Annotated in this window: 55 protein-coding genes and 1 pseudogene (2 of these 56 cut by a window edge); 22 read left to right on the forward strand and 34 right to left on the reverse strand. The window is 68.1% G+C overall.

The genetic code is table 11. The features are described 5' to 3' along the window. A protein-coding gene (locus tag BTE28158_RS02945; protein ID WP_124905709.1) for a GNAT family N-acetyltransferase crosses the window boundary here: on the reverse strand, positions 1-161 show its start. It extends 367 nt beyond the left edge of the window; only the first 161 of its 528 coding nucleotides appear in the window; it begins with the start codon at positions 159-161; its stop codon lies beyond the left edge, outside the window. Between the two features lie 83 nt (positions 162-244). Between BTE28158_RS02945 and BTE28158_RS02950 the strand changes: the two genes are divergently transcribed. Then, positions 245-856, forward strand: coding sequence for a LysE family translocator (locus BTE28158_RS02950; RefSeq protein ID WP_151048496.1), 612 nt, complete (start codon positions 245-247; stop codon positions 854-856). Between the two features lie 90 nt (positions 857-946). On the opposite strand, the gene BTE28158_RS02955 is transcribed toward BTE28158_RS02950, so the two are convergent. Both BTE28158_RS02955 and BTE28158_RS02960 read right to left on the reverse strand, forming a co-directional pair. Then, on the reverse strand, positions 947-1,375 hold the full coding sequence (locus BTE28158_RS02955) for a hypothetical protein (RefSeq protein ID WP_151048495.1): 429 nt from the start codon (positions 1,373-1,375) through the stop codon (positions 947-949). Positions 1,376-1,765: 390 nt separating this feature from the next. Then, positions 1,766-2,686 carry a phosphatidylinositol-specific phospholipase C gene (locus tag BTE28158_RS02960; RefSeq protein WP_170296408.1) on the reverse strand — a complete coding sequence of 307 codons (921 nt, stop codon included), beginning with the start codon at positions 2,684-2,686 and terminating at the stop codon, positions 1,766-1,768. Positions 2,687-2,692: 6 nt separating this feature from the next. Between BTE28158_RS02960 and BTE28158_RS02965 the strand changes: the two genes are divergently transcribed. Continuing rightward, the gene (locus BTE28158_RS02965; protein WP_151048494.1) at positions 2,693-3,715 is read left to right on the forward strand and encodes a LacI family DNA-binding transcriptional regulator; all 1,023 of its coding nucleotides are present in this window, start codon (positions 2,693-2,695) and stop codon (positions 3,713-3,715) included. A gap of 9 nt (positions 3,716-3,724) precedes the next feature. Here BTE28158_RS02965 and BTE28158_RS02970 read toward each other — a convergent pair whose 3' ends face one another. The 11 genes from BTE28158_RS02970 to ypfJ all read right to left on the reverse strand — a co-directional run bounded on the left by BTE28158_RS02970 (position 3,725) and on the right by ypfJ (position 16,836). Continuing rightward, positions 3,725-4,585 (reverse strand): carbohydrate ABC transporter permease, encoded by an 861-nt coding sequence (locus BTE28158_RS02970; protein ID WP_151048493.1) that lies wholly within the window; start codon positions 4,583-4,585, stop codon positions 3,725-3,727. Then, positions 4,582-5,451, reverse strand: coding sequence for a carbohydrate ABC transporter permease (locus tag BTE28158_RS02975; protein ID WP_124905706.1), 870 nt, complete (start codon positions 5,449-5,451; stop codon positions 4,582-4,584). The genes BTE28158_RS02970 and BTE28158_RS02975 overlap by 4 nt, the downstream gene beginning before the upstream one ends. 34 nt (positions 5,452-5,485) lie before the next feature. Then, on the reverse strand, positions 5,486-6,724 hold the full coding sequence (locus BTE28158_RS02980; protein WP_151048492.1) for an ABC transporter substrate-binding protein: 1,239 nt from the start codon (positions 6,722-6,724) through the stop codon (positions 5,486-5,488). 188 nt (positions 6,725-6,912) lie between these two features. Next, positions 6,913-8,121, reverse strand: coding sequence for a porin (locus BTE28158_RS02985; protein WP_151048491.1), 1,209 nt, complete (start codon positions 8,119-8,121; stop codon positions 6,913-6,915). Between the two features lie 171 nt (positions 8,122-8,292). Beyond that, positions 8,293-9,231 (reverse strand): helix-turn-helix domain-containing protein, encoded by a 939-nt coding sequence (locus BTE28158_RS02990; protein WP_059599234.1) that lies wholly within the window; start codon positions 9,229-9,231, stop codon positions 8,293-8,295. Positions 9,232-9,291: 60 nt separating this feature from the next. Further along, positions 9,292-9,882 carry a DUF3156 family protein gene (locus BTE28158_RS02995; protein WP_059599172.1) on the reverse strand — a complete coding sequence of 197 codons (591 nt, stop codon included), beginning with the start codon at positions 9,880-9,882 and terminating at the stop codon, positions 9,292-9,294. Next, positions 9,879-11,381 (reverse strand): APC family permease, encoded by a 1,503-nt coding sequence (locus tag BTE28158_RS03000; protein WP_059599171.1) that lies wholly within the window; start codon positions 11,379-11,381, stop codon positions 9,879-9,881. Before BTE28158_RS03000 ends, BTE28158_RS02995 begins: the two co-directional genes overlap by 4 nt. A 253-nt stretch (positions 11,382-11,634) precedes the next feature. Next, positions 11,635-12,975: an aspartate aminotransferase family protein gene (locus tag BTE28158_RS03005; protein WP_059599170.1), complete on the reverse strand. Its 1,341-nt coding sequence runs from the start codon at positions 12,973-12,975 to the stop codon at positions 11,635-11,637. A 99-nt stretch (positions 12,976-13,074) separates the two neighbouring features. Continuing rightward, on the reverse strand, positions 13,075-14,577 hold the full coding sequence (locus BTE28158_RS03010; RefSeq protein WP_151052097.1) for an aldehyde dehydrogenase family protein: 1,503 nt from the start codon (positions 14,575-14,577) through the stop codon (positions 13,075-13,077). 218 nt (positions 14,578-14,795) lie between these two features. Beyond that, positions 14,796-15,536: a helix-turn-helix transcriptional regulator gene (locus BTE28158_RS03015; RefSeq protein ID WP_151052099.1), complete on the reverse strand. Its 741-nt coding sequence runs from the start codon at positions 15,534-15,536 to the stop codon at positions 14,796-14,798. 421 nt (positions 15,537-15,957) lie between these two features. Then, the gene (ypfJ, locus tag BTE28158_RS03020; protein WP_059599167.1) at positions 15,958-16,836 is read right to left on the reverse strand and encodes a KPN_02809 family neutral zinc metallopeptidase; all 879 of its coding nucleotides are present in this window, start codon (positions 16,834-16,836) and stop codon (positions 15,958-15,960) included. Positions 16,837-17,262: 426 nt separating this feature from the next. Between ypfJ and BTE28158_RS03025 the strand changes: the two genes are divergently transcribed. From BTE28158_RS03025 to BTE28158_RS03045, 5 genes are all read left to right on the forward strand, one after another. Next, the gene (locus BTE28158_RS03025; protein ID WP_174906390.1) at positions 17,263-18,054 is read left to right on the forward strand and encodes an SDR family NAD(P)-dependent oxidoreductase; all 792 of its coding nucleotides are present in this window, start codon (positions 17,263-17,265) and stop codon (positions 18,052-18,054) included. Positions 18,055-18,244: 190 nt separating this feature from the next. Beyond that, positions 18,245-19,279, forward strand: a complete 1,035-nt coding sequence (locus tag BTE28158_RS03030; RefSeq protein ID WP_151052228.1) for a LysR family transcriptional regulator — start codon at positions 18,245-18,247, stop codon at positions 19,277-19,279. A gap of 99 nt (positions 19,280-19,378) precedes the next feature. Continuing rightward, complete coding sequence (locus tag BTE28158_RS03035) at positions 19,379-20,077, forward strand: DUF4286 family protein (protein ID WP_151052230.1); 699 nt, start codon at positions 19,379-19,381, stop codon at positions 20,075-20,077. 68 nt (positions 20,078-20,145) lie between these two features. After that, positions 20,146-21,465, forward strand: a complete 1,320-nt coding sequence (locus BTE28158_RS03040) for an MFS transporter (RefSeq protein ID WP_059599233.1) — start codon at positions 20,146-20,148, stop codon at positions 21,463-21,465. Between the two features lie 49 nt (positions 21,466-21,514). Next, positions 21,515-22,216: a DUF2848 domain-containing protein gene (locus BTE28158_RS03045; protein ID WP_151052232.1), complete on the forward strand. Its 702-nt coding sequence runs from the start codon at positions 21,515-21,517 to the stop codon at positions 22,214-22,216. A gap of 76 nt (positions 22,217-22,292) precedes the next feature. Here the strand turns inward: BTE28158_RS03045 and BTE28158_RS03050 are convergent, their stop codons facing one another. Beyond that, the gene (locus BTE28158_RS03050; protein WP_151052234.1) at positions 22,293-23,273 is read right to left on the reverse strand and encodes an NAD-dependent epimerase/dehydratase family protein; all 981 of its coding nucleotides are present in this window, start codon (positions 23,271-23,273) and stop codon (positions 22,293-22,295) included. A 99-nt stretch (positions 23,274-23,372) separates the two neighbouring features. Between BTE28158_RS03050 and BTE28158_RS03055 the strand changes: the two genes are divergently transcribed. Then, complete coding sequence (locus BTE28158_RS03055) at positions 23,373-24,272, forward strand: LysR family transcriptional regulator (protein WP_174919664.1); 900 nt, start codon at positions 23,373-23,375, stop codon at positions 24,270-24,272. A 40-nt stretch (positions 24,273-24,312) separates the two neighbouring features. Here the strand turns inward: BTE28158_RS03055 and BTE28158_RS03060 are convergent, their stop codons facing one another. From BTE28158_RS03060 to BTE28158_RS03070, 3 genes are read right to left on the reverse strand one after another with little or no spacing between them, the layout of a single operon-like run. Continuing rightward, positions 24,313-24,633: a DUF7660 family protein gene (locus tag BTE28158_RS03060; protein ID WP_151049051.1), complete on the reverse strand. Its 321-nt coding sequence runs from the start codon at positions 24,631-24,633 to the stop codon at positions 24,313-24,315. A gap of 26 nt (positions 24,634-24,659) precedes the next feature. After that, complete coding sequence (locus tag BTE28158_RS03065; protein WP_151049052.1) at positions 24,660-24,926, reverse strand: hypothetical protein; 267 nt, start codon at positions 24,924-24,926, stop codon at positions 24,660-24,662. A gap of 51 nt (positions 24,927-24,977) precedes the next feature. Beyond that, positions 24,978-25,850 (reverse strand): LysR family transcriptional regulator, encoded by an 873-nt coding sequence (locus tag BTE28158_RS03070; protein ID WP_151049053.1) that lies wholly within the window; start codon positions 25,848-25,850, stop codon positions 24,978-24,980. Positions 25,851-26,010: 160 nt separating this feature from the next. Here BTE28158_RS03070 and BTE28158_RS03075 point away from each other — a divergent pair, with 160 nt between their 5' ends. Next, positions 26,011-27,471, forward strand: coding sequence for an MFS transporter (locus tag BTE28158_RS03075; protein ID WP_151049055.1), 1,461 nt, complete (start codon positions 26,011-26,013; stop codon positions 27,469-27,471). 63 nt (positions 27,472-27,534) lie between these two features. Here BTE28158_RS03075 and BTE28158_RS03080 read toward each other — a convergent pair whose 3' ends face one another. Next, positions 27,535-27,738, reverse strand: a complete 204-nt coding sequence (locus tag BTE28158_RS03080; RefSeq protein WP_059600306.1) for an oxidoreductase-like domain-containing protein — start codon at positions 27,736-27,738, stop codon at positions 27,535-27,537. A 12-nt stretch (positions 27,739-27,750) separates the two neighbouring features. On the opposite strand from BTE28158_RS03080, the gene BTE28158_RS32770 reads away from it, so the two are divergent. Beyond that, a complete protein-coding gene (locus tag BTE28158_RS32770) occupies positions 27,751-27,882 on the forward strand; it encodes a hypothetical protein (protein ID WP_260437182.1) in 132 nt (43 codons plus the stop codon). Between the two features lie 32 nt (positions 27,883-27,914). Here the strand turns inward: BTE28158_RS32770 and BTE28158_RS03085 are convergent, their stop codons facing one another. Beyond that, a complete protein-coding gene (locus tag BTE28158_RS03085) occupies positions 27,915-28,628 on the reverse strand; it encodes an SDR family NAD(P)-dependent oxidoreductase (RefSeq protein ID WP_059686051.1) in 714 nt (237 codons plus the stop codon). A gap of 321 nt (positions 28,629-28,949) precedes the next feature. Here BTE28158_RS03085 and BTE28158_RS03090 point away from each other — a divergent pair, with 321 nt between their 5' ends. Continuing rightward, on the forward strand, positions 28,950-29,627 hold the full coding sequence (locus tag BTE28158_RS03090) for a dihydrodipicolinate reductase C-terminal domain-containing protein (RefSeq protein ID WP_151049057.1): 678 nt from the start codon (positions 28,950-28,952) through the stop codon (positions 29,625-29,627). A 100-nt stretch (positions 29,628-29,727) separates the two neighbouring features. Here BTE28158_RS03090 and BTE28158_RS03095 read toward each other — a convergent pair whose 3' ends face one another. Further along, positions 29,728-30,537, reverse strand: coding sequence for an SDR family oxidoreductase (locus BTE28158_RS03095; protein ID WP_124905676.1), 810 nt, complete (start codon positions 30,535-30,537; stop codon positions 29,728-29,730). Next, positions 30,534-31,367, reverse strand: coding sequence for a molybdenum cofactor biosynthesis F family protein (locus BTE28158_RS03100; protein WP_151049091.1), 834 nt, complete (start codon positions 31,365-31,367; stop codon positions 30,534-30,536). Before BTE28158_RS03100 ends, BTE28158_RS03095 begins: the two co-directional genes overlap by 4 nt. Positions 31,368-31,537: 170 nt before the next feature. Here BTE28158_RS03100 and BTE28158_RS03105 point away from each other — a divergent pair, with 170 nt between their 5' ends. The 3 genes from BTE28158_RS03105 to BTE28158_RS03115 all read left to right on the forward strand — a co-directional run bounded on the left by BTE28158_RS03105 (position 31,538) and on the right by BTE28158_RS03115 (position 34,152). Then, positions 31,538-32,335 carry an AraC family transcriptional regulator gene (locus BTE28158_RS03105; protein ID WP_151049059.1) on the forward strand — a complete coding sequence of 266 codons (798 nt, stop codon included), beginning with the start codon at positions 31,538-31,540 and terminating at the stop codon, positions 32,333-32,335. Positions 32,336-32,528: 193 nt separating this feature from the next. Beyond that, positions 32,529-33,452: a DMT family transporter gene (locus tag BTE28158_RS03110; RefSeq protein ID WP_151049061.1), complete on the forward strand. Its 924-nt coding sequence runs from the start codon at positions 32,529-32,531 to the stop codon at positions 33,450-33,452. 151 nt (positions 33,453-33,603) lie between these two features. Beyond that, complete coding sequence (locus tag BTE28158_RS03115; protein ID WP_124628271.1) at positions 33,604-34,152, forward strand: permease; 549 nt, start codon at positions 33,604-33,606, stop codon at positions 34,150-34,152. Between the two features lie 90 nt (positions 34,153-34,242). Here BTE28158_RS03115 and BTE28158_RS03120 read toward each other — a convergent pair whose 3' ends face one another. After that, positions 34,243-34,377 carry an entericidin A/B family lipoprotein gene (locus tag BTE28158_RS03120; protein WP_006752948.1) on the reverse strand — a complete coding sequence of 45 codons (135 nt, stop codon included), beginning with the start codon at positions 34,375-34,377 and terminating at the stop codon, positions 34,243-34,245. Positions 34,378-34,610: 233 nt separating this feature from the next. On the opposite strand from BTE28158_RS03120, the gene BTE28158_RS03125 reads away from it, so the two are divergent. Further along, entirely contained in the window at positions 34,611-35,906 is a 1,296-nt protein-coding gene (locus BTE28158_RS03125; protein ID WP_059526663.1) for an aspartate carbamoyltransferase, read from the forward strand. Between the two features lie 157 nt (positions 35,907-36,063). Here the strand turns inward: BTE28158_RS03125 and BTE28158_RS33055 are convergent. Beyond that, positions 36,064-36,342: pseudogene (locus BTE28158_RS33055) on the reverse strand (PIN domain-containing protein); the annotation flags it as partial. A gap of 231 nt (positions 36,343-36,573) precedes the next feature. On the opposite strand from BTE28158_RS33055, the gene BTE28158_RS03130 reads away from it, so the two are divergent. The 5 genes from BTE28158_RS03130 to BTE28158_RS03150 all read left to right on the forward strand — a co-directional run bounded on the left by BTE28158_RS03130 (position 36,574) and on the right by BTE28158_RS03150 (position 41,600). Next, on the forward strand, positions 36,574-38,817 hold the full coding sequence (locus BTE28158_RS03130; protein ID WP_151049063.1) for a TonB-dependent receptor: 2,244 nt from the start codon (positions 36,574-36,576) through the stop codon (positions 38,815-38,817). A gap of 3 nt (positions 38,818-38,820) precedes the next feature. Further along, positions 38,821-39,576 (forward strand): tetratricopeptide repeat protein, encoded by a 756-nt coding sequence (locus BTE28158_RS03135; protein ID WP_151049065.1) that lies wholly within the window; start codon positions 38,821-38,823, stop codon positions 39,574-39,576. Then, on the forward strand, positions 39,573-40,256 hold the full coding sequence (locus BTE28158_RS03140; RefSeq protein ID WP_151049067.1) for a Fe2+-dependent dioxygenase: 684 nt from the start codon (positions 39,573-39,575) through the stop codon (positions 40,254-40,256). The genes BTE28158_RS03135 and BTE28158_RS03140 overlap by 4 nt, the downstream gene beginning before the upstream one ends. 415 nt (positions 40,257-40,671) lie before the next feature. Then, on the forward strand, positions 40,672-41,256 hold the full coding sequence (locus tag BTE28158_RS03145) for a nucleotidyltransferase family protein (protein ID WP_151049069.1): 585 nt from the start codon (positions 40,672-40,674) through the stop codon (positions 41,254-41,256). A gap of 200 nt (positions 41,257-41,456) precedes the next feature. Next, a complete protein-coding gene (locus BTE28158_RS03150; RefSeq protein ID WP_006752960.1) occupies positions 41,457-41,600 on the forward strand; it encodes a hypothetical protein in 144 nt (47 codons plus the stop codon). Positions 41,601-41,690: 90 nt separating this feature from the next. On the opposite strand, the gene BTE28158_RS03155 is transcribed toward BTE28158_RS03150, so the two are convergent. The 8 genes from BTE28158_RS03155 to panE form a co-directional block, all read right to left on the reverse strand. Then, positions 41,691-42,449, reverse strand: a complete 759-nt coding sequence (locus BTE28158_RS03155; RefSeq protein WP_151049071.1) for an SDR family oxidoreductase — start codon at positions 42,447-42,449, stop codon at positions 41,691-41,693. Continuing rightward, positions 42,446-43,993 carry an FGGY-family carbohydrate kinase gene (locus BTE28158_RS03160; RefSeq protein ID WP_151049073.1) on the reverse strand — a complete coding sequence of 516 codons (1,548 nt, stop codon included), beginning with the start codon at positions 43,991-43,993 and terminating at the stop codon, positions 42,446-42,448. Before BTE28158_RS03160 ends, BTE28158_RS03155 begins: the two co-directional genes overlap by 4 nt. Positions 43,994-44,027: 34 nt before the next feature. Then, positions 44,028-45,116 carry an alcohol dehydrogenase catalytic domain-containing protein gene (locus BTE28158_RS03165; RefSeq protein ID WP_151049075.1) on the reverse strand — a complete coding sequence of 363 codons (1,089 nt, stop codon included), beginning with the start codon at positions 45,114-45,116 and terminating at the stop codon, positions 44,028-44,030. A 46-nt stretch (positions 45,117-45,162) separates the two neighbouring features. Then, the gene (locus tag BTE28158_RS03170; RefSeq protein WP_151049077.1) at positions 45,163-46,170 is read right to left on the reverse strand and encodes an ABC transporter permease; all 1,008 of its coding nucleotides are present in this window, start codon (positions 46,168-46,170) and stop codon (positions 45,163-45,165) included. Continuing rightward, on the reverse strand, positions 46,157-47,677 hold the full coding sequence (locus BTE28158_RS03175) for a sugar ABC transporter ATP-binding protein (protein WP_151049079.1): 1,521 nt from the start codon (positions 47,675-47,677) through the stop codon (positions 46,157-46,159). The genes BTE28158_RS03170 and BTE28158_RS03175 overlap by 14 nt, the downstream gene beginning before the upstream one ends. A 62-nt stretch (positions 47,678-47,739) precedes the next feature. Then, a complete protein-coding gene (locus BTE28158_RS03180; RefSeq protein ID WP_151049081.1) occupies positions 47,740-48,681 on the reverse strand; it encodes a substrate-binding domain-containing protein in 942 nt (313 codons plus the stop codon). Between the two features lie 117 nt (positions 48,682-48,798). Next, positions 48,799-49,758 (reverse strand): AraC family transcriptional regulator, encoded by a 960-nt coding sequence (locus BTE28158_RS03185; protein WP_059600066.1) that lies wholly within the window; start codon positions 49,756-49,758, stop codon positions 48,799-48,801. A gap of 295 nt (positions 49,759-50,053) precedes the next feature. After that, entirely contained in the window at positions 50,054-50,992 is a 939-nt protein-coding gene (gene panE, locus BTE28158_RS03190; protein ID WP_151049083.1) for a 2-dehydropantoate 2-reductase, read from the reverse strand. Between the two features lie 258 nt (positions 50,993-51,250). On the opposite strand from panE, the gene BTE28158_RS03195 reads away from it, so the two are divergent. Continuing rightward, on the forward strand, positions 51,251-52,804 hold the full coding sequence (locus BTE28158_RS03195; protein ID WP_151049085.1) for a methyl-accepting chemotaxis protein: 1,554 nt from the start codon (positions 51,251-51,253) through the stop codon (positions 52,802-52,804). Positions 52,805-52,927: 123 nt separating this feature from the next. Here the strand turns inward: BTE28158_RS03195 and BTE28158_RS03200 are convergent, their stop codons facing one another. Further along, entirely contained in the window at positions 52,928-53,605 is a 678-nt protein-coding gene (locus BTE28158_RS03200; protein WP_151049087.1) for a LuxR C-terminal-related transcriptional regulator, read from the reverse strand. A gap of 373 nt (positions 53,606-53,978) precedes the next feature. Here BTE28158_RS03200 and BTE28158_RS03205 point away from each other — a divergent pair, with 373 nt between their 5' ends. After that, a complete protein-coding gene (locus tag BTE28158_RS03205) occupies positions 53,979-54,470 on the forward strand; it encodes a hypothetical protein (RefSeq protein ID WP_059600069.1) in 492 nt (163 codons plus the stop codon). A 58-nt stretch (positions 54,471-54,528) separates the two neighbouring features. Here BTE28158_RS03205 and BTE28158_RS03210 read toward each other — a convergent pair whose 3' ends face one another. Then, positions 54,529-55,811: the 3' portion of a sigma-54 dependent transcriptional regulator gene (locus BTE28158_RS03210; RefSeq protein WP_151049089.1), read on the reverse strand. The gene runs 139 nt beyond the window's last position; 1,283 of the gene's 1,422 nt are visible here — the last part of the coding sequence; the start codon falls outside the window, past its right edge — the gene reads right to left on this strand; it ends in the stop codon at positions 54,529-54,531.

The raw sequence follows: 55,811 nt of genomic DNA on the forward strand, positions 1-55,811 counted from the left end.
TCGTCGATGCGCATGCGCACGTCGGCCGCATCGGTCGGCTCGCCTTCGGCGATGTCGGGCATGCCGATGTCACGAAAGCGCTGGGCGGCGGCCACTTCCACGGCGGCCATCGCGGCCGCGTCTTCCCGCGTGGCGGGACGAATCCGGATCGATACTGTCATCACGACGAGGTAGGCAGGCGGGAACGGCCGTCACTATAATCGAAACTTCATACGTTTCGAACGCCCTGCCCACGAGGTCCGTCATGACGCTGTCCGCGCTCGCCGTGTTCGCCATCGCCCTGCTCGTCACCGCCGGCACGCCCGGCCCGAGCGTCGCCGCGCTGGTCGCGCGCGTGCTGACGAACGGTATGCGAGACGTGCTGCCGTTCCTCGCGGCGATGTGGATCGGCGAGGCGCTGTGGCTCACGCTGGCGGTTGCCGGGCTGTCCGCGTTCGCGCGCACGTTCGCGACGGGCCTGCTCGTGCTGAAGCTGCTCGGTGTCGCGTACCTGCTGTTTCTCGCGTGGAAGATGTGGACCGCGCCGACCGACACGAAGGCCGGCGACCTGCCGCGCGGCCAGTCGCCATGGCGCATGTTCGTCGCGGGCACGCTGGTCACGCTCGGCAATCCGAAGATCATGCTCTTCTATCTCGCGCTGTTGCCGACGATCGTCGACCTGACGCATGTCGGTGTCCTCGCGTGGACCGAGCTCGTCGGCACGATGCTCGCGGTCCTGATCCTGGCCGACTGCTTCTGGTCGCTGCTCGCTTCGCGTGCGCGTGCGTTCCTCACGTCGGCACGCGCGAAGCGGATCGCGAACCGCACGAGCGCGACGGCGATGGCCGGTGCGGCGGTGGCGATCGCGACGCGCTGAACGGCACGGCCGCACGCGCATCCGCACGACGTCTCGTCGTTGCGAAACGGGGCGGACCGCCGCGTCCGCCCGTCAGCGCACAACAGCGCGTTACGGTGTCCCGGCGCTGCAGCAATACGCGAGCAGGAACGTCGCGGTGCCCGGGTCGCCCTGCACGATCGCGCGCATGTCGCCGTTCAGCTTCGCCATCGCTGCCGTCACGTAATCCGGCGCGGGCAGCTTCGCCGTATTGAAGTCGTGTACCGCAACCGCGACCGGCTTGTTGTCCTTCGTCTTCGGCGATGCCAGCGCCCGGTCTTCCGCGGCGAATCGCTGATCGCGCGTGGCGACTGCACCGACCTGCCCCGCGCAATAGCCGTGCGTTCCCGACATGATGTGAATCGTGTGACCGTCACCGCTCAATCCCGACGCGATGGTATTCAATGCCGCTGCGACGTCCCTGACGTTGCACGGGCCGTGAAAGCCCCAAATCTGCACCGCGTTCGGGGTGCCATTCACGATGTTGACGAGCGTTGCCATGACCTCTCTCCTTGCAGTCCTGCGTCGTGGACAGTTCGCGGCGAAGCAGGCGCTGCCTTCCACGACGACGTTCATGGGCCGGCGCGATGCCGAACACACAGTGCCCGTTGCCTCGCGCCGAGTTGAGAAACATCCGGATATCCGCGACGGACTCGATCGAACCGCGCCCGCCACGAACGGTTCAACCTTATCCATCGGCCTCGGTTCGCAACATGGACCGCTCGTCATACATTCGGCAACGTGCCGATCTTCACGGGAAGCGGAGGTCCCGCCACACGCCACGCAAAATCAGGCACAGGTGTACAGCGGGCCGCAGGCCACGTGTCGGCACCGACGCGCAAGATTTCGGTTACCCAACCTTCCACCAAACGCTCGCCCTGCCGGTCTTCACTAGCACCCCGCCAGCCTGCGCCTGTCACCCGGCTCGCGCACGTGATCGTTGCATTCGACCAGCGCCCGCACCAATGCCCAGTCATCGTCGTCGCAGAAATCGAGCAGCATCGCGCCATACGAACCCCGTTGCTCGCGCAACCGCGCCGCGAGCCGCGCCTGAATCCCCTGCACCCTGCCGTCGCCGCGCGCGACCACCGAAGGATTCGCGCCCATCCCCGTACCGCTGCAGAAATTGATCGCCCAGCGGCCGCTTTCCGGCGACGGCATGCCGGTCAGCAGCGCATCGATGACGCGCCACTTGTAGTTGATCGACCCGGCAACGGGCACACGGTATTCGTCCTGGATCACGAACGCCGCATCGGGATGATCGATCGTGAAGGTCGCGTTGTCGGGCCACGCGGTCAGGTCGATGCCCAGCGGCCGGCTGCTGCGGAACCGCCTCAACAACACCACCGCGCCGCGCACGTCGCCGAGCGCCGGCAGCGCGCCGCCCGCATGCCAGCGCAACCGCGGGTGCCGCGCACGATGCGCGTCGAACGTCGCATCGAAACCGCGCGTGCACGCCTGCGCGGGCCATTCGTCCTTCACCGACATCACGATGCATTCGCGCGGATGCGCATCGAGAAAACGCGTACAGTCCGCGAGCACGTCGTCGAACGACATGCCGAGCGCGATCCCGCCGTGATGGATGTCGAACGCATCGCACCGGTGCCGGCAGCGGATGTCGAGCAGCCGCACGCCGTGCGCGAGCTGCGCGGCGAGCGGTGCGCGCTGCGTGCGCACGAGCGGATCGTCGACCGTATACGCACAGGTGTCATGGCTGCCCGGTAGGGTCAGCGTATGCAGCGGCCGCGCGTCGTCGAGCGCCGACATCCAGTCGGCCAGCGGCGTGGAAGCTTCGTATCGCGAAGGGATCATGAATCGATGAGTGACAAGGAAAGAAAAACGTGGGTGACTGCATCGGATGTCGCCGTGCGGGCCGGCGTGTCGCGCTCGGCGGTGTCGCGTGCGTTCTCGCCGACGGCGAGCATCGCACCCGAAACGCGCGAACGCGTGATGGTGGCCGCGCGTGCGCTCGGCTACCAGGTCAACCTGATCGCGCGCGACATGATCACGCAGCGCAGCAGCATGATCGGCGTCGTGACGGCCGGGTTCGAGAATCCGTTCCGCGCGCGGCTTCTGTCGGACCTGATGGCCGCGCTCGGTCAGCGCGCGTTCACGCCGCTCGTCACCAACGCGGATGATCCGCACCAGGTCCGGCAATCGCTCGAACGGCTGCTCAGCTACCGGATCGCGGGCCTCGTGATGACGTCCGCGTCGCCGCCGCTGTCGGTCGCGCGGCAGTATCTCGATCACCGGATTCCCGTCGTGATGATCAATCGCGAAGCGAACCTGCCGGGTGCGGATGTCGTCATCAGCGACAACGCGGCGGGCGCCGCCCATGCCGCGCAACGGCTCGTGCGGGCCGGCGCGCGCCGGCTCGCGTTCGTCGGGCCGCGCACGGCGAGCTACAGCGCACGCGCACGTGCGGATGCGTTCGCGCTGGCGCTGCAACGCGGCGACGCGTTCGATGCGGTACTCGTCAACATGATCGATACGCGCTCCGATACACATGCATGCGGCATCGACGCCGCGCGGCAACTGTTCGCATCCGGCGACCGCCCGGACGGCGTGTTCTGCTCGTCCGACCTGCTCGCGCTCGGCGTGATCGACGCCGCCCGCGACGCATTCGGCTTGCGCGTGCCCGACGACCTGCGCGTGATCGGCTTCGACGACATCCCCGCCGCCGAATACGACGCGTATCGGCTCACGACACTGCGCCAGGACACGCAAGGTCTCGCGCACGCGGCAGTCGACCTGCTCGCCGACCGGATCCAGACGTTCGACGGCGCATCGCGCACGCGCGTCGTGCCGGTTACGCACGTGGTCCGGCACAGCTGCGTATAACTCGTCGCGTCACTTCAGTCCGCCCGCGAAGCCACGCAGCAGGTAGCGTTGCACGTAGCCGGCCACGGCCAGCGTCGGCAGCGACGCCAGCAACCCCGCGCTCATCAGGTCGCCCCAGTCGATGCCGTTCTCCGTCACGTAGCCGGCGATTGCGAGCGGCAGCGTGAAGCGGCTCGGCGTCGACACGAACAGCAGCGCGATCAGGAACTCGTTCCAGGCGGCGATGAACACGAAGATCGCCGTCGCGATCAACCCCGGCGCGCACAGCGGTAGCACGATCTGCACGAGCCGCCGCGCGAGCCCCGCACCGTCGATGCACGCGGCCTCCTCGTATTCGACCGGCACGTCGCGCACGAACGCGAGCAGCATCCAGATCGCCATCGGCAGCGCGTAGATCTGGTAAGCGAGCATCAGCCCGAGTGTCGAATCGAGCAGATGCAGCCGCTTCGCGAGTGCGAACAGCGGCACCGCGATCGTGATCGGCGGCATCAGCTTCAATGCCAGCACGAGCATCAGGAACAGCAAGTCGAGCCGGGCCGGAAACCGCAGCCGCACGAGCGCATACGCGGCAGGAAGCGCGAGCGTCAGCGCGAGCAGCGTCGTGCCGAACCCGACCAGCAGCGAATTGGCGAGCGGCGCGCCGATGCCGTTCGACCAGACCGACTCAAAATGCTCGAGCGTCGGCGCGGCCGGCAAGATTCGCAGCGGATGATCGAGGCGCTCGAGCGTCGGCATGAACGCCGCGCCGGCCATCCACAGGCACGGCAGCAGCAACAGCGCGAGCGCGGCGGCGCGCAGCATCCACGGCACTGCGCGACCGAATGCGGCACGCGTTCGTGCGTGCGCGATGCCCGCGGGTCGCGCCATCATGCGCGCCGATTGCGAACCGTCTGCCATACGTACCCCGAAACAAGCAGCGCGGACGCCGCGAGCATCAGCACCGACGCGGCACTCGCCGGCCCGACGTTGAAGAAGCGGAAGCCCGTGTCGTAGATGTAGGTCGACAGCGTCTGCGTCGCGTTGCCGGGGCCGCCGCCCGTGAGCGCATAGACCTTGTCGAACAGCTTGAACGTGTCGATCGAGCGCAGCAGCAGCGCGAGGCCGATCTGCGGCGCCGCGAGCGGCAGCGTGATGTCGCGCAGGCACTGCCACTCGCTCGCGCCGTCGGTGCGCGCGGCTTCGTACAGCTCCTGCGGGATCGATTGCAGCCCGGCCAGCACGATCAGGAACGCCATCGGCGTCCACTGCCAAACGTCGACGAGCGCGAGTGACCACAGCGCGAGATGCGGATCGGACAGCCAGCGCACGCCTTCCATGCCGAACGCGGCGAGCAGCGCGTTGAGGAAGCCGTCGAAATTGAGCCAGTTGCGCCAGATCGCCGAGCACACGAGCGTGGACAGCATCATCGGCAGGATCGCGAGCGGCAGCGCAATGCGCCGCCCCGGAAACGCGCGCACGAACAGCAGCGCGAGACCGAAGCCGAGCGCGACTTCAACGAGCGATGCCGCGATCGTGAAGCGCAGCGTGTTGCCGAAGCCGGCCGCGAACGCGTCGTCGCCGAGCACCGCGCGATAGTTCGCGAGCCCCGCGAATGCGCGGCGGCCTGCCGTGTAGTCGACCTGGCAGAACGAGTCGATCAGCACCTGCGCGACCGGGTACAGCGCGAGCGCGGCCAGCACCAGGAGCGCGGGTCCGAGCAGCGCGACGAACGGCAGGCTGCGGCCGAGGGCTTTCATGCGCGGCTTCCGGATGAAGCGTGGCGGCAAGCCGTCACTTGCCCGCCGCGGCCATCGCCTGCGCGATCTTCTGCTGCGCCTGGCGCAGCGCGGCGTCGGGCGCGGCCTGCCCGGTCAGCGCGAGCTGCAGCTGGTCGCCGAGAATGCTCTCGACCTGCTGCCAGTCCTTCACGCGCGGCCGCGCACGGCCGGCCTCGAGCGCCTTCAGCTGATCGGGATACCAGCGGTACTGACGCACCAGCGCCGGATCGGCGAACACGCTGCGGCGCGTCGGCGGAATGCCGATCCCGGCGAGGCGCGTTTGCGTGTCGCGCGAACTCAGGTAGGCCAGGAAGTCCTGCGCGAGCTTCGCGTGCGGCGCGTCCTTCGGAATCCCCATCTGCCAGATGCCGAGCATCGGCGCCGGGCCGGCCGTCTGCCCGGGCGGCGGCTGCAACGCGATCTGCCCGACCACGCGCGACTGCTTCGGATCGTCGAGCGCCGGAATCCACGCCGGCCACACCTCGATCGACTGCGCGGCCGTGCCGCGCTGCAGCGCATCGCGCACTTCGGCGGCGCCGTACACGTCGACGTCCTTCGGCGCGGAGGCCTTCAGCGCGAGGAACGTCTTCAGCGCGGCCTGCGACTCGCGCGAATCGATCGTCACGTTCCCGGCACGGTCGAACACGTCGCCGCCATAGGCCCACAGGATCGGCAGAAAGCCCGTCACGACCGGGTTGCCCTTGGTGCCGCGGAACACGACGCCCGACACGCTCTTGTCCGCGCCACCGACGGTCTGCGCGATCTTCAGCACGTCGTCCCAGTTGCGCGGCGGCTGCAGCTTGTATTTCGCGAGCAGGTCCTTCCGGTACGCGAACATCTCGACGTTGCCGACGATCGGCAGCGCGTACAGCGCGCCCGCCGAGTTGCGGCCCAGCGCGACTGCCGACGGCACGAGATCGGCGTCCGCGAGCGATGCCGGCAGCGGCTTCAGCCAGCCGTTGCCGATGAATTCGGGCGCCCACGTGTCGTCCATCATCACGAGGTCGTACGTGCCGGTTCCTTCGCGCATCGACAGCTTCAGCTTCTGGTACAGGTTCGCGTTCGGCAGCTTGAGCAGCTCGATGTCGGTGCCCGGATGCAGCTTGGTGAAGCCGGCGACGGCGTCGGCGAGCCCCTTGCCATAGATGTCGTCGCGGCCCGCGATGATGAGATCCGCCGCGAAGGCGTGCGAGGCGGCAAGGGACAGCGCAACGGCGGCGGACAGCGCGCGCAGGCGGCTCAGCAGGGTCATGTGGTCTCTCTCGATCGGCGTGGTGGCGGGTCGGCCTCGCGTTGCACACGTGTGCAACACGGGCGACGCTTCGGGCGTCCTGAAGCGAACGCCATTGTTCACGTCGATCGTTAAGAATTTGTGGCACGCGGCGGAACCGGCCGGCCATCGCAGCCGGCCGCCCCGACCGCCTCGCCACGTGCGCGCCGTCAGAAGTTCACGCGAATCCCGGCCATCACCGCCAGCTGCCGGCTCGAATTGCTGTTCGCGAGCACCGGAATCTGCGCGTAGTTCACCGCATTGCCGTTCGCGTCGGTGCCGAGCCCCGTGCCGCTCGAGATCTGGCCGATCGCGACCGCATACAGCGCGGTGCGCTTCGACAGGCTGTAGTTCGTGCCGACGTTGACCTGATGGAAGCGCGTCGTGCCGCGCCCGTCCGTGTGCGCGGCATTGAAGATGTATGCGACGCCGCCCTGCAGCGCGGGCGTGAACATGTACGTGACGTTCAGCTCGCCGATGTCGAACGTGAACGCCTGCTTGCGCGGCTGCGCGTCGGTCGAGAAATAGCGGCTGTCGCCGAGGCGCGTGTGCGTGTAGGTCAGTGCGACCGTCGCCGCGCCGAGCGTCACCGAGCCGCCCGCGCCGAACGCACGCATCGAGCCGGCGTCCTGGAGCAGGCAGTACATCGCGCCCGGATTGCTGCACGCGAAGTCGCCGATATAGCCGCTCGCGCCGCCGAGCGCGGCGTCGAGCGGCTGGTGCAGGTCGAGATAGCCGACCGAGAACGCGACCGGCGCACGCGTGTAGGTCGCGGCGACCGCATAGCCGCGCTTCGCGGAAAAGTCGCCGGCCTGCCCGCCGAAGCTGAACGTGCCGCCGAACGTCAGGCCGTTGAAGTCGGCGCTGGTGAACTTCACCGCGTTGTTGAAGTTGAACGCGGCGTTCAGGTTGTCGACGTCGCCGAGATGCGAGCCGTACGGCGTCGCCCAGTTGTTGCTCGATACGTATGCGCCGAGCATGTCCGTGTACGAATCGTACTGGCGGCCGAGGCCGAGCGTGCCGATCGAATCCTGGCGCAGCCCGACCCACGCCTGCCGGCTGAACGCGGTGCCGCCCTGCAGCGCCTGCCCGTTCGCGGACAGGAATTGCTGCTCGAGCGAAAACACCGCGTCGAGCCCGCCGCCGAGCGGCTCGGCGCCCTGAAATCCGAAGCGGGACGGCACGAGGTTGCCGCCGCCCATCTGCCATGCGTGGCCGCTGCCGGTGCTGCCGTCGGCGCGCGTGAACTGCTGGTTCGTCGAATAGATGATGCCTGTGTCCACGGTGCCGTACAGCGTCACGCTGCCCGATGTTTGCGCGTGTGCGTTCATGCAGCCCAGCGCGGCCGCGGCCGCGGCCAGTCTTCTTCCGATCTTCATGTCCCGCCCCTCTGATGTCATCGATTCGCAGTGCAGATCGATGGTGTTGTCGATATGGGTGACAGGACTCTATCCAGCGAAAATTCGGGACCCCTATCCCAAATCAGCAAATGATGAAGCGAACGGGCGACACGCGACCGCGCCCGGCAAAACCGGCGCGATGCGCAAACGTCATTCGGGACGCAGGGTCTGCGACGGCAACTCGCCGAACAGGTCGCGATACTCGCGTGCGAAATAGCCAAGATGCGTGAAGCCCCAGCTCGCGGCGGCCTCGCCGACGCCGAGTTGCTGTGCCGAGGTCGTGCGCAGCAGGCGCCGCACCGCATTCAGCCGGATCGTGCGCAGATAGCCAACGGGCGTGACGTCGGCGACGCGCTGGAAGCTCGTCTGCAGGGTGCGGCGGCTGCAGCGCAGCGCGCGGCACAGTTCGAGCACGGTGACGGGTTCCTCGGGCCGGTCGCGCAGGTGTTTCTCGCAACGGCTGACGATATCGCTGTAGGTCGCGTGCGTGATGTCGCGGCGCTCGGCGCCGATGCCCTGGTCGAGCGCATCGAGGAACATGCCGAGCATCGCGTCGCGGAACATCTTGCGGGTGGCCGCATATTCGAGGCAGCCGGGGTTGCGCTGGGCGTCGTCGATCAGCGACGACAGCCGCGCGCCGAGCGCGACGCCTTGCGCGTCCGACAGCCGCGTGACGTGCCGCAGCTTGCGCGCGCCGGCCGCGCCGAACTCGGCTTCGCACAGCTCGTCGATCATGTCCGACGCGGCGCTGATCCCGACGAGCCCCATCCCTTCCGGCGTGTGGAATTCGAAATCCTCGCCGGCGCGCAGCGCGAGCAGCGCATAGCCGTCGACCGGCTGGCCCTGGAACGTGCCGGCGAGCGGCATCGACAGCGGCACCGCGAGCGACGTACGCCCGGCCGGCGCAACGCCGGTTTGCGCGACACGCCGGTTGGTCGTCTCGCGGAAGAAATGGAACTCGTCGTACAGCACCTGCGTGACGGTGCCTCTGAACCGGCCCGGCGTCATCTGGCGGTAGACCTGATGCCAACCCGCGATCGCGAGCCCGTGGTCATGCACGTCTTCGTGTGAGCGTGACTGGAACAGCATCGGCATCTCCGGTGAAACCCTGAATCCGCGTTGCGCCCGCACGGCGCGCAGCGGCATAGCTTACCCCCGCAAAATTCCGCGTAGTGCAGTTTCGAATGCAAGGCAGGCCACCGACAGCTCGGTGGCCTGCTCGCCGGTCAGGCGGACATAGCGCCGAAACGACGGCATCCGGTTCACGATCTCGCTGCCGCCGAACGGCACGACGGCGAGCGTCCAGCGCCCGTCGCGCGCGGCGATTCCGCATTCGGTCAGGTGCAGCGGGCGTAGCGCATCGGCAAGTGACGAATCGGCGACGAGCGCGGCCACCGCCCTCACGAATCCGGGGTCGCATCCCGGCGCAGGCGCGGCCGCGATGCCGGTGCGCCGCAGCCAGCCCGTCTGCAGCACGCGCGCATGGCCCTGCGCGGGCGGGCCGTCGGCACTGATCGACACCTGCACGCTGACCGTATGCATCAGGAACTGACGGTCGACGCGTTCCTCGATGCTCACGCGCACGCCGTTCGGCAGCCGGGCCAGCGGTTCGGCAGCGCCGCGGTGCGCATCGCGCACCGCACCGAGGTCCGCCAGCACGCGCGCGGCGATCGCGCCGGGCCGGTGGCCGGGCGGCGGCGTGTCGGGCGCCGCGCGCCATCGGATGAATGCGAGCCTCACGACGCGACGTGCTCGTTGCGCAGCACTTCCTCGACCGGCACCGGTTTGAACGGATGCCGGCGCTGCACGACCACCGTCCAGAACAGCGCGTACAGCGCGGTGAGCCCGAGCATCGCGCCGAACGGCACGTAGATGTCGCGCGCGTTCATGCCGGGTGGCGTGATGTACCAGATCGCGAGCACGATACCGACGCTCGACACGATCTGCGGCAGCGGGAACAGCGGCGAACGATACGGACGCGGCAGATCCGGGCGACGGATGCGCAGCATCACGACCGACGCGGTGACGAGCAGATACGCGGTGCCCCACGCGCAGGTCGCGGCGAGCACGAGGTGCAGGATACTGTCGAGGTTGCCGTTGATCAGCCACGCATGGAAGATCGGCACGATCGCCGACGCGACGATGCCGACCACCGGCGTCTTGAAGCGCGGATGCAGATACGCGAAGCAGCGCGGCAGCGCGCCGTCGATCGCCATTCCGTACAGGATGCGCGGCAGCCCGGCCATCAGCGTGTTGATCGTCGCGGCGCCCGCGCACAGGAACGCGATACCGAACCACACGCGGCCGAAGGGCCCCAGCACCTGCAGCGCGAACGCGGGGATCGCGCCCGGCGTGTCGAGCAGGTGCGTGAGGCCGTCCGGGCTCACCGGCACGTTCGCGACCTGGCGGCGGATTGCCGCGCCGTACAGGAACATGCAGATCGCGACGCCGACGAGGCCGAGCGCCATCGCGCGCGGGATCGTGCGACCGGGGGACTTCATTTCCGGCGCGAGCGGCGTGACGAACTCGCAGCCGACGAACATGAACATCGCCATCCCGACCAGCGACAGCACCGCCGGCACCGACGTGCCGACTTCCGAGCCGCCGAACCAGCCGTCGAGATGCACGGCCGGCGCGGCCGCGAGGCCGAGAATGCCGAAGATCATCAGCGACAGCCACATGCCGGCCGTCAGCACGATCTCGAGCTTGCTGAACACCTTGATGCCGATGATGTTGGTGATCGCGAAGGTGACGACGAGGCCGACGCCGACGAGCCAGGAACTGTTGTGCTTCTCGAACGCGGCGTTCAGCGATTCGAAGTTGACGAGCGCCATGATGCCGCTCAGGATCGTCTCCGCCGTGCCGGCGAACACGTGCACGAGGAAATACGCGGAAATCGTGCCGGTGATCGCCCAGAAGCGGCCGAGCCCGCACGACAGGTAATCGTAAACCGAGCCGGCCGTGGGCAGCATCGCGGCGGCTTCGGAGAAGGTGGTCGCCTGCGCCTGCATCATCACGAACGCGATGATCATCGCGACCGCGAACGCCCAGCCGCCCATTCCGAAGCCCGACGTCGCGGTGAGAATCACCGGGCTCGCCATGATGAGGCCGACGGCGCTCGCCAGCGCGGTCGGAAAACCGACCGCGCCCGCCTTCAGCACCGTGCCGCCGCCTGCTTCAGCCGACTTGCCGGCGGGCGTATCGCCCGCGGCGCCGGTCACTCCAGACCATCCCGACATGTTCGTCTCCTTCCCTTTTTGGGCGGAGCCGGCGCTGCGGCGCCCGCTCCGTTCCGTGCTTCGCGGTCGGCCCGGGGCGGCGCATAAGCACGTCGCCACCGGAGCCCCAGTCGATCCAATCCGGATCCGATGTCGAAAAAATACGCAGGCAAAATAATCCGGTCATAGCGCAAATCGGCAAACCGGCGGTGGAGAACGGGTTATCCCGCCCTCCACCGCCGGTTCGGCGTCACGCGATTCCCGCTTTACGGCCTCACGCGAATGGCACGGCCTCGAAGCCCGCCGCGAGCGCGTCGACGATCCGGTCGAGCTGCTCGCGCTGGATCACGAGCGGCGGCGACAGGATGATCTTCGTGCCGACCGGGCGCACCAGCACGCCATGCTCGCGCGCCACTTCCGCGACGGCGTTCGCGTAGCCCGACAGTGGGTCGATCGGCTCGCGGGTCTGCTTGTTCGCGACGAGGTCGAGCGCGAGCATCAGCCCCTTGCCGCGCACCTCGCCGACCGCCGCGAAGCGTTCGGGGAACGACTGCAGCGCTTCAAGCAGATACGCGCCCTGCTTCGCCGCGTTCGCCGGCAGGTCTTCCTTCACGACGATGTCGAGGCTCGCGATCGCGGCCGCGCAGGCAACCGGGTGGCCGGCGTACGTGTAGCCGTGCATGATCGCGCCGCCAAAGTCCGCGTTCGCGGCGAACGCATCCTCGATCCGCGCGTTCACGGCCGTCGCGCCGAGCGGCACGTAACCGGACGAGATCCCTTTCGCGAGACACATGATGTCCGGGCGCACGCCCCAGCCGCGACTGCCGAACATGCTGCCGCTGCGGCCGAAGCCCGTCACGACTTCGTCGGCGATCAGCAGCACGCCGTAGCGATCGCACACCTCGCGCACGAGCGGCCAGTAGTTGGCCGGCGGCACGATCACGCCGCCCGCGCCCTGCACCGGCTCGGCGATGAACGCGGCGACCGTGTCGGGGCTCTGGAACTGGATCTCGCGCTCCAGCATTTCCGCGCAGATCCGGCCGAGTTCCTCCGGATCCTGCGTGAACGGATTGCGGTACAGCCACGGCGTCTCGACGTGGAAGCAGCCGGGCAGGTTCGGTTCGTAGTTGCGGCGGAACACCGTGTTGCCGTTCACCGATGCGCCGCCGAAGTGCGTGCCGTGATAGCCCTGCTTCAGCGAGATGAACTTCGTGCGATCGGCCTGGCCGCGCACCTTCCAGTACTGGCGTGCGATCTTCAGCGCGGTCTCGATCGAGTCGGAGCCGCCCGAGCTGTACAGCACGCGGCGCATTCCTTCAGGCTCCAGCATGTCGATCAGCTTCTTCGACAGCTCTTCCGCGCGCGGATGCGAGATGCCGTCGAACAGCTGGAAGTATTCGAGTTCATCGAGCTGGCGCACGATCGCATCCTTCACTTCCTGGCGGTTGTGCCCGACGTTCACGTTCCACAGACCCGCGACGCCATCGACCAACTGCTTGCCGGTTTCGTCGAACACGTAGCAGCCGTCGCCGCGCACGATGCGGATCGGCTTGCGCTGTTTCATTTCGTTCGGGTGCAGCATCGGGTGCCAGAACTTCGCTTCGTTGTAGCTCATTGCAGTCTCCACTTTCGGATCGTTTGAACCGCGATCGCTCGCGTTCGAGGATCGGGGTTCGAGGTTTTCGGGGGGGGGGGGCGGAACGGATGCCGCGCGTCAGTGCGCGATGCACACGGATTTGGTTTCGGTGAAGCCTTCGATCGCGTACTGGCCGAACTCGCGGCCGATGCCCGACTGCTTGTAGCCGCCGAACGGCATCGACGGGTCGAGCGGAATGTGACAGTTCACCCACACGGTGCCGGCCTCGATCTGCGGCACGAGATTCATCACGCGCTTCAGATCGTTGCTCCAGATGCTCGCGGCGAGGCCGTACGGCGACGCGTTCGCGAGACGCACGGCGTCGGCCGCATCGTCGAACGGCACGACGACGATCACCGGGCCGAACACCTCGTCGCGCACGATCGCGCTGTCGGGATGCGGATCGGCGATCACGGCAGGCTTCACGTAGTAGCCGGGCAGGTCGTCGGCCGGCGTGCCGCCCGAGAGGAACGTGAGGCCCGCGCGGCGCGCCCCCTCGATGTGCTGGACGACCTTGTCGCGATGGTGCGCGGAGACGAGCGGGTTGATCTGCGCGGTGGTGTCGAGGCCCGCGCCGAGCTTCATCGACTGCGCGACGCCCGCGAGGCCGTCCGCGAGTTGCGCGAACTTGCTGCGATGCACGTAGATGCGCGACGCGGCCGCGCACACCTGCCCCTGGTTGAAGAACGCGCCGGCGGCGACGCCGTCGAGCGCCTGCGCGACGTCGACGTCGTCGAGCATCACGATCGGGTTCTTGCCGCCGAGTTCGAGCGAGAAGCGCGTCATGTTCTGCACGGCCGCCGCGCCAACCTGCTTGCCGGTCGCGGTCGAACCCGTAAACGAGATCTTCGCGATCGACGGGTGGCTCGAAAGTGCGGCGCCGCACGTGCGCCCGCCGGTGACGACGTTGAACACGCCGGGCGGCACGCCGGCGTCGAGGGCGAGTTCGGCGAGGCGCAGCGCGGTGAGCGGCGTTTCCGGCGACGGCTTCAGCACGATCGTGCAGCCGGCCGCGAGTGCCGGGATCAGCTTCCACACGGCGATCATCAGCGGGAAATTCCACGGCACGATCGCGGCGACCACGCCGACCGGCTCCTTGCGCGTATAGGCCGTATAGCGCGCGCCGGGCGGGAACGGGATCGACACGTCGAGCGTCTGGCCGGTGATCTTGGTCGCCCAGCCGGCCATGTAGCGCACGTATTCGACGCTCGCGCCGACCTCGATCGCGCGCGACACGTGGATCGACTTGCCCTGGTTCAGCGTTTCGAGCTGCGCGAGCGTTTCGGCATCGGCTTCGATCAGGTCGGCGAGCTTCAGCAGGATGCGCTCGCGGTCGGCCGGGCGCAGCCCGCTCCACACGCGGGTGTCGAACGCATGCTTCGCGCTGGCGACCGCGCGCTCGACGTCGTGCGCGTCGGCATCCGCGACCGTCGCGAGCCGCTCGCCCGTCGCCGGGTCGTACACGTCGAGTCGCGCGGCCGCGTGCGCGGGCTGCATGGCGCCGTCGATGAAAAGGCCGAAATCGCGTGCGACGAAGGTGCGCACGGTGTCGCTGACCGCGACGAAGTGTGTGGTGCTCATGGGCGTCTCGATGATTGTCGTGGCTGGGCCGCGTGCGCTCCGGCATGCGGGTGTCGAACCACTGTATCGACGAGGGATCGCGCCCCGTGAGCGCAAATTGGCAAGCGCGCGGGGGATCGAAACGCGGGTGAGTCGGGAACGGGGAATGAAGGCGACCGAGCGCCGCGCTATCGTCAGATGAATCGCGCGGGATGCACGCGGGTGCGGATGCGGAAAAACTACAGGAACAACGTGCCGACCAGCTCGGTGCGGTTCGACACGCCGAGCTTGCGGTACATCCGCATCAGATGCGTCTTGACGGTCGGCTGGCCGAGCGCGAGATCGCGCGCGATCTCCTTGTTCGAGCGGCCGTCGCGTACGAGGCGGGCGATTTGCTCCTCGCGGTAAGTCAGCCGCGCCTCGCAATCGATCCGGTGAATCCCGCGCCGTGCGCGCAGCAACGGGCTCAGCGCGGCTTCGGCAACTGGCTGCAGCCGTGCCAGCGCGTCGATCTCGCCCGGCGCGAACCGGCCCGCCGTGCCGTTGCCGACGCCACCGCCCGCTACGCCCTTCCCGAAGCGCAGCAGCGAAAACGCGCCGATCGTCCGGCCCGCGTCGTCGCGCAGCCAGATCTCGACGACGTCGGCAACATCGTGGCGCCGCAGGAAACGGGTCCAGTATGCGGACGCATCGCGTCTTTCCTCAGGCAATTGGGAAGCGAGCGTCACGACCGCGTGAGCGCCTGCCGCGCAGCGCGACGGGTGCAGCGGATCGAGCATCCGGTAGCGCGCGATGTAGGTGCGATGCATCGACTCGGGCATGCCGAACAGCTCGAAATCGGCCGGCTCTCCGCTCAGGTCGAGCCGGTAGAACACGATCGCGGACGGGCTCGCAAACGCGTCGAACGCATCGACGCACGCGCGCAGCGCGCGCTGCCAGTCGGCGGCTTCGTGATCGGCGGGAACGGATGAGGTCGGCATGATGGGAGCGGCCGGCGGCCGCACGCGTCGAAGTTCGGGCCAGCCTACCGGCGCCGAAAATGGGCCAGTGAGCACAAATCGGCAATTCGTCTGCTGGTGCTGGATGGCGGACGCGCCGGCCGTGTTGCGACAACCGAATCGACGTCAGGACATCATGCGCCGCGAGCCCTGCGGTCGACGATGGCCGTCGAGGGTGGCGCGAGACATCGCACGCACCGGCCGTCTCCCGACGACGGAATCCGCGTCGGGAAGGCATGCGCCGTGAGCCGCAGGACCGAGCATGGACGTCGAAGACGGCGCGGAACATCGCGCACGCCGATCGAGCGCGATCGGAACGATCGGCGAGGTTTCCGGAGCGGCCGCGCGGGCGGCCTCGAAACGAAGGCGCGGCACCATGCGCGCCCCGCCCTGTCTGTGAATCTCAGTGCGCGTTCGCGGCGAACGTGTCGCAGGCGCTCACTTCGCCCGATTCCATCCCGCGCCGCAGCCAGTACACACGCTGCTCGCTGGTGCCGTGCGTGAAGCTCTCCGGCACGACGTAGCCCTGGCCTTGCTGCTGCAGCCGATCGTCGCCGATCGCGGCGGCCGCCTTCAGCCCCTGCTCGAAATCACCTGGCTCCATCAGCCGCTGGTTCGCGCGCTGCGCGTTGTTCGCCCACACGCCGGCGAAGCAGTCGGCCTGCAGTTCCATCCGCACCGACAGCGCGTTCGAGCGCGCTTCGCTCGAACGGCGGCGCGCGGCATCGACCTTGTCGGAAATGCCGAGCAGGTTCTGCACATGATGGCCGACTTCGTGTGCGACCACGTAGGCCTGCGCGAAATCGCCACCCGCGCCGAACCGCTTGCGCAGTTCGTCGTAGAAGCCGAGATCGATGTACACGTTGTGGTCGCCCGGACAGTAGAACGGCCCCATCGCGGTCTGGCCGGTGCCGCACGCGGTCGGCGTCGAGTTCGTGAACATCACGAGCTTCGGCGGTTGGTACTGCGCATGCAACTGGGTGTTGAAGACGCCCGTCCACGTGCGCTCGATATTGCCGAGCACCTTGCGCGTGAACACCGCGCCGGGATCGTTCGCCGGTGCGCCCTGGTGCTGCGTAGGCGCGGGCTGGGCCTGCTGCTGCCGGCCCTGCAGCGCCGACGCGCCTTCGAGCACGACGCGCGGGTCGATCCCGAAAAAATACGATGCAGCCAGCGCGACCACGATCGTGCCGATGCCGATCGTCGCGCGCCCGCCGCCGAACCCGCCACCGCCGCGTCGATCCTCGACGTTCACGCTTTCTCTTTCGTCGTCCAGCCTCATTGCCGGCCCCTCCCTGTTCCTGTCGATGGTCCGGCCGCGCAATGCGCGACCGGGCGATCAGCCATCGCGCCCTGCGCCATCGGCAGAGCTGATGTATCCGTATCGGTCGCATGCGCACGCCGATCTTGCCGCCTGCCGCTCCGCTTGCACGACGGAATCGGGCGGCCGTCGCGCCCCGCACTGATGGGCGGGCGCGCCCGCGCCATTTTGCCGGGCTTTTGCGACGCATCGCAAAAATACGGAGGATAGAGCGATTCGGCGCCGGACATCGTCAGCTTTTGCAAAATGACCGCGATCCGGCCGGTCCGCCCGGTGCGCGATACCGCCCTCGCCCGTCCGGCCGGTATGCGTTCATCCTTTCGGCGGATACCGGCGTGCGTCGGCACCACCTAAAGTGACCGGAAACGACACCTTCCGGAGAACGACATGACGCACCCGCAACCCCGTACGATCGCGATCACCGGCGCAGGCACCGGCATCGGCGCCGCGTGCGCGCGCCGCTTCGCCGCCCGCGGCGATCGCGTCGCGCTGATCGGGCGGCGTCGGGCGCCGCTCGACGCGCTCGCCGCCGAGACGGGCGGTCTCGCGCTCGCCGGCGACGCCGCGAGCACGGCCGACTGGGCGCGTTTCCTGCCTGAGATCGCTGCACGGTTCGGCCCCGTCGATGCGCTCGTCGCATGCGCGGGCGGCCACGGTCTCGGCCGCGCGGACGAAACCGACGACGCGCAATGGCGCGACGCGATGCATGCGAACCTCGACACGGCGTTCGTCAGCGCACGCGCGTGCCTGCCCGACCTGATCGCGCGGCGCGGCAGCATCGTGCTGGTCGCGTCGATCGCGGCGCTCGCGGCCGGGCCCGGCGTATGCGGCTATACGGTCGGCAAGCATGCACTGCTCGGGCTCGCGCGTTCGCTCGCACGCGACTACGGGCCGCACGGCGTGCGCGCGAATGCGGTGTGCCCGGGCTGGGTCCGCACGCCGATGGCCGATGCGGAAATGGCGCCGCTGATGTCCGCTCACGGCGACACGCTCGACGGCGCCTATGCGCGCGTCAGTGCCGACGTGCCGCTGCGGCGCGCGGCCGATCCGGACGAGATCGCGGCCGTGTGCGCGTTCCTGGCCTCGCCCGACGCGTCGTTCGTGACCGGCGCGACGCTCGTGGCTGACGGCGGCGCGATGGTCGTCGATGTGCCGACGCTCGCGTTCGACAAGCTGTGATGCCTGAAGACACGAAGCCCACGTGACACCGCGTTGCGGGCGGCCGCACACGGTCGGGCGCGCGTCTTCCGGCACTCGAACGCCCGCCCCCCGCCCCGGCACGCACGGCGCGCGTTCACGCCCCGGAAATCCGCTAACATCGACCGATCCCGCCGCCCCCGCGCGGCACTGCCTCACCGCTCGGAATTCGATGAACATCCGGTTTCTTGAAACCTTCGTCTGGCTCGCGAAGCTGGAGAACTTCCGGCTCACGGCCGAGAAACTGCACACGACGCAGGCGGCCGTGTCGAGCCGCATCGCGTCGCTCGAAGAGGCGTTCGACGTGCGTCTGTTCGACCGCAACACGCGCTCGGCCACGCTCACGCCCGCGGGGCGGCGCATGCTCGCTTACGCGGAGCGAATCGTGCGGCTCGACAGCGAGATGCGGCGCGACATCGACGCGGCGAGCGACGCGGGCCTGATCCGGATCGGCGTGATCGAATCGATCGTTCACAGCTGGTTTCCGGCGCTGATGGCGCAATTGCGCGAACGCTATCCGCGCCTCGACGTCGAAATCACCAGCGATACGACGCTGCACTTGATTCGCCTGTTGAGCACCGACGGCGTCGACCTGATCCTGCAGACCGACCCGGTCCCGGGCCCCGACTTCACGAACCTGCCGCTGTGCGAATTCCCGGTGCGCTGGGCGGCGAGCCCGCGCCTCGGGCTCGGCGGCGAACGGCTCGACATCGCGCGGCTTGCCGCGTATCCGATCATCAGCTTCTCGCGACATTCGGGGCCTCACGCAACGATCGAGCGGCTGTTCGCGGCCGTCGAACGGCCGGCCAGCATCAACTGCATCACGTCGGTCGCCGCGATGATCCGGCTCGTCGCCGACGGCTTCGGCGTGGCCGCGCTGCCGCCCGCGATCATCGGGCGCGAACTGCAGGAAGGCGCGCTCGAACTGCTCGACGTCGAACCCGAATTCCCCGCGCTGCCGCTCGTCGCGTCGTATCGCACGCAGGGCCTGCCCGTCGCCGCGCGCATCGCGGAACTGGCGAGCGAAGTTGCACGCGCGATGCCGGCCGCGTCGAGTCATGCGAAGACGGGCGCATCGGCAAAGGCCGAGGCTGTCGACGAAGCTCCCGTCCGTCCGGCAAGAAAAACCCGGACCGCAACGGCAAAACGCATGCCGGAATCCGCACCGCCCGCCACCCCGGCGAAACGCCGTCCGCGCCGCTCATAAGAAAACCTGTTCACCGCGAATTTGTTTTCTTGTTGGACGGGCACGGCCCGTCTTCGGGACACTGCGGTTCCTGACACACCCCGTCACGAGGAACCCGCCATGACCCGCCTTTCCCTTCCACACGGCCAGCTCTGCGTCTGGACGGACATCGACCCCGCGCACGAAGCCGATTTCAACGCGTGGTACGACCGCGAGCACATGCAGGAGCGTGTCGCGATTCCCGGCTTCACGCATGCGCGACGGTTTCGCGCGACGGACGGCGGCTCGCGCAAGTACCTCGCGCTCTACGTGACGGACACGCTCGACGTGTTCCGCAGCGACGCGTATCGGCGCGCATTCACGCAGCAGACCGCCTGGTCGCTCGCGAACTTCGAACGGATGACGGGCACGCAGCGGCGAGTCGGCGACCTGACGATCGAGGCCGGCGACGGCGAAGGCATGCATCTCGCGCTGTTCGTGCTGCAGTCTGAGCACATCGACGTGCCGCACCTGCGCGAGCGCTTCGACGCGGTGCTGAGCGAACCCGGCATCCATGCGGCACGGCTGTTCCGCACCGTGCCGGACCTGTCCGCGCCGATCGGTGCCGATGCGGCCGCGCGTCCGGCCGCCGACGCGCTCGTGCTGATCGAGGGCAGCGATGCGGCGGCCACCCGCCGCGTCGCCACCGCCATCTCTACCGCCATCGCCGGTCACGACGAAGTGCGCACCTTCGACCTGCTTTGGCGCGCCGCCGCGCCGCCGCCGGCGGCCGGTCGCGATGCCGAAACGAAAGCGGCCGCCGCCGCCCTGCCGGCCTGAATCCCGACTTCGCCACCGGCCGCGTCATCCGTCATCGGCACGCGCGTCATCCCGTCATCCTTCACGACATCCCCGACACCATGAGCACTCTCGCCCAGCCCGCCGCCCACGCACCCCGCCGCGTCCGCAACAGCCGACTCGCGACCGCGAGCATGATCGGCACGTCGCTCGAGTGGTACGACTTCACGATCTACAACACGCTCGCCGCGCTCGTCTTCAATCATCTGTTCTTTCCGTCGGTCGATCCGCTGGCCGGCACGATCCTCGCGTTCTCGACCTATGCGGTCGGCTACGTATCGCGCCCGCTCGGCGGCTTCGTGTTCGGCAATCTCGGCGACCGCATCGGCCGCCGTGCGGTGCTGATGCTCACGCTCGTGCTGATGGGCGTCACGACCGCGCTGATGGGCGCGCTGCCGACCTATGCGCAGGCCGGCATCCTGAGCCCGATCCTGCTCGTCGCGCTGCGCTTCGTGCAGGGCGTCGCGCTCGGCGGCGAATGGGCCGGCGCGGTGCTGCTGTCGGTCGAGCACGGCGACCAGAAGCGGCGCGGGCTGTCCGCATCGTGGACGCAGATCGGCCCGTCGTTCGGCACGCTGCTCGGTACCGGCTGCATCGCGCTCGTGACACTGTCGACCACGTCGGGCGACTTCCTGTCGTGGGGCTGGCGCGTGCCGTTCGCGGCCAGCGCGCTGCTCGTCGTGTTCGGTTTCTGGCTGCGGCGCGGCGTCGACGAAACGCCGCAGTTCGAGCAGCTCGCCGAATCGCACGCGACCGCCGAGGTGCCCGTCGCCGACGTGCTGAAGTATCACTGGAAGCGCCTGCTGATCGCGGGCGGGTCGCGGATCGGTTCGGACGTGCTGTACGCGCTGATCGTCGTGTTCACGCTGACCTACGTGACGACCGTGCTGCACCTGTCGCGCCCCGTCGCACTGACGGCCGTGATGATCGGCACGGCGTGCAACGCGCTCGCGGTGCCGTTCTTCGGCGCGCTGTCGGACCGCTTCGGACGCCGCCCCGTGTACCTCGCCGGCGCGATCGCCGGGATCGTGTGGGCGTTCGTGTTCTTCACGATGCTCGATTCGGCGCGGCCGGGTGCGATCGTCGCGGCGGTTGCGATCGGCCTCGTGATCCATGCGGCGATGTACGGTCCGCAAGGCGCGTTCGTCACCGAACAGTTCCCGACGCGCGTGCGTTACGCGGGCTCGTCGCTGGCCTACACGCTCGCTGGCATCGTCGGCGGCGGTTTCGCGCCGCTCGTGATCGCGACGCTGTTCCGCGAGACAGGAACGACGACGGCCGTGTCGCTGTACGTCACCGCGTCGCTCGTCGTCACGTCGATCGCGCTGCTGGCCGCGCGCGAGACCGCGCACCGGCCGCTCGCGGATTGAGCGTCCCTGCCGATCGTTTCATTCATTCGCACTTCAAACGGATACCCGCATGCAAGCCCTGTCGTTCAACGTGATGTCCCCGCAAGGTGCGTCCGCTCATGTCGACGTCGAGATCGAACGTGTCGTGATTGCCGGCTGGGCCGGCCGCGATCCGGACGCGATCCGCGCGCACATCGACGAACTCGCGGCGCTCGGCGTCGCGCCGCCGTCGACCACGCCGTGCTTCTATCGCGTGTCGTCCGCGCTGCTCACGCAGGCGGCATCGATCGGCGTGCTCGGCGCGCGCTCGGGCGGCGAGATCGAGTGCGTGCTGATCGACAGCCCGGTCGGCACGCTGGTGACGGTCGGTTCCGACCATACGGATCGGGAAGTCGAGGCCTACGGCGTCGCGGTGTCGAAGCAGGTATGCGCGAAACCGCTCGGCCGCGATGCGTGGCGCCATGCGGACGTTGCCGATCACTGGGACGCGATCGAGATGCGTTCATGGTTGATCGGACCCGGCGGAGAACGCGTCGCGTATCAACATGGCGCCGTCAGCGGGCTGCTCGCGCCCGATGCGCTGTGGCAGCGCTTCGATGACCGGCGCACGATGCCCGCGCGCTGCGCGATGTTCGGCGGCACGGTCGCCGTGCACGGCGCGATCGCGGCGATGGGCGACGGTGACACATTCGAGATGGAACTGCACGATCCGGTGCTCGGGCGCAGCCTCCGGCACCGGTATGCGGTCGAGGTATTGCCGGTCGTCGCGTGACGGCAGGTGGCAGGCGCGCATGCGATCACGGACATGAACCGCATGCGGGCCCGCCATTCGCGTGCGCCGCTCGCCGTCATCGCAAGCAGCCCAGCCCGGCCAGCGCCGCCTCCACCGCGGTATCGAGCGGCGTCATCGGCTCGCGGCCCAGCACCGCCGTCACCCGCGCGTTGTCCATCCGGAGCGGCTCGCGCCACAGATAGCGCATCTCGAGCATCTCGCGCATCGTCGTGACGAACGGTGCCGCGGCCCACACAAGCCACCACGGAAATCGCCGCACCGTCGGCCGCATCCCGTGCCGCTGCGCGACGCGGCGCACGGCCTGCGCCATCTGCGTGCCGTCCGCGTCCCAGTGCCCGCCGAGATGGAAGCGCGCGAACGGCTCCAGCGTGTCGCGTCGCTCGAGCAGCTCGACCATCGTGCGCGCGACGTCCGGCACGTACGCCCATTGATGGCCGACGCCCGGCCGGCCCGGCACGCTGATGGCCGCGACGGGCCGCCCGGCCTTGACGAGCCCCTGCCCGAACCAGTTGTTGCCCGCATGCCCCCCGAAGAAATCGCCGGCCCGCACGATGATCGTCCGGACGCCCTGCGCGGTCGCCGCCTGCAAGCGCCGCTCCATCTCGACGCGGATCGCGCCCTTGCGCGTCACCGGATGCTGCGGCGCCTCTTCGCGCAACACGGGAAACGCGTCGGGGCCGTAGTTGTAGATCGTCCCCGGCAGCACGACGGTCGCCTGCGCCGCCGTCGCCGCCGCGATCGTGTTGTCGAGCATCGGCAGCACCTGCGTCGACCAGTTCCGGTAACCGGGCGGGTTCACCGCATGCACGATCACGCTGCAGCCGCGCGCCGCGCGGACCACCGCCTCGCGATCGAGCGCGTCGCCGCGCATCCAGGCGATCCCGTCGCGCTCCACCGTCTCGGCGTCGAGCGCGCGCTTGAGCGCGCGCACCTGCCAGCCGGCATCGCGCAACTGACGCGCGACCTCGCCGCCGATGCCTCCGCTCGCGCCGAGCACGAGTGCCTGTCGTTGCGTTCCGCCTGCGTTTGCCGTCATGGTCGTTCTCCGTGAATGAACCGTTGTCTGCACGCATTCTGGCGCGAGGCCGCCTAGCAAGGAATTGCCGAACATGATGGATTAGCTATACATTTATGTATGGCCATCGATCTGAACTGGGAACGCTACCGCACCTTCCTCGCCGTGTTGACGGAGGGTTCGCTGTCGGGCGCGGCGCGCGCGCTCGGCATCACGCAGCCAACGGCCGGCCGTCATGTCGCGGCGCTCGAGGCCACGTTCGGCCAGACGCTCTTTACGCGCTCGCCGTCGGGGCTGCTGCCGACCGAGGCAGCGCTCGCGCTGCGCGGTCACGCCGAGGCGCTACGCAGCGCGGCAGCCGCGTTCGAGCGCGCGGCCGCGAGCCACGGCGCGGGCGTGCGCGGCACCGTGCGGATCTCGGCCAGCGACGTGATCGCGGTCGAAGTCCTGCCGCCCATGCTTGCGCAGTTGCGGCGCGATCATCCGGGGCTCGTCATCGAACTGGTGCCGACCGACCGCATCCAGGACGTACTAAACCGCGAGGCCGACATCGCAGTGCGGATGGCGCCGCCCGCGCAGGACGCGCTCGTCGCACGGCGCATTGGCGAGATCGACGTCGCGCTGTATGCCCGCGACGACTACCTGGCGCGCAACGGGACGCCATCGTCGACGGACGAACTCGCGCATCACGCGCTGATCGGCTTCGATACGGTGACGCCATTCATCCGCTCGGCAGGACGCGGGATGCCGCTGTGGAAGCGCGATGCGTTCGCGCTGCGCACCGACAGCAATCTCGCGCAGCTCGCGATGATTCGCGCCGGCTACGGGATCGGCTTCTGCCAGAACCGGCTCGCACAGCGCGATGCGCGGCTCGTGCGCGTGCTGCCGGACGGGCCCGCGATGAAACTGGAAACGTGGGTGGTCATGCACGAGGATCTGCGGGCGAGTCCGCGTTGCCGGGCCGTGTTCGATGCACTGGCGACCGGGCTGCGCACGTATGCGGAAGGGGCGGCCGACTAGGCCGTTCCAACCCGCTGCGCCCGCCGATCGACGCGATGCGCTATTCGTGGATCTTGCCGGCGAACAGGATGTCGGCCATGCGCCGCCACGGATTGTCGGGCAGGTCGTAGCAGCGCGGCCCGTCCTCGGACGCCTCGGCCCAGTCGACCATCGCCTCCAGGTACTCGCCGATCGAGCGGTTTTCCCAGCCGAGCGCGGCGGCCGCGAATGGCGACGGCGGCACGTCTGCGTCGAGCTGGCGCTCCTTGTGCCAGTCATGGCCGAGCACGCGCAGGAATTGGATCAGCGAGCGCTCGTCGACCACCCGCTCCAGCGCGTGCTGCAGCCGCGCCGCCATCTTGCTTTTCAGTTCGTCGTTCATGCGTATCGTCCCCCGCTACGCAACGTTCAGAAAGCTTCCACCTCGCACCAACCGGGGTACGTTTCCTCGACGATGAAGAAATCGTCGAAGTAGACCAGCCCGAGCCGCTCGAGCGACCTCATGCACGCATCGGCCGCGTCGCCGCCGAAGAACGGGCCGAGCGACACCAGCCGGTCCGACTCGTCGAAATACTCGGCGAAATTGAATTCGCGCATGACCGCGGACAGGTCGACCGCTTTTTCGACCAGCGCCGCGCGCCGAACGACGATCCCGAAATCTCTCGATATTTTCATTGGTACCGCCCCCGTCGAATACGTGCGTCTGCGCCGACGCGCATGCCTGCGTCACATCAGCAACTGGCGCGACAGCACCTCGCGTGCCTGCGTGACCGTCTCGCGTTCGCCCGGCATCGGCGGCGTCAGCGAGAACACGGCGTCGGGCAGCGCCGGCAGCCGGTATTTCGCGCCGAGCCGCACGAGACCCTCGCCGATCGCCGATGCGCACAGGCAGCCGACGCCGAGCCCCGCCGTCAGCATCGACTGCAGCCCCGCGACGCCCGACGCGCTGTGCACGAGCACATACGGCGCGTGCTGCTCGTCGAGCGAGCGCACGGCGATCTGATGCATCATGCAGTCGTCCGGCAGCAGCACGAGCGGCAACGGCTCGGGCAACTGCTCGGCGAGCGCGGGCGATGCAACCCACGACAGCGGCTCGCGCCGCAGCACCCAGCGCGTATCGGCCGACGCGGGCCGGAACGGCCCGCTCGACAGGTTCATCACGACGCCGAGATCGATCTGTCCGCGCGCATGCGCGGCTTCGATCTCCGCGCTCTTCATCGCGCTCACGTGCAGGCTCAGTTGCGGGTAGCACTCACGCAACCGCGCGAGCAGGCCCGCGACTTCGTGCGTCCGGTAGTAATCGGTGATCGCGACGCGCAACTCGCCCTTGATCGCCTGGCCGCGCACTTCGTCGAACGCGGCCTCGTTCAGCGCGACGATGCGGCGCGCATGCTGCAGCAAACGTGCGCCGGCCGGTGTCGGCTCCACGCCGCGCTTGCTGCGCACGAACAGCGGCACGCCGGCGCGCGATTCGAGCTTGCGCACCTGCTCGCTCACCGTCGACTGTGACAGATGCAGCACCGGCGCGGCCGCCGTAAGGCTGCCCGCATCCGCCACCGCCGCAAAAGTGCGCAACTGATCCAGGTCGAAACCGCGCATCGCCCTCTCCATCCATCGAATAACCCGATGGATGCTACCACCAATTCCCGCTTTTCCGATTCATCGGCAATCCGCAGAATATGGGTTCAACGGCTCGCACGAGCCCGGTTCAACGGGCTTCGACATGCGTTGCAGCCCTCATTCTTCCGGACTTCCGTTCATGACCGACAACACCCTCGCCCCTTGCGCGCCGGCCGGCACGGCCGCCAAGGCACCGCCGCGCAGCCATCACGGCTGGGCGCTCGTGGTCCTGCTGGTCGGCGCCATTCTGCCGCCGCTCGACTACTTCATCGTGAATCTCGCACTGCCGGCCATCCGCGACGGCATCGGCGCGCGACCGTCCGAGCTGCAGCTCGTCGTGTCGGCCTACGCGTGCGCGAACGCGGTCGTGCAGATCACCGGCGGGCGTCTGGGCGATCTGTACGGCCGCAAGCGGATGTTCATGATCGGGATGGCCGGCTTCGTCGTCGCATCGACGCTGTGCGGGCTCGCCGGCAGCGGCGCGGTGCTGGTCGGCGGCCGCGTGCTCCAGGGCCTGTTCGCCGCGGTCCTCGCACCGCAAGTGCTCGCGACGATCCGCAGCGTGTTCAGCCCGCAGGAACAGGTGCGCGTGATGGGTTTCTACGGTTTCGTGTTCGGTCTCGCGGCCGTGATCGGCCAACTGGGCGGCGGCGCATTGATCAGCCTCCATCCGTTCGGGCTCGGCTGGCGCGCGATCTTCCTCGTCAACGTGCCGATCGGCGTTTTCGCGCTACTTGGTAGCTGGCGCTTCATCCCGGAAAGCCGGCCGCCACGCGGCCAGCGTATCGACGTGCCCGGCACGGTGCTGCTGTCGCTGTTCCTGCTGATGCTCGTCTACCCGCTCACGCACGGACGCGAGGCGGGCTGGCCGCTGTGGATGGTCGCGTGCATCGCCGGGGCGCTGCCGATGCTCGGCGCACTGCTGGCGGTCGAAGCGCGCCGGATCGCGGGCGGCCGCGATCCGCTGCTCGACGTGCGCCTGCTGCGCAATCCGGTCGTCGTGCTCGGGCTCACGCTCGCGTTCCTGTTCTACATGCTGAGCGCGTTCTTCCTGAGCTACGGGATCTATCTGCAGGGCTGCCTGGACTGGTCGCCGCTCGCGTCGGGGCTGGCGATCCTGCCGCTCGGCATCGGCTTCCTCGCGAGCCCGCTGTTGATGCCTCGCCTCGTCGACCGGTTCGGCGGCCATCGCGTGCTCATGCTCGGCTTCGCGATGCTCGCGGCCGGCGTCGCGACCGCCGCCGCACTGGCCGGCGAACACGCGCCCGGCCCGGGCTTTTACGCGGGCGTCGCGGCGATCGGCATCGGGCAAGGCCTCGTGCTGCCGTCGGTCGTGCGGATCGTGCTCGCGGAAGTCGACGCGGCGCGCGCCGGGGTTGCATCGGGCATGGTCAGCACGATGCTGCAGATCGGCGCGGCCGTCGGGGCGGCGACACTTGGCGGGCTGTTCTTCGCGCGGCTCGGCGCGCAGCCGGGTGCGCTCGACTACGTGCAGGGGTTCAGGACGGCGATGTGGGCGCTGGCGGTCGTGTTGCTCGTTTGCGTCGCGTTGTCTGCCGCGCTGGGACCGATGCATCGACGCATGCGCGCCGGCGCGTGACGACACGGGTCGGACCACACATCGCCCGCGGCGAATCGGGGCATGCGCGACCGCTTGCGGGTATCAAGCCCGTTTGTGATGCTTGAGTTGCGCGTGCCGCGCTTCCCATTCGGCCAGCTCGACGCGATAGCGCGCCAGCGCTTCGTCGTACAGGTCGAAAACGCACGGCGAGCAGCCGCTGTTGCAGCAGTCTTCCAGTTCGGGTTGTTCGGGCGGGGTCGGACGCGGATCGTCGGCGAGCGTATCCGCGGAGGCAGGCTTGGTCACGGCTTCAGTCACATGATGTCGAACGCCCAGTATACGGTGATGGACCGCGGCATGCAGGCCGCCGGCCGTATGCAGCCGTGCAACCTGCTGATCGACATCGCGGCGATCGCGCACATTCCGCGTGCGCGATTTCGCATGCCCTGACGTCGAAATCGAGTGCGATCGCCCGTCAGCCGCTACGCCACGCGACCACTCACGGGAATCGATGCGCCGGTGATCGCCTGCGCGTCAGTCGACAGCAGGAACCCGATCGTCGCGGCGATCTGTTCGGGCCGGACCCAGCGCGTGAAATCCGCATCGGGCATGTCCGCACGGTTCGGCGGCGTGTCGATGATGCTGGGCAACAGCGCATTCACGGTCACGCCGCGATCGAGCAGTTCCGCCGCCAGCGCCTCGGTGAGTCGCGCGACGCCCGCCTTCGCGGCCGCATACGCGCCCATTCCCGCGCCTGCCTTGAACGCCGCACCCGCGCCGATGTTGACGATGCGGCCCGCCGGGCTCGCCACCAGGTACGGCAGCGCGGCCTTCGACGCATTCAGTGCCGTCTTCACGTTCAGTTCGTACATGCGGTCCCACGTGGCCGCGTCGCCATCGGCGATCGTCTGCCACACGAACGCGCCTGCAATGTTCAGCAGCGCGTCGACCCGGCCGAATTCGCGATTCACGGTGTCAAGCGCGCGTGCAGCTGCCTGCGGATCGACGAGATCGATGCCGCCGAGGCGCAGCGCATCGGCCGGCACGCCGGGCAACGCCTGCGCGTCCGGCGCGCTGCCACGGCCGATCAGCGCGACGCGAGCGCCGCGCTGGCCGAGCCAGGCGGCTGTTGCGACGCCGAGGTGGCCGAATCCGCCGGTGATCGCGACTGCCTTGCCTTTCAGGTCGTGTTCCATCGATATGCTCTCCAGGGTCGAAGGGGGTTGGATGATACGCGGTTCGGTGCGATGCCGGCCGCGACACGGGCATGCCCGGCCGGTGTTTCGGCAGCGTAGCGCCGTTCACGCTTCCGTGTGTGCTGCGACGGATGCGTCATCATCGACGAGGTCGATCTGTTGATCCGCCGCGGCCGTGCAGGTGCGCACCACACACAGCGGCAGGCCGCCGGGCATAATGCGCGATCACGGCGCGCCGCGCGGTGCATCGTGATCGCGCCGGGTCGTCGAACGACCCGCGCCGTTTCCGTATCGAACCCCGAACCTCAATCCGTCTATCCCATGCAAGTACTCGTCGTTGGCACCGGCAAGCTGGCAACCGAACTGCTCGGCTCGCACCGGCTCGCACCGGCAACCTGTCGCGTGATGGCCTGGTCGGACCCCGCCCGTGGCAACGTCCGTTCGATCGTCGTTCACGCCGGATCCGGCCGCGAGCTGCCTGCCGCGATCGAATTCTGCCGCGCCACGGGGTCGCCGCTCGTCGAGCTGTCCACCGGCTCCGACCTCGAAACCGCATCGCACGACTTCCCCGTCGTGCTCTGTCCGAATACGAACATCCTGATGCTCAAGTTCATGAGCATGCTGGAAACCAGCGGCCATCTCTTTCGCGACTGCCACATCAGCGTGACGGAGTCGCACCAGGCCAGCAAGACGTCCGTGCCCGGCACCGCAGTCGGCGTCGCTCAGTCGCTCGGCGTTCCGGCGCAGGACATCCACTCCGTGCGGGACCCCGCCGAGCAGCGCGACGCCTTGCAGATTCCCGACGATCAGCTCGGCCGCCATGCGTTCCACCGGATCCGCATCGAGGACGGCGCATGCAGCCTGCAATTCGAATCCCGCGTGTACGGCGCGTCGCCTTACGCGGATGGCGTGTCGCGAATCGTCGAGGCCGTCCGGCAGCACGAACTCGAACCTCGCCGGTACTCGATCGTCGAGTTCATTCATAACGGCTGGCTTTAGTAGCGACGGGCGCGACCGGCGCGACGGTGCGCGGGTCGCACCGACTGCGCCCCTGCCGGCCCATTCGACGGCCCTCGTCGCACGATCGCGCGCGCGGCCCTTACCCGTCACCCAGCACGGCTCCGCTCTCCGGCAACGTCGCGCCGCCGTCGACGACGATCGTCTGCCCGGTGATGTACCCCGCATCGGCCGACGCGAGAAACAGCATCGCGTTCGCGATGTCCTCCGGCTCGCCCATGCGCGCAAGCGGAATGTCGCGCGCGATCTGCGCGGCGACCGACGCATCGCCGAGATTGCCGGCTGCCGGCGTGCGGATCATCCCCGGCTCGACGCCGTTGACCGTCACGTTGCGGCGCGCGAGTTCAAGCGCCGCAGCGCGAATGAAGCCGTTTACGCCTGCCTTCGACGCCGCGTAGTGCGCGAGCCCCGGATAGACGACGCGCGGCCCGGTCACCGACGACGTGACGAGCAGCCGCCCCGCCCCCGCACGCTCGAATGCCGGCAGCGCGGCCTGTGCGAGCCAGAACAGCGCCGACAGGTTGACCGACAGCGTGCGCTCGAGCAGCGGCGCATCGATCTGCTCGAACGGAGTGAGCGGGAAGTACGCGGCGTTATGAACGACGACGTCGAGCCGGCCACCGTCGCGCTCGACCGCCGCGACGAGCGCGACGAGTTCGTCTCGGCTCGCGGCGTCGACGCGATACGCACGCGCAGCGCCGCCCGCGCTGGCAAGCGCGTCCGCCTGCACGGCAGCGGCATCGCCGTTGAGATCGGCCAGCGCGACGAATGCATCGGATTGCGCGAAGCGGCGCGCGATTGCCGCGCCGATCCCCTGCGCCGCGCCCGTGACGAGCACCACGCGGCCACTGAAATCCGCACGCAGGCGGCCGCTGCCCGGCACGGCGTTCATCGCTGCGCCTCGCCGGCGATCGGATGCACGGTTTCGTTCAGCACCTGCGCATGCGCGCCGATCGGGAAATTCGACAGCATGCCGAAATCGGCGCCCTGGTATCCAAAGATCTTGCCGTCCGTCTTGCGTTGTGCGAGGTCGATCAGCACGACGCCGAGCGTCGGCACCACCTTCTCGCGCCATACGAACAGATACAGCTGCTCGGCGAGCCTGAAGTAATGGCAGCGGTCCACGTCGGCCAAGCCGCCTTCGACGCCCTGCAGACACTGCCATGCGTAGAAGTTCTCGTTCAGGTAGATGTGCTCGTAGCATTCGGTCGGGCTGTAGCGATACATCGTCCGCTTGCCGATCAGTTCGCGCGTGGGCCCGTGCAGCGGGCCCGGCTGCGCATGGCCGCCGAGCGTGCCGTGCCGGAACGTCGCATCGACACCCGTCAGCGGCAGCCCGCGCGCGACACGCGTGAACGCGTCGACATGCGTTTCGGCTTCGGTCGGCAGCGTGCCGATCACCGACGTCCACACGCCGCCGCCGACGTCGATCACGAGACTGACCGACGTCGCGCGTGCTGCCGGGTCGATGTAGTCGACGAAGTACAGGTCGTCGCGCAGCCGCGTGACACGGCAAGGCGCCCGGCCGCCCGTGCCGGTTGCCGCGTCGAGCCATTGCAGCGCGCCCGCTTCGAACATGTAGACGCGCCATGCGCCCGATGCGTCGCCGAGGGCCAGCGACCGCCCGGCGAGCTCGTCCACGGGCGCGAGGATGTTCGCGTCCGGCGCGAAGCCGTCCGCGAGCGCGCCCACCTGAATGAATACCGTGTCCTGTCGTTCCACCTGCCGTCTCCCGCGCAGCTTCAGGCCCGGCGGGCCGTGTACGCTGCTCATGTGCACATGGTGCGGGCTGCGCACGCCGCGCGGTATCGGCCAAAAGGATGAAGGGCGCGCGGCGCCGGAACGCGCTAAAGTGCACGTGATCCGCGCCGCTGCCGGCGCGAGGAGCGCCCATGCACCGTGTCACCCATTACCGACGCACCGATGAAGGCATCGAGGCGATCAGCCTCGAGTCCGACCGCACGTTTCCGCGGCACGCGCACGACGACTTCGGGGTCGGCGTGATCGTCAGCGGCGCGCACCGGTCCTGGAGCGGCCGCGGGCAGGTCGACGCGCTGACCGGCGACGCGATCATGGTCAATCCGGGCGAGATACACGACGGCATGCCGATCGAAACGGGCACGGGCCGGCGTTGGCAGATGCTGTACCTTGCGCCCGTCCTGGTCGCGGGCGTCGCGGCGGAAGAAGGCCTCGGGGGCGTCGAGCTCGTACATCCCGCCGTGCGTGACGCGCGGCTCGCGGCCGCGTTCGGACGGTTGCATGCACGGATCGTCGCAGGAAACGACACGCTGCCGCTCGCCCGCGACGAGGCGCTCGTCACGCTGGTCGCCGGGCTGCTTGCGCGGCACTCGAATCGCGCGCTGCCACCCGCCGGCGTCGCACCGGCGATCCGGGTCGCCCGCGAGCGGCTCGATGCGGCGCCCGCCGCACCCGTTTCGCTGGCGGAACTCGCCGGCCTGAGCGGCGTGAGCCGCTTCCAGCTGCTACGCGGATTCGCGCGCGAACTCGGCATCACGCCGCATGCGTATCTGATGCAGTCGCGCACGCGGCTGGCGCGCGCACTGCTCGCGAACGGCCGGCCGATCGCGGATGCCGCGGCCGAAGCCGGTTTTGCCGACCAGAGCCACCTGACGCGCGCGTTCGCACGCCAGTTCGGGATCACGCCGGGACGATTCACGCAGGCAGGCTGAACAGGCCTCGCCGTCGCTGCGCGGCCACCGGTGCGCGACGATGTCGACCGTCGCCGTCCGGCACGTTGGATGGCGGCGCTGCCGGTCAACGGGAGACACCGGACGCATCGCCTTCCCGCTCACCCGCCCCGCTCGCCGACGCGCTGCAATTTCGTTCAAGACGCCCGTGCCGCCGCACGCGACGATGCGGCACATGAAGACACGACTGATCGGCTATCTCTATCTCGCCGCCGCAATGGCAGGCGTAGGCAGCACCGTCATCGCGAGCCGCCTCGCGGCCGGCGGCCTGCCGCCGTTCGCGGCCACCGCACTGCGCTTCCTGATCGCAACCCCGCTGCTGTTCGCGCTGATGCGAGCGCAGCGAATGCGATGGCCGCGGGTCTCCACACGCGACGCCGTGCTGCTGGTCGTGCAGGCTGCGGCGGGCGGGGTCGGCTATACGGTGCTGCTGATCATCGGCACGAAGTTGTCGTCGCCCATCGATGCAGGCGTGATGCTCGGCACGCTGCCGGCGATGTCGACGCTGATCGCGGCGGTCGTGCTGCGCGAGCGGCAGACGCCGCGCGACTGGGGCGCGGCCGCGCTGGCCACCGCCGGCGTGCTGTTCGTCACGTTCGCGCCCGGCCAGGCCATGCCGTCGCTCCCGACGCTCGCCGGCGACGCGCTGGTGCTGGCCGCCGTCGCTTGCGAGGCCGTGTTCATCCTGCTCAACCGGCGGCTGTCGGCGCCGTTGCCGCCGCTCGCGCTGTCGACGGCGATGTCGGGCCTCGGCTTCGTGCTCGCGCTGGTGCCGGCCGCGTTCGAATGGCACGCGCTGGCGACCGGCTGGAACATCGGCGCGGTGTCGGCGATCGCGTACTACGCGCTGGTGCCGACCGTGCTCGGCTATCTGTGCTGGTACGCGGGTTCGGCTCGCACGAGCGGCACCGAAGCCGCGCTGTTCACGGCGGTCGCGCCGGTCTCGGCCGTGCTGTTCGCGGTCGCGCTGTTCGGCGAGTCGCTGGGCGGCACGCGCGTGCTCGGCATCGCGCTCGTCGTCGCGGGGATGCTGGTGGGTGCGACGCGGCGGCGCGAGCCGCCGGCACGCATCACGTCAGCCGGTTGTCTCGATGGCTAGCCCGTTCGTCGATCGATGGCCATCACCGCCCACCATCGACGACTGTAGGAATGTGTCCGCACGCGGCAAAATCGTTGCGTACCGTCGCGCAAGATGCAATATTCGCGTGGCCGGGCCATTTGACCACCATCGAACAATAATTCGCATCGCCATGAACAAGAAGGAAGCCAAAACAAGAATCGCGGCGCTGCTGTCCGCGGGCGCGAGGAAAGCCGACGTGCTTGCCGAGCTGGCCGGACAGGGCCTCAAGGATCGCGTGCTCGCGCGCCTGATCGCGTCGCGCCCCGACCCCGAACTGTGCAGGAAAAACAAGGTGCATACCCGGGTCCTGATCGCGCTCGGCATCGCGCAGTTGTTGATCAGCGTCGCACTCGCCTATCTCATCCTGGTGGACGGACTCAACATGGGCGCCGCGGTGCTGTTCCTCGCGTTGACGGTGCCGCTGTCGCTGCTGTTCATCTGGGGCTTCGCGACCCATCGCGTCGGCGCGTATCACGCGTTCATCATTCTGTCGCTGCTGCAAGTGCCGAAGACCATCGCCGATCTCGGCCGCGATCCGTCGGCCGCGCTGCCGACCCTCGGCGTGACGGTCATCCTCGTCGGCTACGTCTGGTTCGTCCGCAACCGGCTGTTCCCGGACTTCGGCTGGTTCACGCCGCGCAAGGTCGAGGGCCGTTACGCGTTCGTGGAAAGTGCCTGACGCCGCCCACCGCGCGCCATGAAAAAGGCGCCGGGCCGTCCCGCGATCGCGGGACGGCCCGACGCCTTCTACATTCCGGAACCCGGTAGCTTACTTCGCCTTCTCGGCGGTATCGCTAATTGCCTGGCCACCCTTCGAAATGTCCTGTCCCACGCCTGCAACGGTATTGCAACCAGCGAGCGCGGCGGTCACGACCAGCAGCACTGCAGCAATCGTACGCGTCATTCTCATTCTCCTTGGAGTCAACATGCCCGGCCGGGCGAATCGTATGCGGCGTGATGCCCTGCGGCTCGCAGGACACGGGGCCTGACCTGATTATACGGAGACAGCCGCCGCGCGCCAGTGTTCGCCGGGCCGGCGTGACGCAGGCCACACGGGCCGTCGCGCAGATTTTCCTTGACTTCGGCCAGCCTCGAACTAATATACGCACCGCGTATATTTCTCATCAGGTGCCGCCGATGACCGTTCCCCAGCAAGCCTTCCTGCGCGACGCGATGCGCCGCCTCAACATGACCCGCGAAGCGTTCGCGAACCGCATCGGCGTAAGCCGCCGTGCGCTGGACACGTGGCTGTTGCCCGACGATTCGCAGGAATCGCGCGGCATGCCCGAGATCGTCGAGCGATTCGTGTCGGAAATCGTCGAACGCCCGGCACCGGACGGCGGGGACTATACGCAAAGCGTAGAAAAGCAGGGGCTCGCGAAGCAATTCCTGTTCGAAGGCAAGCCGCAGCTGATTTCCGTGGACCAGTTCTCCCGCGATTCGGTCGAGGCGCTGTTCCGCGTCGCCGACGTGATGCAGCCGATCGCGCGCCGCCACAAGATCTCCCGCGTGCTCGAAGGCGCTGTGCTCGGCAACCTGTTCTTCGAGGCCAGCACGCGCACCCGCGTGTCGTTCGGCGCGGCTTTCTGCCGGCTCGGCGGCTCGGTATGCGACACGACCGGCTTCACGTTCTCGTCGATGGCCAAGGGCGAATCGATCTACGACACGAGCCGCGTGATGGCCGGCTACGTCGACGCGCTCGTGATCCGCCACCCGGAGAAAGGCTCGGTTGCGGAGTTCGCGCGCGCGACCAACCTGCCGGTGATCAACGGCGGCGACGGCCCGGGCGAGCACCCGAGCCAGGCGCTCCTCGATCTCTATACGATCCAGCGCGAGTTCTCGCGGCTCGGCAAGATCGTCGACGGCGCGCATATCGCGCTCGTCGGCGACCTGAAATACGGCCGCACCGTGCACTCGCTCGTCAAGTTGCTCGCACTGTACCGCGGGCTGAAGTTCACGCTCGTGTCGCCGCCGACGCTCGAAATGCCCGCGTACATCATCGACCAGATCGCGACGAACGGCCACGTGATCGAGCAGACGAACGACCTCGCGGCCGGGCTGCGCGGTGCGGACGTCGTCTACGCGACGCGGATCCAGAAGGAGCGTTTCACCGACGAGTCGTTCGAAGGCTACACGCCGGATTTCCAGATCAACCAGGCGCTCGTCGATTCCGTCTGCAAACCCGACACGCTGATCATGCACCCGCTGCCGCGCGACAGCCGGCCCGGCGCGAACGACCTGTCGGTCGACCTGAACCGCGATCCGCGCCTCGCGATCTTCCGGCAAACCGACAACGGCATTCCGGTGCGAATGGCGATCTTCGCGGTGCTGCTCGGCGTCGAGAATCTGGTTCAACACTCGATGCGCGATGCGACGTGGCGCCCACCGGCGTACCTCGGGCCGGAGGATGCGGTGTTTCACGGGATTGATTGACCCGCATCCAGTGTCGCGCCCGTCCGGTCTTGAGACTGCTTCGGCTCAAGGGGCGCGCACAGAAGTAACGCACACGACGCGCCGCCTTGCACGGCGCGTTTTTCATTTTCGATGCAGATAATGCGGGAGCGGCCGGCCCCTGCGTCAGCTGGCCTGCGGGGTCGATCACGCACAAGCCCGCCGCTGCGAACGGCGCGACGTCGCGTGTGGCCACGATCAAGCCGTTCGCTGCGGCCGTTGTGGCGATAAAGCTATTGGCCGATGCCAGCGCGTTGTCCGTCGCACGAGCCTTCGCACGAAGGCTCGCAAATGCTTTGCTGGCTGCATCAGCGAACGCCAGGACCAGGCCGCGAAACAGCGGCACGATGCGCTCCTCGATGCTCTGGTGCAGCCAGTCCCGCCTCCGCCCTTCCGGCAACACCGCCACACCGCCACGGCGAATCGCATTTCCGCGAGACCGATTCGACCATCCTGCCCGCCCCGCAAGCGTTCAAACCCTCTGCAACATTCGTCAACACTCTCATCATAAATGCAAACAAGAACGCTTCTCATTTACTGAGAAATTACATAGAATGCCGCCTGAAACCAAATCGTAATAATTCCCGACGGCGTGCACATTCCCGTGGCGCGTCGTTCCGGGGGCCACACCGCGAGGTCGAAGCGCATCATGAAGTCCCGTCCTGAAGAGCTGAAGCTCGGCAAATTCACCACCCTGTGCAGCGTGCTCGCCGCGAGCCCGGCGTTCGCCGACGGCACGCCGCCGCCCGCACCGGTCAGCACCGAAGGCCATCTCGCGCCGATCGAGGTCCAGGGCAAGACCGAGCGCAGCTACAAGGCCGACTTCTCCGCATCCACGAAATTCACCGCGCCGCTCGTCGACACGCCGAAATCCGTGACCGTGATCCCGCAAGAGCTGATCCAGAACAGCGGTGCGGCAACGCTGACCGAAGCGCTGCGCACCGTGCCGGGCATCACGTTCGGCGCCGGCGAAGGCGGCAACCCGCTCGGCGATCGTCCGTTCATCCGCGGCTACGACACGCAAGGCAGCATGTTCGTCGACGGGTTGCGCGACACGGGCGCGACCACGCGCGAGATCTTCAACACCGAGCGCGTCGAGATCACCAAGGGCTCCGACGGTGCATACGGCGGCCGCGGCGGCGCGGGCGGCAGCATCAACCTGATCACGAAAGCGCCGCACCTCGGGACGACGGCTGCCGCGAGCGCCGGCCTCGGCACCGACCGCTACCGCCGCTTCACCGCCGACGGCAACTGGCAGTTCGCCGATCACGCGGCGTTCCGACTGAACCTGATGAGCCACAACAACGACGTCGCCGGCCGCGACGCCGTCAACAACGAGCGCTGGGGTGTTGCGCCGTCGATCGCGTTCGGTCTCGGCACGCCGACGCGCGTGACCGCGAGCTACTACCACCTGTCGACCGACGACCTGCCCGACGGCGGCATTCCGTACTTCTACACGACGGCGAACAAGCCCGCGAACGTCGACACGATCCATCCGGCGCCCGTCGACCGCCACAACTTCTACGGCCTGATCGACCGCGACTTCCGCAAGACCACGTCGGACATCAGCACGATCAGGATCGAGCACGACATCACGCCGAACCTGACGATGCGCAACACCACGCGCTACACGGAATCGACGCAGGACTACATCTGGACGCAGCCCGACGACAGCCAGGGCAACGTGGTCAACGGCAAGGTCTGGCGCCGCAACAACAACCGCAACAGCTCGATCAACAGCCTCGCGAACCTGACCGAACTGTTCGGCGAATTCCGCACCGGCCCGTTCAAGCACAGCTTCACGACCGGCATCGAACTGTCGCGCGAATGGGGCAAGCGCGATTCGTACACGGTCGCGACCGACAAGGGCACGATCTGTCAGAAAGGCATCGGCGCGCCGTCCGGCTACAACTGCACGAGCCTGTGGTCGCCGAACCCGAACGATCCGTGGGCCGGTTCCGTCACGCGCAACAACGACTATGCGCATGCGCGAACCACGACCAAGTCGATCTACGGCTTCGACACGATCGAGCTCACGCCGCGCTGGCAAGTCAACGCCGGCGTGCGCGTCGACGACTACTCGACCCGCTTCACCGACACCAGGGCGAACGGCGGCAAGACCTACACGCGCGACGACACGCTCGTGAACTGGCAGGCCGGCGTCGTGTTCAAGCCCGCGCGGAACGGCAGCATCTACGCGTCGTATGCGACGTCGTCGACGCCGGCCGGCATGCTGCTCGGCGAAGGCAGCGAAACGCAGTCGCTCACGCCCGGTCGCGGCGGCGTCGGGGCGAACGCCGATCAGCTGTCGCCCGAGAAGAACCGCAGCATCGAACTCGGCACGAAGTGGAACGTGCTCGACGACAAGCTGTCGCTGACCGCCGCGCTGTTCCAGATCGACACGACGAACGCCCGCGTGACGCTGCCGAACAACCAGTACGCGATGGTCGGCAACAAGCGCGTGCAGGGTCTCGAACTCGGTGTCGCGGGCCAGATCACGAAGCAGTGGCAGGTGTTCGGCGGCTATACGTACATGAAGAGCGAGCTGCGCGACAACGGCAAGGATGCCGCGAACAACGGCCACCGGTTCCCCAATACGCCGAAGCACAGCCTGACGATGTGGTCGAACTACGACGTGACGCCGAAGTTCACCGTCGGCGGCGGCGCGTTCTACATGTCGGAAGTGTTCGGCGATCCCGCGAACCTGCGTGCGGTGCCGTCGTACTGGCGCTTCGACGCGATGGCGCAATACCGGATCAACAAGAAGCTCGACCTGCAACTGAACGTGAACAACCTGTTCAACCGCACGTATTTCGATCAGGCGTATCCGGCGCACTATGCGTCGATCGCGCCGGGCCGCTCCGCGTTCGTCACGCTGAACGCGCGCTACTGATCGATGGAGACCGTCTCGCTGAAGGCGCTCGCGTCGGTGTCGCCGCGCGCGCTCGCCGACATCCTGGCCGGGCCGCCCGAGCGCGCCGCGGCGTGGGTCGCGGCAGCCGCCGAAAACGGGATCGTCGACGCGCAAGCCGTCTACGGCCAGTACCTGCTCGACGGGCACGGCGTCGCGCGCGATCCGGCCGCCGCATTCGGCTGGTTCCGGCATGCGGCACGAGCCGGTCACCCGATGGCGATGAACATGCTCGGCCGCTGCTACGAGTTCGGCTGGGGTACGGCCGCATGCGCACCGGTGGCCGTGTACTGGTACCGGCTCGCCGCGCAGGCCGGCCTCGACTGGGGCATGTACAACCATGCGACGGCACTCGCGCTCGGCAACGGCATCGCCGAGGATCGCGCCGCCGCGCTCGACTGGTTTCGCCGCGCCGCTGCGCTCGGCCATGCGAAATCGATCAACCTGATCGGCGGCTTCTACGAGGACGGCTGGGTCGTGGCCGTCGATGTCGACGCCGCGTTCGACCACTATCGCCGCGCCGCCGAGGCCGGTGATTTTCGCGGCCAGTTCAACTACGCGCGGCTGCTCGCCGATCGCGGGCGCGTTGACGAAGCCCTCGCCTGGCTCGCGCGCGTGCCGGCCACCGCCACCCCCGCATTCGTCGCGAAGATGCGCGCGTATCTCGCGTCGTCGCCGCTCGATGCGTTGCGCGCGGCGGCGCTGCAGCTGCCGTCTCATGACATGGAGTCCGAATCATGATGCTTCATATCCCCGGCGTGCTGACCAAGGCGCAGGTTGCGCAATGCCGCGAGATGCTCGATGCCGTCGACTGGATCGACGGCAACGCAACGTCCGGCACGCAGTCGGCGCTCGCGAAACGCAACCGGCAGTTGCCGGAAGGTTCGCCGGTCGCGCGCGCGGTCGGCGATGCGATCCAGGATGCGCTGGCCCGGCATCCGCTGTTCTTTTCGGCGGCGCTGCCGCTCAAGGTGTTTCCGCCGCTGTTCAATCGCTACGAAGGCGGCGAGGCGTTCGGCACGCATGTCGACAACGCGATCCGGCTGCTGCGCGGTACGGATTTTCGCGTGCGCAGCGACCTGTCGGCGACGTTGTTTCTCGAGGAACCGCACGCGTATGACGGCGGCGAGCTGTGCGTGGAAGATACATATGGCGTGCATCGCGCGAAGCTGCCGGCGGGCGATCTCGTGCTGTATCCGGCGTCGAGCCTGCATCGGGTGACGCCCGTGACGCGCGGCGAACGTGTCGCGTCGTTCTTCTGGATCCAGAGCATGGTGCGCGACGACGGCGATCGCACGCTGCTGTTCCAGCTCGATACGCAGATTCAGACGTTGTCGGCGGAAAAAGGCGCGAAGGATCCGATGGTCATTTCACTGACGGGGATTTATCACAACCTGTTGAGGAAGTGGGCGGATGCTTAGGGTGGCTTTTCGGATTCGTGCGTATGCGCACGTGAAGACGCTTTGGTGGCCGTCATCGACCCGTCGGCCAAATTACGACACCGACGGAGCCGGACTTCGGTCGACAGGCGATTCGTCTGACCGAACCGATGGCGACGCTCTTGCGAAACCGTCCGCTATCGATCAACGCACCGCCCCATACCGGTTTCACGCATTACCACGCGAATAGTGGCATTGGCGGCACTACGACCTCCATTGCCTCGCGATGCAAAGCGAATTGCTCGCCATATCCAGCCCCGTCGACGAAACATTGCTCGACGAACACACCCGCCGACGTTCTTTCCGACGACAACACCCCGCATCGGTAACATCCGCACTTGCCGATCCCCGCCCGCTCCCGCACAATCGGCCCACCTGCCTTCCTCCCCCCGCGCCGATGTCCTATGCGTCACTCGCCACCGGCGTCCTGCTCGCCGGCGGTCTCGGTCAACGCTTCGACCCGAGCGGTCTGCACAGCAAGCTGCTCGCGCTGCTTCCCGACGGCACGCCGGTTGCGGTCGCGGCTGCCCGTCGCCTCGCCGCGGCCACGGCCGACGTGATCGCCGTCGTGCGCCCCGGCGCGGAAAAACTCGCGATTCTGCTGAACGAAGCCGGCTGCCAGGTCGTCTACGCGCCCGACGCGATGCGCGGCATGGGCGCGAGCCTCGCGGCCGGTGTCCGTGCGACGCCGGAAGCAACCGGCTGGCTGGTCGCGCTCGGCGACATGCCGTGGATCGCGGCATCTACCTACGAAATGCTCACGCGCGCGCTCGACGCCGATGACGCGTCGATCGTCGCCCCCATCCATCGCGGCGTACGCGGTCATCCGGTCGGCTTCGCCGCGCACCATTACGGTGCGCTGGCCGCGCTCGACGGCGATACGGGCGCCCGCGCGCTATTCGCCAGCGCGTCGGTGAACCTGCTCGACGTCGACGATCCCGGCATCCTTCGCGACGTCGACACGCCTGCGGATCTGCGCTGACATCGGAACGCCCCGGCCGCGCCGCACATCGTGGATGCCGGCCTTCGCGCGATCCGGCGCGATACCTGCAGAGGCTCGCATATCGCCGGCAATCCGCATGCCGCTGCGAGAATCCCGCTGCAAACACCCGCCCGATTGCCTATAACGGAGACGAGGCACGCCCGCCGCGCCACCGCCGCCACGCATTACGCGAGTTTCCCATGGACCACACGACCCCGATGCCCGAGCCCCCGGCCGACCCGAACCGCGATCCGGAAGACGATCCGTTGTCGCCACCGCCACCGGGGCATCCTCACGACAACCCGCAGCAACCCGACGGACCGCCGAGCAAGGACCCGGTCTAGCCGGCATCCGCCCGTGCCATCCGACCTGCTCAGGCATTCGCCCCGACAAGCGACGGCCACCTGCCGTGCGAGTGCCGCCGCCCGCGCCCGCTACCGCGCCGTATACCCGCCGTCGATGGCCAGCGACACGCCGCTGATCATCGACGCCGCGTCGCTGAGCAGGAACAGGATCGGCTCGACCACCTCGTCCGGTTCCGCGAATCGCCCGAGCGGAATCGCCGCGAGCATCGGCGCGCGCTTCTCCGGCTCGCTCCACGCGAACTGCGCCATTGGCGTGAGCGTAACGGTCGGGTTCACGCTGTTCACGCGGATTCCGTGCGCGCCGAGTTCGATGCAGAGCACACGCGTCACCGCATCGAGCGCCGCCTTCGATGCGCAATAGCTCAGATGCGCCGGCAGGCCGACGAGCGCGGCCTGGCTCGATACGTTGACGATACTGCCCCGCGCGCACGCCGCGCCGCGCCCCGCGCGTTCGATCATCTTCCGCGCGACGGCCCGCGCAACCAGCGCCGCGCCGCGCGCATTGACGGCCATCACGCGATCGAAGTGCGCCGCACTCACCTCGAGCGCCGGTTCGAGCGACGCGATCCCCGCGCAATTGACAAGCCCGTCGAACGCATCGTGCACGGCGAGCGCCGCATCGATCGCGTGTTCGTCGCCGCAGATATCGATGCGCAAGGTTTCGCATGCGATCTCGCCCGCAAGCGAATCGAGCGCGGCCACATCGCGCCCCGCCGCGACGACCCGCGCGCCTGCATGGGCCAGCGCAACCGCGCAAGCGCGCCCGATCCCGCTCGACGCACCGGTGACGAGCACTCGCGCACCGCTGAAATCGAATCGTGTCTTCATGATGATGCGCGCAGTTCGTGCATGATCGGCTCGAGTGCCGGATACAACGCCGTATAAAGCGCGAAGCGCGCCGCATACGCATTCGCGCGCGCGGCATCGGGACGCGCGCGTTCGACGAGCGTGACCCAGCCGCCCTGCGCGTCGCCGTGCGACACCAGCCCCGCGCCGACGCCCGCGAGCAACGCGGCGCCCATCGCGGCTTCGACGTCCTGCTCGATCGTCCATACCGGAAAACCGGTCACGTCCGCGATGATCTGCATCCATAGCGCCGAATGCGCGGCACCGCCGACGACGATCAACCGGTCGTCCAGCGCCACCGCGCCGCGCCGGCCGGCCTCGATGTTGTGCCGCAGCGCGAACGCGACGCCTTCCAGCACCGCGCGATACAGGTGCGCGCGCGTGTGCGCGAGGCTCAGTCCGACGAATGCGCCGCTCGCCTTCGCGTCCCACACCGGGCTGCGTTCGCCCATCAGGTACGGCAGGAACAGCATGCCGTCCGCGCCGGGCGGCACGCTTTCGCCCGCTTCCTCGAGCAGCACGTGCGGGTCGCCGTGCGTCAGCAATCGCGCCGCATCGATCTCCGCATGACAGAACTGATCCCGGAACCACGCGACCGATGCACCGGCCGTGATCGCGCCGCCGAACACGTACAGGTCGCGCTGACCGTTGAACACGTGCGGCATGCTGACGAGCCCGTGCCGCGCATCGACGTGCTGGTTCACGTAGCCCCAGCACATGCTGGTGCCGATCATCGCGACATGCTGGCCGGTGCGCGTCGCACCGGCCGCGAAGGTCGCGACGGCCGCATCCACGCCGCCCGCGACGACCGGCGTGCCGGCCGGCAGGCCGAGCCGTTCCGTCCATTGCGACAGCAGCCCGCCGACGACGTCGGTCGATTCGACGAGCCGCTCGGGCATCATGGTCGCGGGGATGCCGAGCATGTCGAGTGCATCGTCGGACCACTCGCGGCGCGCGACGTCGTACACGCCGCCGATGTTGCCGGCCGAACTGTGGTCGACCGCGACTTCGCCGGTCAACAGATAGATCACGTACGCGTTCGGCGGCAGGAAATAACGCACATTCGCCCACACATCAGGGCGCTGCTCGCGCAGCCACAGCATCTTGGTGAACCCGTAGTAGCTGTCGACGCCGTTGCCTGTGATCACGCGCAGCCGCTCGACGTTCACGTTCTCGTTCACCCAGTCGACCTCCGCGGTCGCGCGCCGGTCCATCCAGATCAGGCACGGGTGCAGCGGCCGCATGTCGCTGTCGACCGGAATGCCGGAGCCACCGTACAGGCTGCTCACGCACATGGCGCGGATCGCGTCGGCCGGCACGCCGTGCGCGCGCGCGTCGCTCACGCAGCCCGCGATGCAGTCGAGCACCGCATCGAACCACACCTGCGGCCACTGCTCGGCCCACAGCGGGCGCGGCGTGTCGGGCTGGTAGCCGGCCGAACGGCGCGCGACGATCGTGCCATGCCGGTCGACGAGCAGCGCCTTGGTGCTCTGCGTGCCGATGTCGACGCCTATCACGTATTCCATGGTGTCTCCGGTGAGGGATCGCACGAGCCGTCGTTCAACGCGCCGGCTTCAGCAGCACCTTGATCGATTCGGGCGACTTCGCGACGCGGATCGCTTCGTCCCAGTCCTCCAGCGCGAAGCCGTGCGTGACGATGCCTTTCGACGTGACGAGTCCGCGCGCGAGCAGGTCGATCGCGACCGGATAGCAATATGGCCCCAGATGCGCACCGCGCACGTCGAGCTCCTTGCGATCGCCGATGATCGACCAGTCAGCGGTCGTGTCCTCGCCGAACACGCTGAACTCGACGAACCGGCCGAGCTTGCGGATCAGTTCCAGCCCCTGGTTCACGCCGACCGGCGCGCCGGTCGTCTCGATGTACACGTCGCATCCGTAGCCGTCGGTCAGCGCGCGGACGATCTCGCGCGCATCGTCGCGCGTCGGATTGATCGTCACGTCCGCGCCGTATTGCCGCGCGAGTTCGAGCCGCTCGTCGATCAGGTCGATCACGACGAGCTTCTTCGGCGTCTTCAGGTGCGCGACCTGCGTCATCATCAGGCCGAGCGGGCCCGCGCCTGCGATCACCACGACGTCGTCGAGCTGAAGGTCGCCACGGTTCACGGTATGGATCGCGCACGACAGCGGCTCGATGATCGCCGCATCCTCGAGCGACACACCCAGCGGAATCCTGTGCACGATCGCCGTCGGCGGAACGCGCATGTACTCGGCCATCCCGCCGTCGGCGACCTCGCGCTGGAAGCCGAAGATGTTGTGCACCTCGCACATCCAGTATTGGCCCGACTTGCAGTAGCGGCACTTCCCGCATGGCACGATCTGCTCGGCGATCACGCGGTCGCCCAGTGCGACGCCGAAATGCTCGGCCGCGCCGTCGCCGAGCGCTTCCACGTAGCCGAAGAATTCGTGGCCGGGAATCACGGGCGCCTTTACCCATGGGCTCGGGCCACCCCAGAACATTTTCGCGCCCGTGTAGCATTTGCAATCGCTCGCGCAGATCCCGCACGCGGCGATGCGGATCACGAGCTCGTTCGCGCCCGCGCGCGGCTTCGCGACCTGCTCGACGCGGTAATCCTCGGGGCCGTGGCAAACCACCGCGGTCATGCGCGGCTGGACTTCGGGTGTCGTCATGAGTTGTCTCTTCCGTTGATGTTTCGGATGTCTGATGAATGAATCGTTACCGCGACCGTTCGCGGCTTATGTAGATCGCGAGCAGGATGATTCCGCCCTTGATCACGTTCTGCACATACGGGTTCACGCCGATCATGTTCAGCCCGTTGTTGAGCACACCGAGCAGCAACGCACCGACGAGCGTGCCGAGGATCGCGCCGCGCCCGCCGGAGATCGACGTGCCACCCATCACGACGGCCGCGATGGCGTCGAGCTCGAAACCGACGCCGGCGTTCGGCTGCCCGCTCATCAGGCGCCCGGTCAGCACGATCGCGGCAAGCGCCGACGTGAGCCCGGCCAGCGTGTAGACGATCAGCTTCACGCGCGCCACGCGCACGCCGGTGAGCCGCGTCGCCTGCTCGTTGCCGCCGATCGCATACACGTAGCGGCCGAACGGCATCCGATCGAGCAGCAGCCATGCGATCGCGTAGACGACCAGCATGATCAGCACCGGCGCCTGGATGCCGAGCACCTTGCCGCTGCCGAAGAACGCGACCCAGTCGGGCAGCCCGTCGATCGGATAGCCGCCCGTATAGATCAGCGCGAGGCCGCGCGCGATGCCCATCGTCGCGAGCGTGACGATGATCGGCGGCATCCCCGCGAACGCAACGAACACGCCATTCAGGAAGCCGAACCCGAAACCCACCGCGATGCCGATCGCGAGCGCGGCGACCGCATTCACGCCGGCCAGCATCAACCCGGCCGCCAGCGTGCCGGACAGCGCCATGACCGAGCCGACCGACAGGTCGATCCCGCCGGTCAGGATCACGCAGGTCATGCCGACCGCGATGATCGCGTTGATCGACACTTGCCGCAGCACGTTCTCCAGGTTCGCGGCGGACAGGAAGCTCGGGCTCGCGATCATCATCGCGATGCACACGACGATCAGCCCGACGAGCGGATAGAACAGCGTCGAGTGCCGCAGTTGCGTCCACATCGCGCGCGGCGGCGGCATCTCGCCGGCCGCGGCCGCGAGTGTCGGGGAAGCCGGGGAAGAAGAATCAGGCAAGTTCATGGGTCGCTCCTCGCGTGCCGCCCGTGGCATGGGTCATGACCGTGTCGGGATCGATCTCGTCGCCTTCGAGCGTCGCCTCGATGCGGCCCTGCCGGAACACGGCGACGCGATCGCACATGCCGACGATCTCCGGCAGCTCGGACGAGATCATGATGATGGCGTAGCCGCGCGCGGTGAGTTCGCGCATCAGCCCGTAGATTTCTGCTTTCGCGCCGACGTCGATGCCGCGCGTCGGCTCGTCGAAGATCAGCACCGTCGCGTGGTGATTCAGCCACCGCGCGATCACGACCTTCTGCTGGTTGCCGCCCGACAGCGTCGCGACTTCGGTATGGATCGACGGCGCCTTCACGCCGACACGCCGCATCACGTCGTTCGTCGTACGGGCTTCACCGCGGCGATCGATCAGCCAGCGCATCGACCGGTACTTGCCGAGGTTGTTCAGCGAGATGTTGTCGCGAATCGAGAACGACGTGACGAGCCCTTCCGTCTTGCGGCTCTCCGGCAGAAGGCCGATGCCTGCGCGCAGCGCATCGGCCGGATCGGCGAGCTTCGCCGCCGCGCCGCGCACGCGCACGTCCTTGCGGTGCGCGCGCGTCGCGCCGATGATCGCGAGCGCGGTCTCGGTACGGCCGGAACCGACGAGCCCCGCGAAGCCCAGAATCTCGCCCGCATGCAGCGCGAAGCGGTTGACCGGGCCGTCGCGCTCGATCTGCAGCGCGTCGACTTCGAGCACGGCGGGCGCATCGGCGGCGCGCGCCGGCTTCGGCGGGAAGCTGCTTTCGAGCCGGCGTCCGACCATCATCCGCACCAGTTGCTCGACGTCCGTGCACGCGACGCCGGTGGTCGCGACATACTGACCGTCGCGCAGCACCGTGATGCGATCGCACACCGCGAAAATCTCGTCGAGATGATGCGAGATGAAGATCATCGCGACACCCTGCCGCTTCAGCTCGCGCATGATCGAGAACAGGCGTTCGGCCTCGGCCGGCGTGAGCGTGGCGGTCGGTTCGTCGAGGATCAGGATGCGCGCGTCGAGCGACAGTGCCTTGCCGATCTCGACGAACTGCTGCTGCGCGACCGACAGCGTGCGCAATGGCGCGTCGAGATCGATCGTCACGCCGAGCCGCGCGAAGATGCCGGCCGCGACGCGCCGCATCCGCGCACGATCGCGCACACCCCAGCGGGTGCGCAGCTCGCGGCCGAGGAACAGGTTGTCGACGGCATCGAGGTGCGGAATCAGGCTGAATTCCTGGAACACGATGCCGACTCCGGCCTCGACCGCGTCGTGATAACTCGCGAAATGCCGCGCGCTGCCGTCGATCTCGATCGTGCCGGCATCCGGCTGCTGGATCCCGCAGAGGATCTTCATCAGCGTCGACTTGCCGGCCCCGTTCTCGCCGAGCAGCGCATGAATCTCGCCGCGCGCGATTTCGAGGTGAATGTCCGACAGCGCCTTCACGCCGGGAAAGCTTTTCGTGATGTGATCGAGCGTCAGTATCGTGTCCATCGGCTTCTCCGTGCGAAGGGCGTCGGCCGGGCCGCCGCCCTCCACGTCGCGTTGCGCGTCGCTCACCAGCTGAATCCCTTGGCATTGCCGCGATCGACGACCTTCACGTCGACCGGAATCGCCTTCGGCACCGTCGCGCCCCACTTGCGCGCGATCGCGATGCCGAGCGCGATGCGCACCTGGTCGGCCGGGAACTGCGCGGTCGTCTCGATGAACTTCGAGTTCGGTTTCTGGATCGCCGCGATCGCCTCGGGGGCGCCGTCGACGCTGGTCAGCCTGATGTCCTTGCCCGATCCCTCGATCGCGGCGAGCGCGCCCATCGACCCGCCGTCGTTCACGCTGAAGATGCCCTTCAGGTTCGGATGCGCGGAGATCATGTTCTCCGTCACCGACAAAGCGGTCGCGCGCTCCTGCTTGCCGTTCTGCGTGTCGACCAGCTTCACGTTCGGGAATTTCGCAAGGCCGGCCTTGCATCCGCGCACGCGTTCGAGAATCGGCACGACCGGAATGCCGTCGAGGATCGCCACCTCGCCGCTGCCGCCGATCGCCTTCGCGAGGTATTCGCACGACATCACGCCCGCGTCGTAATTCTTCGAGCCGACGAACGAATCGACCGGGCCGTTCGCGTTCGCGTCGACGGCCACGACCACCGCGCCGGCCTTCTTCGCCTGCGTGATCGCCGACTGGATGCCGGTCGAATCGGTCGGATTCACAAGCAGAATGTCGATCTTCTTCTGCAGCATGTCCTCGACGTCGCTCACCTGCTTGCTGACGTCGTGATGCGCGTCCGTCACGACGACCTGTGCGCCAATCGACGCGGCCGCGTCGTTCAACGCCTTCTGCATCGTCACGAAATACGGGTTGTTCAGCTCCTGGAAAGTCATGCCGATCCGCAGCGGCGCCGCATGCGCGACCATCGGGAACCAGGTTGCGACAGCTGCCGCGGCAACGGCCGCGATGCGGGCGGCGCGGCGGCGGGATGAAGCGAGCGATGCGTGCGTCATGACGGTGTCTCCGGTTATGTGCGGTTTTTTCGTGGGTAAGCGAGCCCCTCGCGACGCGAACGGCGCGATCGGCTGGGTGAAACGGCAAGGAAAGTCAGGCGGGCGAATGCCCGTCGATCATCCGGGCTGCGGTACGAGCCCGAGCGCACCGGACGCGACCACGCGCGGCGGCATCGGATTGCCGGTGGGCGCGGCGTGCAGCGCGAGCTCGCGGCTGCGTGCGTTCAACCGCTGCAGCGCGCGGAATTCGGACGGTGCCATCCCCTTCACCGCGCGGAACTGGCGGTTGAAGTTGGACACGTTGTTGAAGCCGGCCTGGAAACAGATGTCGGTGATGTTCGCGTCGTCGGCGAGCAGCATCTGGCATGCGGATTCGATCCGCAGCCGGTTCACGTACTGGACGAACGGCAACCCGGTATGGCGATGGAACGCGCGCGAGAATGCGCTGACGCTCTGTCCGGTCAATTGCGCGAGATCGGATTCGCGCAACTCGGATGCGAGGTTCTTGCCGATGTACGACAGCGCGTGACTGAGCCGCGTCGGCGTCACGTGAGCCTGGTCGTACGCGGGACTCGCGAGCAGCGTGCGTTCGGCCGCGCCGCACAGCCGTTCGAGAATCGTCATGAACAGCGCGATGCGACGCATCCCGCGCGCGTTCAGCAGTTCATCGAACAGCGGTGCGATCGCGGCGCTCGTGTCGTCGTCGAAGCCGACGCCGCGCCGCGCGTCGTCGAGCAGCGCCTGCGCGTCGCGGCATTCGGGAAACGCGTCCATGCAGCGGCGCACGAACGACGGATCGAACTGGATCACCAGGTTACGGCGCTCGACGGTTTCCCCTTCGGCCATGTCGCTGACCCAGTTGTGCGGCAGGTTCGGGCCGAGCAACACGAGGTGGCCGGGGCCGAATGAGCCGATGTGGTCGCCGACGAAATACTTGCCGCTCGTCGCGACGATCAGGTGCAGTTCGAATTCGGGATGGAAATGCCAGCGGATCGTGCGGTACGGATAGCCGTGCGACCAGACCTTGAACGACTCGTCGCGTCGCACGTCGACCACTTCCAGATCGGGATGCATCATCCTGGCGTCTCCATTCCCATGTCTCGCTGGCCGGGCCGTTCGGCGGTTCGCCTCGTTCGCCGCGTGAGTCGTGCGGCAACGCGACCGGTCGCATGGAAAGCAATGTAGGTCGATCGCGTGCGCGGCTCCACCAACTTTACGCCTGATTTTCGATACTTTTTTGCAGGTTGCGGGTGGAAAGGGACACGAAACGCAAAATTGTGCGGTGCGGCACCCCGTCGACCGAACGCCGACGGGAAGTACGCGCGCGCCGCAGAACGGCCGCCATGCGGATCGACGACGGCCGCTGCCTCGGCTACGCCGCCGCGCTTTCCCGCGCGACACGCACCTCGTACGCCTTCAGGTGGTTGTGCGCGATCCGCAGCAACGACAACGCATCCGCCGCCCGCGGGTCACGGCGGGCAAGCAGGTCGCCGATCACGTGATCGGCTTCGACCCGTGCGCGGTTTTCGACGTCGCGCAGCATCGATGCGGTCAGCGGCGACGGCGTCAGCACCATCCGCTGCATCCGCTCGACCGCGGCGGGATCGGGCCTGTAACCGTTATGCGCGGCGATCGCGCTGCATTCGTCGAGCATCGTCTCGAGCAGGCGGCGGCCGTCCGGCGCGGCGAGAATGTCGCCGACCGAACCGCGAAACAGCGACGTGCTCGCCGCGAGCGTCGCGAGGAACACCCACTTGTCCCACATCCGCGCGGCGATGTCGTCGCTGAGCGTCGCATCGAAACCCGCGCCGCCGAGCACCTCGGCCACCGCGCGCACGCGCGCCGATTCGCCGCCAGCGAGTTCGCCGAACGACAGCCCCGCCGTGTCGTTCAGGTGCACGATCCGCTGCTCGCGATCGAGCGTCGCCGCGATCACGCACAGGCCGCCGAGCACCTGCGCGGCATCGAACCGGTCGCGCAGCACGTCGAGATGGCGCATCCCGTTGAGCATCGGCAGGATCAGCGTCGTCGGCCCGACGAAGGGCGCGAACGATGCGATCGCATCGTCGAGGCTGTACGCCTTGCAGCTCAACAGCACCAGGTCGAACGGCGCGGCCGCGTCGCTCGCGCGCAGCGTCTGCACGTTCGCGAGCGTCAGGTCGCCGCGCGGGCTGCGAATCAGCAGCCCGTCGCGCGCGAGCGCGGCCGCTCGGCCGTCGCGCACCAGGAACGTCACATCGCGCCCCGCCGCCGCGAGCCGGCCGCCGAAGTATCCGCCGACCGCGCCGGCCCCCACCACCAGAATTCGCATCGTTGCCTCCTTTCGGGTTCGTTCGACGCCGCCGCCGTTCGCCCGACCGTCGGGGCACGACGCGCAGCCGCCATCGCCCGACAGTATAGCGACGACGAGTATGTATATGCATAGATACCCGTACCGCGCGCGACGGTATCGCGCCGCTGCCGTTTCTAAGGGATTTCCCGCCTACGGCAACGTCCGCTTCATGCCGTCAAAGAATTATCCCGTCACGCCGTTCCGGCGCGCTTGTTCGACCGACCGACCTCACTACCCATGCGCACCCTTTCCCTGAACCAGAAACTCGCCTCGATGATCGTCATCCTGTGGCTCGGCCTGCTCGTGATCGCCGGCGTCGGCGCGTGGCAGACGCGCGCATCGATGATCACGGACCGCCGCGACCAGCTTGCGTCGCTGGTCGCGCAGGCGACGAACGTCGCCGACCACTACTACAAGCTGTCGCAACAGAACGCATTGCCGGAAGCGGACGCGAAGCAGAAGGCGCTCGAGGCGATCGCCGCGATGCGCTACGGCACCGACGGCTACGTCTCGATCAACGATTCGAAGCCGGCGATCGTGATGCATCCGATCAAGACCGAGCTCAACGGCAAGGACGTGTCGAATTTCACGGATCCGAACGGCAAGCACCTGTTCGTCGAGATCGTGAAGGCCGGCAACGTGGAGGGCGGCAAGGGATTCGTCGAATATCTGTGGCCGAAGCCGGGTGCCGACAAGCCGCAGGACAAGACCAGCGCGGTGCAGCGCTTCGCGCCGTGGGACTGGTATCTCGTGACGGGCATGTACACGGACGACGTGCGTTCGGCCGTGCTCGCGAGCGTCGGCCGCTGGCTCGCGATAACGGCCGTGCTCGGCGCGATCTCGACCGCCGTGATGGTGGTCGTGCTGAAAAGCGTGCGCGCGAACCTCGGCGGCGAGCTCGAAGTGGCGCTCGACGCCGCGCAGCGCATCGCACAGGGCGACCTGACCGGGCGCGTGAGCGTGAAGCACGACGACCGCGGCAGCCTGCTGCATGCACTGCATACGATGCAGAGCGGGCTGATCGACATGGTGTCGCGCGTGCGCGCGGGCACGGAGAACATCAACGTCGGCGCGAGCGAGATCGCGTCGGGCAACACCGATCTGTCGCAGCGCACCGAGGAACAGGCGGCCGCGCTCGTGCAGACCGCATCGAGCATGGACCAGATGACCGCGAACGTGAAGCAGAACGCGGACAGCGCCGCCCAGGCCGCGACGCTCGCGGGCCAGGCCGCGCAGGTCGCGACGCGCGGCAGCGAGGTGGTCGACGATGTGGTGCGCACGATGAACGAGATCACCGACCGCTCGCACAAGATCGGCGACATCATCGGCGTGATCGACGGGATCGCGTTCCAGACCAACATCCTCGCGCTGAACGCGGCCGTCGAAGCGGCGCGCGCGGGCGAACAGGGCCGCGGCTTCGCGGTGGTCGCGGCCGAGGTGCGCTCCCTCGCGCAACGCTCGGCGACGGCAGCGAAGGAGATCAAGTCACTGATCGTGTCGTCGAACGAAACCGTCGAGCACGGCGCGTCGCTCGTCACGCACGCGGGCGAGACGATGGCCGAGATCGTGCAGTCGGTGCGGCGCGTGAACGAGATCCTCGACGAGATCAGCCATGCGTCGCGCGAGCAGAGCGCGGGGATCGAGCAGGTCAACCGCGCGGTGGGCGAGATGGATCAGGTCACGCAGCAGAACGCGGCACTCGTCGAGCAAGCCGCGGCCGCCGCGCATTCGCTGCGCGACCAGGCCGAAGCGCTGCGCGACGCCGTCACGCGATTCGCGTTGCCGGCCTGACGTCGCTCCATCCGTCGGCATCCCGCCGGATTCCGACGGATTTCGCCTGACCGGCCGGCAATGCGCGGCCGGCCCCTGCACGACCCAGGCCCCTCTCGCGCTGCTTGCGCGCTTCGTCCACGCTTACCCCGCTCCGCCCGGCCGGCTCATGGCCTTGACACCGCCGAACCCGATCCCGGCCGCCCGCTGGACCAGTTCGATGTCGTTGGTCACGCCGAGTTTCTTCATCGCGCTGATCTTCTGCGCGCTGACGGTCTGCTTGCCCTTGTTCAACCGCTGCGCGATCGTCTTGATCGGCAGGCCGGCCAGATAAAGGCGCATCACCTCGATCTCGCGCGTCGACAGTTTCACCGGCGCCTGTTCGTGCTCGGCGACCGCATCGAGCGCGCGCCGGACGAGCGGCGACTGATAGCGCCCGCCGCTGTAGCTCGAATGGATCGCGGTGACGATGTGACCGACTTCGTCGAACTTGCTGACGAGGCTCGTGCCGCCTTTCGCGAGAATCGAGCGGAAGATCACCGGATTCTCGTTCCCGACGAGCGCGACGACTCCGACGTTCGGGCGCGTGCTGTGCAGCCAGTCGAACAGTGCGAGACCGTCCAGCTGCACGTCGCCGCGAATCGGATAGTCGACCAGCACGATGTCGCAGTCGAGGCGGCCGAGCACCTCGATCAGATCGCCCGGGGTCCGGGAGACGCCGACGAGATCGATTGCGCACGCGTCGCCTGCAATGTGCTCCATGCCAGCGAGCGTCAGCGGCGAGTCGTACGCGAAAACAGTGCGAATTCTGAATTTCCCCATGCGCAGTTCCAGAAGGTTCGCCGGGCCGCACGACGCGGAATGCGTGCGCGGCCGGATCGGCATTGAATCGACGTTCAGGATATTTTTATCCCGAACATCATTCTAGGCAGCAACGCGCGGCCGGGATATGGGGCGCCGTCTGAATTGATCCGTGCAGGCGTGATACGAGTTTGATATCGGCGCCGGTCGGCTCGTCCGGCGGCAGCCGGGGTCGGCCGGACGGCCGACGTTGCGGGTCGCGCGGGCCGCACGGACGGCCCGCGGGGTAAAATTGCGGCCTTTGCTTGCCACTCCGGGCGACCGGCCAGGGGCAGCGCGCCATTGCCGGCCGCGCCCGCCCGTTCGCCGGCTACCCGTACTCCCCGCTTCCCCCATGACCGAATCCGATCTGCAACCCGACGACACCACCATCCACGAAGACGGCCTCTGGCGCGACAACGGCTGGACGGCCCGCATCATCAAGAACGAGGACGACGACGGCTGGGCCGTCGAGATGATCAAGGACGGCGAAGCCGAGCCCGCGCTCGTCGGCCCGTGGACGATGGGTCGCGACAAGAAGAATCCGAAGCCGATGGATGCGAATGCGTTCCGCACGCTGGTGAAGACCGCGACCGAGGTGCTGATGCGACACGAGCAGCAACGCCGTGCGATGCTCCACAAGGAAGTGACGGTGCAGGACGACGCCGGACAGGATGTGTCGGTCACGCTCGACATCGTGCCGGACGAGTTCGAGCCGTATGCGCAACTGAAGGCGTTCGACCCGTACGGCGAGCTGCTGGCCGACGCGAAGGTTTCCGCCGGGTTCAAGCTCAACAAGGCCAGTGCCGCGCGCTGGGTCGAATCGGGCTTCGAACGGCCGGCCTGACGCCACGGGCCGGCGCCCGCGCGAGCCCGGGCCGCATGCCGCGCGGGCGCAACCGGCATCAGCCGTGCAGGCCGTGCGCGGTCATCAGGCGGTACAGCGTCGCGCGCGAGACGCCGAGTTCCGCCGCGACGTCGGCATGCTGGCGCCGATGCCGCAACAGCGTTTCCTCGATCGTGCGCCGCTCGGCCTGGCGGCGCGATTCCATGAGCGTCGGCGGCCGGTGCGACGTGTACTGGCTCAGTTCGAGATCGACGGCCGAGATCAGCGGGCCATTCGTCATCACGACCGCGAAGCGGATCCGGTTGATCAGTTCGCGCACGTTGCCGGGCCATGCATAGTCGTGGATCGCCTCGATCGCGCACGGCATGAAGCCGCGAATCCGGTGCGCGCTGTCGCCGCGATAGCGCCGCAATATGTGGTCGGCAAGCAGCATGATGTCGCGGCCACGCGCGCGCAGCGGCGGCTCGTCGATACGCAACACGCACAGCCGGTAGTACAGGTCCGCACGGAACCGGCCCGCGCGCATCGCGGCCTCGAGATCGACGTGGGTCGCGGACACAATCCGCACATCCACCGGAATCGACGCATGCCCGCCGAGCCGCTCGATCTTGCCCTCCTGCAGGAACCGCAGCAGGCTCGCCTGGCTCTCGAACGGCATGTCGCCGATTTCATCGAGGAACAGCGTGCCGCCATGCGCGGACTCGATGCGGCCGATCTTGCGCTGATGCGCGCCGGTGAACGCGCCGCGTTCATGGCCGAACAGCTCGGCCTGCAGCAGCGTCGCCGGAATCGCCGCGCAATTCACGGCGACGAACGGCGCGTCGGCGCGCGACGAATGCCGGTGGATCGCCGACGCCGTCAACTCCTTGCCGGTGCCGGATTCGCCGGCGATGAACACGGTGGCCTCGGTGTTCGCGACCTTGCGGATCGTCGCGAACAGACGGCGCATCGCGTCGCACGCGCCGATCATCGTACCGCCGGGCGGCGCGGCATCGGCGGCCGGATCGCCTTCCTCCAGTTTCAGCATCCCGTACGCATGGCCGACGAGATAACCGATCGTCGTATAGGCCGTCGCATTGCGCACGTAGCCGAAGCAGCACTGGCGGATCAGGCGCGCGATGGTGGCATCGCGCAGTCGCTCGTCGTCGGCGAGCGCGACCCAGCCGATCCGCGGATCGCGCAGCAGCGCCTCGAACGACGCGACGTCGGGCGACGCGAAGTCGTCGAAATCGACGATGCCCGCATGCAGGCGGTTCGCCTTCACGAGATTGAGTGCGTCCGCAACGGATTTCGCGCGCCACATGTCCCAGCCGCGCGACGCGAGACAGTCGACGAGCCCCG

It is taken from the genome of Burkholderia diffusa, assembly GCF_902499115.1.
Classification (GTDB): Bacteria; Pseudomonadota; Gammaproteobacteria; order Burkholderiales; family Burkholderiaceae; genus Burkholderia; species Burkholderia diffusa.

Bases quoted from the DNA above. Each gene is read 5' to 3' on its own strand.
- BTE28158_RS02950 (WP_151048496.1), top strand. From the start codon at position 245: ATGACGCTGTCCGCGCTCGCCGTGTTCGCCATCGCCCTGCTCGTCACC.
- BTE28158_RS02955 (WP_151048495.1), bottom strand. From the start codon at position 1,375: ATGGCAACGCTCGTCAACATCGTGAATGGCACCCCGAACGCGGTGCAG.
- BTE28158_RS02960 (WP_170296408.1), bottom strand. From the start codon at position 2,686: ATGATCCCTTCGCGATACGAAGCTTCCACGCCGCTGGCCGACTGGATG.
- BTE28158_RS02965 (WP_151048494.1), top strand. From the start codon at position 2,693: ATGAGTGACAAGGAAAGAAAAACGTGGGTGACTGCATCGGATGTCGCC.
- BTE28158_RS02970 (WP_151048493.1), bottom strand. From the start codon at position 4,585: ATGATGGCGCGACCCGCGGGCATCGCGCACGCACGAACGCGTGCCGCA.
- BTE28158_RS02975 (WP_124905706.1), bottom strand. From the start codon at position 5,451: ATGAAAGCCCTCGGCCGCAGCCTGCCGTTCGTCGCGCTGCTCGGACCC.
- BTE28158_RS02980 (WP_151048492.1), bottom strand. From the start codon at position 6,724: ATGACCCTGCTGAGCCGCCTGCGCGCGCTGTCCGCCGCCGTTGCGCTG.
- BTE28158_RS02985 (WP_151048491.1), bottom strand. From the start codon at position 8,121: ATGAAGATCGGAAGAAGACTGGCCGCGGCCGCGGCCGCGCTGGGCTGC.
- BTE28158_RS02990 (WP_059599234.1), bottom strand. From the start codon at position 9,231: ATGCTGTTCCAGTCACGCTCACACGAAGACGTGCATGACCACGGGCTC.
- BTE28158_RS03000 (WP_059599171.1), bottom strand. From the start codon at position 11,381: ATGTCGGGATGGTCTGGAGTGACCGGCGCCGCGGGCGATACGCCCGCC.
- BTE28158_RS03005 (WP_059599170.1), bottom strand. From the start codon at position 12,975: ATGAGCTACAACGAAGCGAAGTTCTGGCACCCGATGCTGCACCCGAAC.
- BTE28158_RS03010 (WP_151052097.1), bottom strand. From the start codon at position 14,577: ATGAGCACCACACACTTCGTCGCGGTCAGCGACACCGTGCGCACCTTC.
- BTE28158_RS03015 (WP_151052099.1), bottom strand. From the start codon at position 15,536: ATGCCGACCTCATCCGTTCCCGCCGATCACGAAGCCGCCGACTGGCAG.
- ypfJ (WP_059599167.1), bottom strand. From the start codon at position 16,836: ATGAGGCTGGACGACGAAAGAGAAAGCGTGAACGTCGAGGATCGACGC.
- BTE28158_RS03025 (WP_174906390.1), top strand. From the start codon at position 17,263: ATGACGCACCCGCAACCCCGTACGATCGCGATCACCGGCGCAGGCACC.
- BTE28158_RS03030 (WP_151052228.1), top strand. From the start codon at position 18,245: ATGAACATCCGGTTTCTTGAAACCTTCGTCTGGCTCGCGAAGCTGGAG.
- BTE28158_RS03035 (WP_151052230.1), top strand. From the start codon at position 19,379: ATGACCCGCCTTTCCCTTCCACACGGCCAGCTCTGCGTCTGGACGGAC.
- BTE28158_RS03045 (WP_151052232.1), top strand. From the start codon at position 21,515: ATGCAAGCCCTGTCGTTCAACGTGATGTCCCCGCAAGGTGCGTCCGCT.
- BTE28158_RS03050 (WP_151052234.1), bottom strand. From the start codon at position 23,273: ATGACGGCAAACGCAGGCGGAACGCAACGACAGGCACTCGTGCTCGGC.
- BTE28158_RS03055 (WP_174919664.1), top strand. From the start codon at position 23,373: ATGGCCATCGATCTGAACTGGGAACGCTACCGCACCTTCCTCGCCGTG.
- BTE28158_RS03060 (WP_151049051.1), bottom strand. From the start codon at position 24,633: ATGAACGACGAACTGAAAAGCAAGATGGCGGCGCGGCTGCAGCACGCG.
- BTE28158_RS03065 (WP_151049052.1), bottom strand. From the start codon at position 24,926: ATGAAAATATCGAGAGATTTCGGGATCGTCGTTCGGCGCGCGGCGCTG.
- BTE28158_RS03070 (WP_151049053.1), bottom strand. From the start codon at position 25,850: ATGCGCGGTTTCGACCTGGATCAGTTGCGCACTTTTGCGGCGGTGGCG.
- BTE28158_RS03075 (WP_151049055.1), top strand. From the start codon at position 26,011: ATGACCGACAACACCCTCGCCCCTTGCGCGCCGGCCGGCACGGCCGCC.
- BTE28158_RS32770 (WP_260437182.1), top strand. From the start codon at position 27,751: ATGATGTCGAACGCCCAGTATACGGTGATGGACCGCGGCATGCAGGCC.
- BTE28158_RS03085 (WP_059686051.1), bottom strand. From the start codon at position 28,628: ATGGAACACGACCTGAAAGGCAAGGCAGTCGCGATCACCGGCGGATTC.
- BTE28158_RS03090 (WP_151049057.1), top strand. From the start codon at position 28,950: ATGCAAGTACTCGTCGTTGGCACCGGCAAGCTGGCAACCGAACTGCTC.
- BTE28158_RS03095 (WP_124905676.1), bottom strand. From the start codon at position 30,537: ATGAACGCCGTGCCGGGCAGCGGCCGCCTGCGTGCGGATTTCAGTGGC.
- BTE28158_RS03105 (WP_151049059.1), top strand. From the start codon at position 31,538: ATGCACCGTGTCACCCATTACCGACGCACCGATGAAGGCATCGAGGCG.
- BTE28158_RS03110 (WP_151049061.1), top strand. From the start codon at position 32,529: ATGAAGACACGACTGATCGGCTATCTCTATCTCGCCGCCGCAATGGCA.
- BTE28158_RS03115 (WP_124628271.1), top strand. From the start codon at position 33,604: ATGAACAAGAAGGAAGCCAAAACAAGAATCGCGGCGCTGCTGTCCGCG.
- BTE28158_RS03120 (WP_006752948.1), bottom strand. From the start codon at position 34,377: ATGACGCGTACGATTGCTGCAGTGCTGCTGGTCGTGACCGCCGCGCTC.
- BTE28158_RS03125 (WP_059526663.1), top strand. From the start codon at position 34,611: ATGACCGTTCCCCAGCAAGCCTTCCTGCGCGACGCGATGCGCCGCCTC.
- BTE28158_RS03130 (WP_151049063.1), top strand. From the start codon at position 36,574: ATGAAGTCCCGTCCTGAAGAGCTGAAGCTCGGCAAATTCACCACCCTG.
- BTE28158_RS03135 (WP_151049065.1), top strand. From the start codon at position 38,821: ATGGAGACCGTCTCGCTGAAGGCGCTCGCGTCGGTGTCGCCGCGCGCG.
- BTE28158_RS03140 (WP_151049067.1), top strand. From the start codon at position 39,573: ATGATGCTTCATATCCCCGGCGTGCTGACCAAGGCGCAGGTTGCGCAA.
- BTE28158_RS03145 (WP_151049069.1), top strand. From the start codon at position 40,672: ATGTCCTATGCGTCACTCGCCACCGGCGTCCTGCTCGCCGGCGGTCTC.
- BTE28158_RS03150 (WP_006752960.1), top strand. From the start codon at position 41,457: ATGGACCACACGACCCCGATGCCCGAGCCCCCGGCCGACCCGAACCGC.
- BTE28158_RS03155 (WP_151049071.1), bottom strand. From the start codon at position 42,449: ATGAAGACACGATTCGATTTCAGCGGTGCGCGAGTGCTCGTCACCGGT.
- BTE28158_RS03160 (WP_151049073.1), bottom strand. From the start codon at position 43,993: ATGGAATACGTGATAGGCGTCGACATCGGCACGCAGAGCACCAAGGCG.
- BTE28158_RS03165 (WP_151049075.1), bottom strand. From the start codon at position 45,116: ATGACGACACCCGAAGTCCAGCCGCGCATGACCGCGGTGGTTTGCCAC.
- BTE28158_RS03170 (WP_151049077.1), bottom strand. From the start codon at position 46,170: ATGAACTTGCCTGATTCTTCTTCCCCGGCTTCCCCGACACTCGCGGCC.
- BTE28158_RS03175 (WP_151049079.1), bottom strand. From the start codon at position 47,677: ATGGACACGATACTGACGCTCGATCACATCACGAAAAGCTTTCCCGGC.
- BTE28158_RS03180 (WP_151049081.1), bottom strand. From the start codon at position 48,681: ATGACGCACGCATCGCTCGCTTCATCCCGCCGCCGCGCCGCCCGCATC.
- BTE28158_RS03185 (WP_059600066.1), bottom strand. From the start codon at position 49,758: ATGATGCATCCCGATCTGGAAGTGGTCGACGTGCGACGCGACGAGTCG.
- panE (WP_151049083.1), bottom strand. From the start codon at position 50,992: ATGCGAATTCTGGTGGTGGGGGCCGGCGCGGTCGGCGGATACTTCGGC.
- BTE28158_RS03195 (WP_151049085.1), top strand. From the start codon at position 51,251: ATGCGCACCCTTTCCCTGAACCAGAAACTCGCCTCGATGATCGTCATC.
- BTE28158_RS03200 (WP_151049087.1), bottom strand. From the start codon at position 53,605: ATGGGGAAATTCAGAATTCGCACTGTTTTCGCGTACGACTCGCCGCTG.
- BTE28158_RS03205 (WP_059600069.1), top strand. From the start codon at position 53,979: ATGACCGAATCCGATCTGCAACCCGACGACACCACCATCCACGAAGAC.